This is a genomic window from Nocardia sp. NPDC049190 (assembly GCF_040648115.1).
Classification (GTDB): domain Bacteria; phylum Actinomycetota; class Actinomycetes; order Mycobacteriales; family Mycobacteriaceae; genus Nocardia.
The window spans coordinates 1-41,707 of record NZ_JBEZDE010000044.1; the positions used below are offsets into that span (position 1 = coordinate 1).

A 41,707-nucleotide genomic window follows, 5' to 3' on the forward strand; every position below is an offset into this window, starting at 1 on the left:
AGCGAGAGTAGTCCGCATAACGATCACGCCAACGGTGAATTACGACAAAGTGCGGCTTCATGACATCCTCGACACCTTCGAATGACTACAGCGATATTGGGCCCGGGGTCGGGCGGGCAGGACGAGGTACGGCTCCCGTGTAACTCCGATACCTCGACAGCATGGGAAAGACCGGGAAGGGTTGGTGCGCGTGGGACGAGACAGGCGATGCCGACACCCCATATCGGCCATCCGGATCGCGAAATAGCCTGCCCCCGAGAAACTTCGGGACTACGACACGGATGGAGCGTGCTATTCGCGGTCATAGCCAGCGTGAATGGCGTGTGAATCTAGCTGATGGTTTCGGGTTCCGCTTTTCTGGCGGGCGATGCCGTCCACAGCCGCGCCATCACCCCCTACGCGGCGTGTTCGATGATGCTCTCCTTGCGCGCCCTGGCCGTAGCTGATGTGCCATACACTATGGCGGCATCGCCATCCGAACAATCGTGAGTACGCACGAATTGCCGCGAAAGATTGCGGAATTTCTCGTGCGGGGAGCACGAGAAGCGCTCGGGCGCAACGGAGTTGACCACATTCGGTGCGGCGAGCATCGTGCACGATCACGGCCCGGGATTCCACATCGACTTCCACGCCGTCGGGTCAGCTCGACGTTCAGGTCGTTCGATACCTTGTTGGTGCTGCGTCTCATCTTAGGAGAGAACACTTCGCATCGGAAAAGCTCCTGCTTCATATCAATTCGAATGCATGTTCGCAATGTGCGGGTCGGCAGACCGCAAATTCCTCCATACCCGCGCCGCCATGGGCTTTGCAGATCCATATTTCGTAGATGCTGTTGACCTGTCTGCCAGCGGGTGAGCGAGATGCCTCTGTGAGGGTGCACCGGGAATTCAGGTGACAGAAGAACTATGTTTCCGGCTCCGTGTCGTGCTGTCTATGAGATGCGATCATCGCAAGCCGTTTGCATAGCGGATATGGGGGAAATGCCTACGATATGCCGCACGGGCCGCAGCACCCAGCCAATGCGCAGCGTGCAGTGCGAGTTGCAGGTCAAGGGTGCGATCGCGGGCGCCGAGGGGTGTACCCCGCTAATTCCAGCACCCGCTAGACCCGATAGTGGAGCTTTGTTGCGGTGCCGCACGACGCGCGGGCATCAGCGCCTCGTACATCACCAAGATCGAGCGGATGCGGACGGCATCGCAACCCGACACCCTGGAGAGGCTGATCCGCAGTTACGACCTCGATCCCATGCAGGCGCGCCACACGCGGGAACTGTGTGAGCCGCCCATCGACCTCACACCAGTCGCCGAGTTGCGGGACCGTGTCACCACGCACGAACGGCTCGCGCACCTGGACTACCTCGACCACAACGGAGTCCTCGCCGTCTACGCCGACCCACTGCGGAATGTATTCGCCGCTGACACGTCGTTCCAGTACGTCTTCCCCGGACTCGACACAGCCCACAGCAACTGGGTGGCTCGGTACTTCCAACCCCTAGCCGAACAGGTAGCCGTCCAGTGGGACCACGAGGCCGACTACATCATCGCCACCCTGGCGAGCCGCACTCGGCCGACACCGCGCATCACCCCAAGCCGTGAATCTGTGAGGCCATCTGCGCTGTAACGCCGAACTCAACCGCCTCTGCTCTGGCGCGACAGCATCCACGGCGCCTACGGCCGCGAACCCGACGACCTCGCCCACTGGCGCGACCCGACACCGACGAACCGCACTCGGTCAGCAAGCCGTTGGCGCGAGCTACCCGTCCGACCAGCTTTGGTGATGCTTCAGCAGACGACGGAGTACGCCACGCGGCAAGATCTGATCGCTCGCGTACCCCGCCGAATACATAGAGGTTCCCCGGCAACGCCCGACCAAGGTCACGGCGTCGGACGTGTGGACCGGCGAGCAAGTCCAGACCTTCGCCACCGTTGCCAGCGAAGACCGACTCCACGCCGTGTGCTATTGGCTGCGCCGGTCACAGGTGTGTGGACTGCGGTGGGCTGACAATCGATCTCGCGGCACGCTCAGCGTCGAGCAGAGCCACGTGCAGGTGGAAGGCAAAGACCACGCGGTGGACGAGCCGAAGACGGAATGTTCACGGCGAACCCTGCCGCTCCCAGATGACGTGGTGATGGCACTGAAGGAGTTGAAGGCTCGACAGAAGCGAGAATGTATCGCGCTCGGCCGATCATGAAAAGAGACCACTCGCCTCTCCCACCCCGTTGGCACAGTCTTGGCACGCTGAGGGTCGAAAGAGAAAAGACCCGGCATAGTTACCGGGTCTGAACTGCCCATATGAGTGGAGCTAAGGGGACTCGAACCCCTGACCCCCACACTGCCAGTGTGGTGCGCTACCAGCTGCGCCATAGCCCCTGGTCGTTCACGCTCCGAGCTTCCCCGTGCGCCTGAATGAAGTTACACCACCGGTGTATCGGCCACCAAATCGCCTCGATTCGAGAGTAATGGAGCAGATGCTGCGGATGTCTTCCTTCAGATCGAGGCAGGTCGAACGAGCGACCGAGACACATCGATCCGCGGCTACCAGTTCCGTGCTCCCCTCCCGCCTGAGCCACTCCCAATCGTGCGAGGGGGTCGCGGACTCGACGACTAGTCTGGATTCGCATGCCTCGTCCGCGAGGTGAAGGAGGTCGCGTTCGCATGGGTGAGGTGCCGGCGCCCCGGGCGGCGAAGGTCGGGGGTGCGCTCGAGGCCGAGTGGGAGACGCATCGGGCTGCGGTGTTCGGTGTGGCGTATCGGCTGCTCGGCAGTGTCGCCGATGCCGAGGATGTGACTCAGGACGTGTGGTTGCGGGCGTCGGGAGCGGATCTGGGTGAGGTGAATGATCTGCGGGCCTGGCTTGTCACGGTAGCGGCACGGCGGTCCTATGACATCCTCAAGTCCGCGCGCGTGCTGCGGGAAACCTATGTGGGGCCGTGGCTGCCCGAACCGTTGCTGACCGGCCCGGACGCGTAGGAGGCTGTGCTTGTCGACGAGTCGGTGAGGTCGGCGATGCTGCTGATCATGGAGGAGCTGAGCCCGGCGGAACGGGTGGCGTTCGTCCTGCACGATGTCTTCGGGTGCGACTTCGCCGCGATCGCCGAGGTGCTGGGCGCTTCCGTGCCGGGCGCCCGTCAGCTCGCCTCGCGAGCCCGGCGGCGAGTGGCCGCGGCCAAGCAGTCCGCTCCGGTCGCATCTCGGGGTGAGCAGGAGCGCATGTTGGCGGCCTTCCGCGCCGCCTACGAGGTCGGCGATCTGGCGGGTTTGGTGCGGCTTCTGCATCCGGACGCGGTCTATGTCACCGACGGTGGCGGCAAGATCGCCGCTGCCCGGAAGGCGATCTCCGGCAGTGCGCGCATCGCCGAGGTGATGGTGCGGGTAGGCCGCCAGTGGTGTCCGGACACGATCACCGTCGTCGAGGTCGGCGGCGAGCTTTCCCTGTTGTTTCGCCGCGATGGACATGTCTACTCCGTCGATACGGTGCAGATCACTGACGGTTTGATCACGGCGTACCGGCGAGTTCTGAATCCGGACAAACTTTCGCACCTCTGAAGCTGTCACGTTCGCGGGGTCCTGCTCGTCTACCTGATGAAGAACACAGATTTGGGTCGCCGAGGGGGAATCCCTCCCGTTGCCCGGTAAGTCGTGCGCGTCAGCCGTGCAGTTGTCCGGACTGGGCGTAAACCGCAGGCGCGGCTCCGGAACTTCCCCGATCTGTGTGCGAGTCGATATCTCCGACCACAGGGAGGATTTGGAATGCGCGCCATCACCGTTCGCGATCGCGACGCCGGTGTCGATGGCTTGTCCCTGTCGGACAAGCCGTACCCGCATGCTGCCGAGAACGATGTCATCGTGCAGGTCCACGCGGCGGGGTTCACCCCGGGCGAGCTGGATTGGCCGGCAACGTGGACCGACCGTGCCGGGCGTGATCGCACGCCCAGCGTGCCCGGGCACGAGCTGTCCGGTGTCGTCGTCGAGCTGGGTTACGGAACCACGGGCCTGAGCGTCGGCCAGCGGGTGTTCGGGTTGAGCGACTGGACCCGCGACGGCTCACTGGCCGAGTACACCGCGGTCGAGGCCCGCAACCTCGCGCCACTCCCGACCGATATCGCATACACCACTGCGGCTGCCCTGCCGATCTCGGGGCTGACTGCCTGGCAAGCCTTGTTCGTGCACGCCGCGCTCGCGCCGGGACAGACCGTTTTGATCCACGGCGTCGCCGGGGGTGTCGGATCTACAGCGGTGCAACTCGCGCGGGAGGTGGGTGCTCGGGTGATAGGCACCGGCCGAGCACGCGATCGAGACACCGCGCTCCGCTTGGGTGTGGACACGTTCCTGGACCTGCACACCGATCGGGTCGAGGAGGCCGGTCGGGTCGATGTGGTGCTCGACGTGATCGGCGGTGAGATCTTCGATCGTTCGGTCGCGCTGGTCCGTCCGGGCGGCACGCTCGTCGCACTCACCGCACCGCCATCGGTGCAGCCCACGGATGCGCGGGCCATTTTCTTCGTCGTAGAGGCCGACCGCGCCCAGCTGGTCGAGCTTGCGCAGCGGGTCCGGGACGGACGGCTCACGCCTCTTGTCGGGGAGGTGCGGCCGCTGGCCGACACACCCGCCGCGTTCGCGTCCAGCCGCCGCACCCCGGGCCGGACGATCATCCAGATAGCAGAGGACTGAGGAGAGCATCATGATCGCAACAACGCGGATCGGCTACGGCCTCTTGGCTACCGGAATGGTAGTCGCGGCCGCCGCCTGCGGCGCCGCACAAGACCCGACCGACAAAGCATCGTCGGCTACATCTGCATCGGCTGCGTCGGCGACATCGCAGCCACCGGAGGAGTCGTTTTCGCCACTGTTCGAACAGGCACTGCCCAATGTCGCCGGCAAGACGTTCACCTCCGCGATCGTCGATTTCCCACCCGCTGCCCGCGCCGTGCCGCATCGGCACGGGGACGCTTTCGTCTATGCCTATGTGCTGCAGGGCAGTATGCGCAGCAAGCAAGACGGCGACGAACCACGCACCTACCACCAGGGCGAGAACTGGATCGAACTGCCGGGCGCGCACCACGTACTCACCGAGAACAGCAGCCGAACCGACCCGGCGAAACTGCTGGTTGTGTTCGTCGCCGATACCGGCGACCCGCTCAAGACCGACGACCAACCGAAGTAGAGCGCCGTCTGCACCCTCCACCGGACACAACACGCCAACGCGCTGCGCAAACCGACTCGAGGGTGTATCGCGAGTCCCGGTCACCGACACACAACCGCGGGCCTCGGTGGTGAGGTAGCCGGTCAGTGGGTGAGCGAGACCACCCAGTCCTCGTTGTCGACGTCGACTTTGGTCGTGCCGTCGAAGACCGCGGGCGTGGCGGCGGAACCGCCGAGCGCCGCGCCCAGGGCGTCGGTTTGCGCCTTGGCGAGGACACGTGCGACGTCGGCCTTGGCACCGGTGGAGATGCACCGCAGCACTGATTCCGGCGCCCCGGCGTCCCGGGCGATCCCGGCCAGATCGTCGTTGTTCAGGTCGGCGCCGCCTTCACTAGGACGCTTGGTGGTGAACAGCTTGGTATGGAACGTGGAGTAGATCGGACCGGAACCGGCCTCGGCGACACATCGATTCGCGGCGACCGCGCGGGTCGAGTAGTCCTTGCTGCGGGAACGAGCGTCGAGGAAGTTCACGAGGCGGTAGCGCACGGCGAGGTTGCCCTCATCGATCTTCTGGGCGATCTCCTGGCCATAGATACGCTCGAGGTTGCCGCATCCGGGACAGATCGGGTCTTCGAAGATATCGATGGTCTTCTTCGCGTCCGGGCGAGCGAGCAGAATCGAGCCGTCCTGCTCCAGAACCGTATGCACGCCCGGGTCGCGCACCGGACCGTAACCGTCGTTGCGGACGGTCGTGTCCTCCCGTCCCCATCGGACCGCCGCGATAACGATCACCACGATCACCACCAGAGCGACCCCGCCGAGCGCGTAGGTGGTCATGTTGGACATCGGTCGCGGAGTGTATTTCGAACGCGATTCGCTCACACCGACACTTTGCCCCAACCAGTCGGCCCGCCGGCCTTCGGGCCCTGGATCCGCCGCTCAGCAGCGGTTACCCGCCTACCCGATCGCATCGAGCGGCTGCCACCGCCGCACCGGGTTCTGCCTCGACCGCACCCGACTCACCCCCGGTCACCTCGGACCCGCCCCGGAGGGCAGCCGACTCGCCCGTAGCAAACGACGACTCGGCCACCACCGGCACCGGACTATCGACCGACGGCGCGCCGACCACTTCACTCACCGCGTGATCGGTCCGCGTCACCTGATGTTCGGCGCCATCCGAACCGCCGCGGCGGTCGGCTACCTGGTCCGGCTCAGCGCCGGAGTCTCGTCGACGTAGCGGTTCCGGGACGACCGTCCAGACGGCGGCGGCGAGGGCGAGCAGGCCGCCGGTCACGCCGAGCGCCAAGCCGTAGGACACCTGTTGGGCGAGCGCGCCGACCGCGAGCGGACCGATTACGGTGCCGAGGTCGGCGGCCATCTGAAAGCCGGCCAGAACGGGGCCGCCGCGGGCCTTGGGGCCGATGATGTCGGCGACTGCGGCCTGTTGAGTCGGGGTGAACAGGCCCGAGCCGAGGCCGGCGACGAAGGAGGTCGCCAGCAGCCACGGCACGTTGGTCGCCATGCCGAGTCCCGCGGTGCCCGCCGCGCACACGAGCGAGCCGACGATCACGAAGGGTTTGCGTCCCCACCGGTCGGACAGTCGTCCGGAGGCGAACAGGACCGCGACGTTGCCTGCCGCGAACACCGTGAGAGCTACGCCCGCCATGCCCGGCTCTTGGTGCAGCGCCTCGACGACGAGCAGCGGCACCAGCGCCATACGCACACCGAAGACCGCGGCGCCGTTGGCGAAGTTGGACACCAGCACCGCCCGGTACTCCGGCCGCGCCACCGCCTCCCGCAGCGACATCATGCGAACCCCACCGACAGGCTCGGGCGCAGCCAACTGCGAGTTGCGCAAGCTCACGTGCACAACGACGCTGACGACGAGCAACGCGATCGCGTAGATTCCGAACGGCCAGCGCAGCCCGAGCCCCGACAGTGCGCCGCCCACCAGCGGCCCGCTCACCGACCCGACGAGAAAGCTGGTCGACCACAGACCGGACACCCGTCCTCGTTGTTCCGGTGGTGAGATCCGGATGACCAGCGCCAGCGACGACACCGTGAACATGGTCGACCCGATCCCGCCGAGCGACCGCAATACCATCAGTTGCCAATAGCTCTGGGCCAGCGCGCTGGCGCCCGTGGACAGCGCGACGATCAATAGCCCGCCGAGGTAGACCGACCGCTCCCCCAGCCGCTGCACCAGTCGTCCACTCAACGGCGCGAACAGCAACCGCATCAGCGCGAACGCGGACACGATCGCCGAGGCGGCGGCTACGCCCACGCCGAACCCGCGCGCGAACTGCGGCAGTACCGGCGCGACCAAACCGAAACCGATTGCTATGACGAACGCGCCCCCGACCAGTATCCAGATCTCGATGGGCAGGGGCTTGGATCTACTGCTCACCGGATAGCGCCTGCCCCACCAATTCCTCCGCGGCGGCCTGGACCTCGCTCAGGTGCTCGGCGCCGTGGAACGACTCCGCATAGATCTTGTACTTGTCCTCGGTGCCGGAGGGGCGGGCGGCGAACCACGCGTTCTCGGTGGTCACCTTGAGGCCGCCCAGCGGCGCGCCGTTGCCCCGTGCCCTGGTGAGCACGGCGGTGACCGGTTCGCCCGCGATCTCCTTGGTGGTGATCATGTCCGGAGTCAACTGTGCGAGCAGCTGTTTCTGTTCCGCCGTCGCGGGTGCGTCGATTCGGGCGTAGGCGGGGCTGCCGTAGCGGCGTTCCAGTTCGACATAGCGCGCCGAGGGGCTCTGGCCGGTCACGGCGGCGATCTCCGCGGCGAGCAGCGCGAGCAGAATCCCGTCCTTGTCGGTGGTCCACACGGTGCCGTCCATGCGAAGGAACGACGCCCCCGCGCTCTCCTCGCCACCGAATGCCAGGCTGCCGCTGAACAATCCGGGCACGAAGAACTTGAACCCGACCGGCACTTCGTGCACGTCGCGGCCGAGTACCGAGACGACCCGGTCGATCATGGACGAGGTCACCGCGGTCTTGCCGATCTTGGTGAGCGCGTCCCAGCCCATCCGGTTGGCGACCAGATATTCGATGGAGACCGCGAGAAAGTGATTGGGGTTCATCAGTCCGCCGTCGGGCGTGACGATGCCGTGCCGGTCGGCGTCGGCGTCGTTGCCGGTGGAGATGTCGTAGTCGTCCTTGATCGCGATCAGTCCGGCCATCGCGTAGCGCGAAGACGGGTCCATCCGGATCTTGCCGTCGCTGTCGAGCGTCATGAACCGCCAGGTCGGATCCACTATCGGATTGACCACCTCGAGTTCGAGGTCGTAGCGCTGGCCGATCTCTTCCCAATAGTCGACGCTGGCGCCGCCCATCGGGTCCGCGCCGAGCCTGATGCCGGCGCCGCGAATCGCGTCCAGGTTCAGCACGTTCGGCAGGTCACCGATGTAGTGGTCGAGGTAGTCGTAGCGTTCCACGCCGGTCTGTAGCGCGTGCCGCAGCGTGGTGCGCTTGACCTCGGTGAGTCCGCCGCGCAGCAGTTCGTTGGCGCGGGCGGCGATCGTGTCGGTCGCGGTGTTGTCGGCCGGGCCGCCGTGCGGCGGGTTGTATTTGAAGCCACCGTCGCGCGGCGGGTTGTGCGACGGGGTGACCACGATGCCATCGGCCTGGTGCTTGGCACCGCCTTGATTGTGCCGGAGCACAGCGTGACTCAACGCCGGGGTCGGGGTGTACCGATCGCGCGCATCGATGACCGCGGTCACCCCGTTCGCAGCGAGCACCTCCAGCGCGGTGGTCCAGGCGGGTTCGGACAGGGCGTGGGTGTCTCTGGCCAGATAGACCGGTCCGGTGATGCCGCGAGTGGCGCGATACTCGACGATCGACTGGGTGATCGCGAGAATGTGCGCCTCGTTGAACGCGCTGTCCAGACTGGAGCCGCGATGCCCCGAGGTGCCGAAGGCTACCCGCTGGGCCGGGTCCTCGGGATCCGGGATGCGACTGTAGTACGCCGTCACCAGGCGTGCGATGTCTTCCAGATCGGTAGGACGCGCGGCACGCCCAGCTCGATCATGGGCCATGCTCGGGTCTCCCTTCCGTATCGGCTGCGCCCGGCTCGTCATCAGGATCATGGCCACCGCCCGGTCGCGCCGACCACGATCCACCTTGCCGCCACGTCGATCACGGCGGTGCCTTCGCCACCGGGCCCGACGTCCTCGGCCGCCGGCCGGAGCATGTCATAGCCGAACCTAGCGAACGTGATCGGCACACCCTGGAAGCCGCTTCGTGCGGTGGCGAGCAGCCGATCGCCCGCCCCCGCGCCGATCGGATAGCCGAGCCGCACCGAACCGACAATATTAACGGTCGACGTGCACGACGGCAGCGGAGAATCGAAACATGCTGGCACCGCACGGTCTACCGGATGCCGAGCGGAGGTGTCGAGCATTCCGCGGGGCGCGACGGGCAGCACTGTCATCGGGCGGCTCCCTGCCACAACTCGATCGGCTCGAGCGTGACGTTGATCGAGGTGAACGGTTCGGCGTTCTGCTCGACCGAAGCACCCGGCCGGTCGTGTTCGTCGACCGCGGCGTGCTGCCACTTGTCGTCCTCGTCGAGCAGCACGGTGAGACGTGCCGCGGGCTGCCAGTGTCCTACTGGTGAACCATCCAACGCCTGACCCCCTTCCGTCGCGTGCCATTTCGGTTGACCGCCGAGCCGTGCCGTGTTTCCACCGTGCCATGCCCGCGCTGGGCGCGGTCGTCCCGGCGGCGGCACCGCCCCTCCCTGAGGCGGCCGAGCGCGTGGACCGCCGCGCCTGATCCGAGGAGTCTACGAACCTCGAGGATGGGGGTGGAGAAGGTGGTGCCGTCGCCGAGCACGCCGAGCCCGAAAAGTGAATGCGGCAGCCTGTTGGCTACCCATCTTCCGGTGGCTGGAACCATCGACATTTCGATCGCACAGCATCCCATGATATTTACCGTGGGCCGCAGTCAGGGCACCCTCCTGCCGTCCGGAAACGGCGCCACCGCGACTACTGTTCGCGGGTGGCGGATCCGATCGACCGAGCAGGTTCCGCCGCGCCTACCGACCACCAGCGACGCCGGTCCGTTCGGCGCGTTTGCCTTCGACCGGGCTCGGTTCGCCCGAGGCGCGTCAACGGCCGAGCGGCCGCCGCACGCGACCGTGTCGCGGTTGCGGCGGCCGCTCGGCCGCGTGCCCGTCAGGGCCGGGATGGTGCGCCGCCGTAGCGCCGCACACCGAATATCTCAGTGGGCGAGTACCGGCTCGCCCTCGGCCGGCACCGGCGCGGTGCTCGGCATCAGCGCCGCGGTGATCGCCGCGCCTACCACGAAGATCGCGGTGGCCCACCAGAAGCTGGTGGTGTAGCTCTCGATCGCGGACTGGGCGACGATGAGCGGGTCCGGCTTGCGGGTGGACAGATAGTCGGCGGCAGCCGACGCGGCGACCGTGCTGAGCAGCGCAGTGCCGATCGAGCCACCGACCTGCTGGCTGGTGTTGATCATGGCCGAGGCCACGCCGGCGTCCTCGTGTTGCACCCCTGAGGTCGCGCCTTGGAAGGCAGTCGACATCGCACCGCCGAGGCCGAGGCCGAGCAAGATCAGGGCGGGCAGGATGTGCGTGGCGTAGGCGGTGTCCAGGCCGATTCGGGTCAGCCACGCCATGCCGGCCGCCGCGACCAGGAAGCCGCCACTGACCACGATCTTCGGTCCGATCTTCGGCAGCAGCAGCGAGGGGACGGTGGTCGAGGAGACGACCATCGCGGCAACCATCGGCAGGAACGCGACGCCGGTCATGATCGGCGAATACCCGAGGGTCAGCTGCATGTAGTAGGTGAGGAACAGGAAGATCGCGAACATCCCGATTCCCATGACGAACACCGTCAGGTATGAGGTGCCACGCATGCGGTCGAGCACGATTCGGACCGGAAGCAGCGGGTGCGCGACCCTGGTCTCCAGCCAGGCGAATGCCGCGAGCAGCACCGCGCCGCCGACCAGGAAAGCGAGGGTCACACCGTTGGTCCACCCGTTCGACTCGGCGTGCGAGAACCCGTACACGATGCCGAACAGCGCCGCGGTGACCACGACGGTGCCCGGAATGTCGAGTTTGGGCCGCTCGATGCTGGCATGCTTGGCCAGCAGCAGCACCGCACCGACCAGGGCGACGGCGGCGAAGGCCAGATTCACGAACATCACCCAACGCCAGGACACCCACTCGGTGAGCGCGCCGCCGAGCAGCAGGCCGATCGCGCCGCCGGTGCCTGCGACCGCACCGAAGATGCCGAACGCTTTGGCGCGTTCGGAGGGGTGCGTGAAGGTCACCGTGAGCAGCGACAGCGCGGCAGGTGCGAGCAGCGCACCGAAGACGCCCTGTCCGACGCGCGCCGCGACGAGCATCTCGAAGCTGGTGGCCGCACCGCCGACGGCAGAGGCCCCCGCGAAGCCGATCAGGCCGATGATGAATGTGTTGCGCCTGCCGAACAGATCGCTCAGGCGTCCACCGAGCAGCAGGAGGCTACCGAACGCCAGCGCGTACCCGGTGACCACCCAGGAGCGGTCGCCGTCGTCGAATCCGAGGTCCTGTTGCGCGGCAGGCAGCGCGATGTTCACCACGGTCGCGTCCAGTACCACCATGAGTTGTGCGACGCCGAGCACGGCGAGCACCCACCACCGCTGCGCGTGTGATCCGCGGCGCCCGTCCTCGGTCTTGCCGGGGGCCGGTGCCCCTCGCTCGATCGCGGTAGTCATATGTCCCCTTTGTCTCGAGCTTTGATACGGAGGTATCACCTCCGCTTACCGCAAGAACCTATCACAATAACGGAGTCAACGCCTCCGGTTAATCCCGTACATTGCTAGGATGACGGTGTGAATCACGCCACGGTCGTCCCCCCGCCTCGGCGTCTGCGTGCCGATGCCGCCCGCAATCAGCAGCGGATCATCGCCGCGGCGCGTGAACTGTTCGCCGACCACGGACTCGAGATCACCCTCGACGACGTCGCCGAACGCGCAGGCGTGGGCGTGGGCACGGTCTACCGCCGCTTCGCGAACAAGAAGGAACTGATTGTCGAAGTCTTCGACCAGAACCTGAACGAGTTCGCCGACGCGGCCGAGGCCGCACTCCAGCACCCGGACCCCTGGCTCGGACTCGTCGAATTCTTCGAGTACGCGTGCCGACATCTGGCCACCAACCGCGGTTTCAGCGAGGTGATCCTCGAACTCGAAGACGTCGAGACGAACCGATTCGCTGTCGTCGGCAATCGGATCAAGCCCACCGTCACCGCCATCTGCGAGCGCGCGCGTGATGCGGGAGCACTCGCCGAAGGCATCGAACCCTCGGACTTCTTCGCACTGGTGCATATGGTCGACGGCATCGCCGAGTTCGCGAAGCCGGTCAATCCCGACATCTGGCAGCGGTACATGGCCATCGCCCTCAACGGCGTCCGCGCGGACGGCACGCCCCGCCGACATCTCGAAGTCCCGCCGTTGGCCGACGACGAGGTCGAGAAGGCGAAACATCTCACCTGTGCGAGCCGCCGGCGATAGCAAAAACTCGCGTAGGTGGCGCGTATCTCGATCATTCCCGTAGATTTGGTCACATGACCAATTCGTGGGTGAACTGGGCCGGCGATCAGCGCTGTACGCCGTCGACGCTCGCCACGCCGCACTCCACCGACGAAGTGCGTGAGTTGCTCAGCAGCGCCGAGACCCACGGGCAACGGGTGCGCGTCGCCGGCGCGGGCCATTCCTTCACCGATGCCGTTGTGACCGATGGCATTCTGCTGGACCTGACGAAGCTGAATCGAGTCCTCGATATCGACCGCACCACCGGATTGGTCCGGTTCGAAGCAGGCATCACCTTGCGCGCCGCGAGCGACGCACTGCACGAGCACGGGCTCGCCTTCCCGAATCTCGGCGATATCGACATACAGACCGTCGCGGGCGCCACGGCGACAGCGACCCACGGCACCGGTGCGCAGTGGCAAAACCTCTCCGCCGCACTGGATTCGATCGAGTTGATGCTTGCCGACGGGAGCCGGGTCGAGCTCAACGCCCAGACCGATCCCGACGGCTGGCGGGCGGCGCGAGTCAGCATCGGCGCCTTGGGCGTGATCACCGCCGCGACGCTACGGATGGTGCCCTCGTTCGTCCTGGAAGGCATCGAGCGACCGGTCCCGGTGGACGATGTGCTCGCCGACTTGGATTCCCTCATCGATGACAACGAGCACTTCGAGTTCTATATGTTCGCGCACAGCCCAGTGGCCATGACCAAGCGCAACAACCGGGTGGCACTGCCGGAGCAACCGCGCGGCAAGGCACTGGACTGGTTCGCCGACATTCTGGTGTCCAACTACCTCCTCGATGCGATGTGCAAGCTGACCAGCCGGCAACCGCGCTTGGTGCCGTTGATGCACCGCGCTGCCGCCCACGCCGGCAGCTACCGACGCCAGGTCGACCGTTCCTACCGGGTGTTCGCGTCGCCGCGCTTGGTCCGCTTCACCGAGATGGAGTACGCCATCGCGCGCGAGCACTCGGTCGACGCCATCCGCGAGATCAAAGAACTGGCCACGAAATTCGACACGCCGATGCCTATCGAGGTGCGGTGGGTCGCGGCCGACGACGCCTTCCTCTCCCCCGCGGGCGGGCGCGAGACCTGCTACATCGCGGTACACCAATACCGCGGCATGGATTTCGAGCCGTACTTCCGCGCGTGCGAAGCGGTGTTCAACCACTACAGCGGGCGCCCACACTGGGGCAAGCGCCACTTTCAGACCGCCGATACTCTGCGCGACCGTTATCCCGACTGGGACCGCTTCGCGCAGGTGCGGCGCCGCTTCGACCCGAAAAGCCGTTTCACCAACGCCTACCTCGATCGGGTGCTCGGCCCGGTCGGCTGACGAGCCGCTGCGACAACACGGGGCAAACCCGTCACGCGGCAAGGATTTCCGGGACCAGCCGGGGCACTGCCGTACCGATGGGTTCGCGGATGATCTCGGTCGCCATGACGTCATAGGGCGTGGGTTCGGCGTTGACGATGACCAGGTCGGCGCCACTTCGGACGGCGAGCGCACACATCGATGCGGCCGGCTCGACCTGCAGCGAGGTACCGATGGCCAGGAATATCTCGCTCTGCTCCGCGGCGAGCACGGCAGCGGCCATGGTGCGTCGGTCCATCTGCTGGCCGAACATGACGGTGGCGGCCTTGAGAATGCCGCCGCAGTCGGGACAGGGCGGATCGGATTCGCCTGCGGCCACCCGCTCCAGGGTGGCTGCCATCGTGGCCCGGTAGTCGCATCCGATACAGACCACTTCGAACATATTGCCGTGGATTTCGATCACCTGATCCGGCGAGGACCCCGCGCGCTGGTGCAGGCGATCGATGTTCTGCGTGATGATGGTGACCGCTCGCCCGGCGCGTTCCAGGTCCGCAAGGGCGTTGTGCGCGGCGTTGGGGATCGCCTCCCAGGCCGGATTGTCGCGACGGGCCAGCCAGGAGCGCTCCCGGAGTCCGGCGTCGGACACGTAACTCTGATAGGTCGAGAGCAATTCGGCGATCGGATCTTTCGTCCACACGCCGCGCGGGCCGCGGAAATCCGGAATTCCGGAATCGGTCGAGATGCCCGCGCCGCTGAGCACCGCGATCCGGCCGGTGCGGGTGCGCCACTGACTCGTCATGCTCGCCAAGCCTAGAGGCAGCGTCCACTCGCCCACACAGTTAGACGATGAGAGAATTTTAGGGTTATCATCTCATTGCACTGAGCTCGGCCGATCAAGGGAGATCACGATGACCGCGTCTGGCGCACTCGAATCCGCCGGCGAACGACCCCTTCCGTCTCGTCGCCCGATCGAACCGGGCACCCGGATGTGGGACGAGACCGGGCTGATCACCTTCTCACTCACCGCCGGTTCGGCCTTCCTACTACAAACCATGGAGCCGACCATCTCCGCGGTAGTAGACGAATACTCCACCTTCCGGACCGATCCGATGGGTCGTGCGATGCGCAGCCTCGCCTCGGTGATGATGTGGATCTATGGCGGAGATGAGGCACTCGCCGAGGCCGACCGGCTTCGGCAACTGCACGCGACATTGCGCACCACCGGCACCGACGGCGTCCGACACAGCGCGCTGTCCAGCGGGCCGTGGGCCTGGGTGCTGCACACCGGGACCTTCGCGTTCACCGAGAGCGCCAAGTACTTCGCCCGCCGTCCGCTCACCGCCGAAGACAAAGAGGCGTACTTTCAGGAGACGCTCCAGCTGATGGGCAATTTCTCCGTGGCCCCCAAGGAGATTCCGGCGAACTACCTCGAGTTCGAGAAGTTCTTCGCCGACACCGTGGCCAACCATTTGATCGCCACCGACACCGCCCGCGACTACCTGCGCGTGATCCGCTCCGTCGCCCCGCCGAAGCAGCTGCCGCGCGCGCTGCGACCGGTCTGGAGGGTGGCGGTTGCGCCGATCGGCCGGCTCCAGCACTTTGTGACCGTCGGCACCACGCCTGACATCGCCCGGCAGAAGCTGGGCCTGACCTGGACACCATCCGATGAACGCAAGCTCCGCCTCCTCGGCCGGATGATCGCACGGATCGTCCCGCTGCTACCGGAACGGCTGCGCTACTTCCCGATCGCCTACGAAGCACGCCGCCTCGAGCGCGACCGCCAGCGGCTACGCAAGGTGATCGATATGCGCCCGATCTGAGCGGCGCCCGGCAGGTCCGGGCAGTCGAATACCGTAGTGCGCTCCCTGGTTGCGCCGAGTGTGCTGAAACTTACATCGCGGCAAGGGCTTCCAGCGGAAGCCGAGTCGATGACGCGACCCGAAGGGCTCCTCCCGACGTCCGGAACAACACTGGGCCCGAATGCGGCAATACTGTCCAGTCCGCTCTGTCCGGACCGGCGCCCGAATCGCCGCGGCCGCTGTGCGACACCGGCTTTGCGCCCGTGACCTGGGGATTGCTCTGCGGCGCTCACATCCGCCAGAAGGCGAACGCACGGTCAACGGTAACGATCCGCGGCACGCTGGTATACGTATCTCGTACGCTACGACAGCGTTTCAGCTTTACCACGCCGGGCGGCAGGCCCCGGCGGCCAGCACACTTCATGCTCTGCTCTGCTCATCGAAAGGCGTTCTCATGGCCCACAAGCCCAGTGTGCTGTTCGTCTGCGTGCACAACGCGGGCAGATCGCAGATGGCCGCCGGGCTACTCGCCGCGCTCGCCGGTGACCGGATCGACGTGCGGTCGGCGGGCAGCGCACCCGCTGAGACGCTGAACCCGACCGTGGTCGACGCCATGGCCGAGATCGGCATCGATATCTCCGGTCAGGCCCCCAAACCGCTCACGATGGACGCCATCGGCATTTCCGACGTCGTGGTCACGATGGGCTGCGGGGACGCATGCCCGTACTTCCCCGGCATCAGTTATCGCGACTGGGTGCTACCGGACCCCTCCGACCAAACGCTCGACGTGGTCCGCACCATCCGCGACCGAATCCGCATTCTGGTGGAGAACCTGATCGCCGAGCTGGTCCCGGTGCCCGCGCGCTGAGCGTCTGTCCGATTCGTTCAAGACCGAACCGCCCGATGCTGTCTACGCTGCCGCTTATGACTCCACAACTCGACGTCATCGGCATCGTCGTCACCGATATGGCCGCCGCGGTGTCCTTCTACCGCCGGCTCGGCATCGACTTCCCCGTAGGTTCCGAGCAGGAGGCGCACGCGGAGGCCGCGCTGCCCAACGGCCTGCGGCTCGCGCTCGACACCGAAGCCGTCATCGCGTCGTTCCACCCGGGTTGGACGCCGCCACAACGTGCTGGGCGGGTCGGCATCGCCTTCCGCTGCGCCGATCCAGCCGACGTCGACACCGTTTACGCCGATCTCGTGAACGCCGGCTACCACGGTGAGCTGAAACCATGGGACGCTTTCTGGGGACAGCGCTACGCAGTGGTGAACGACCCGGACGGCAACGGGATCGACCTCTACGCCGCGCTCCAGACCGCCGCGAAATAGCCCAGCTGCCGTCGAGGCGCGACCGGCTGAGGCTCCCGCGATCGAATGCGGCCGACGCGGACACACGGAGCGTGGCTAGGCCCCGGCGAGCAACTCTCCCAACGGCATTCCGGTCAGAGCGCGGACCTCACGGGACAAATGCGGCTGGTCGGCGAACCCGGCCAGCGCCGCCGTCTCGGCGAGCGACAGGCCGCCGCGCGCCGCCGCCAGGGCGCGCTGCAAGCGCAGCACTCTGGCAAGGGTTTTGGGGCCGTAGCCGAACGCGGCCGAGCAACGGCGATGCAGGGTCCGCTCGCCCACACCCGCCGCGTCGGCGATCGACGCCACCGACCAACCATGGTCCAGGGCGACGACCACCCGCCGCAGCAGCGGATCGGCCGGTTCGGCCTCGGCGGCACGCCACGCAACCACCTCGTCCAAGGCCGCGGTTCGATCGACGGCGTCCTCGAGCTGCTCGACAAGCCGCCGGACCACCGACGAGGACCACAGTTGCGCGAGATCGACCCGCTGATTGCGCAGTTCGTCCGCGGGGACGCCGAGGAGCGCGGGAGCCGTACCTGGAAAGAACCGAACGCCGACGTACCGTGCGCCATTCGCCGCCGGAGGGTGCTGGGCGCGGGTATCCGGCCCGGCGACCACCAGGCGCCCATCCATCCAGATCAGATCCATACACCCGTCGGGCAGAACCGGGAGCCCGCGGTCCGGACCGTCGACAGTCCTGGTCCACAGCACAGCGCCGTCGAACCGCGACGGGCGCTCGCGGTACCCGCTCGCGGCATCGACCTCATCCACCTCGCCGACGCTACCCCCGGCGACCGACAAACCTTCCTCTCGTCCAGCCGCGGGGACATCCGCGCCCCTGTGCGGCTGTGTCGCGCCTGCGCATCCGGCTACGCTCCAGCTGGATCCGCCCGATCGTGCGGCAGCGCACTCACGTCCCGCGGCTACCGACCCACGCCGGTGCGGCCCGACTCGGTCCGGTTGTTCGCGGCGGCCGACCGATCACCGGCAAACACCTCAGCCGGCGGGCTGCGGCGCTAGCGCGGCGACGCCGCGCGCGACGACCCGAATGTACGAATCGGGATGCGCCGCAGCGATTCTCGATTCCGGATCGCTGCACCCGACGGTCACCTCGCCGATCGGCGCGGAGGAGAACGTCCACAATGTCATCCACTCCGTACCGCCGACGATCTCGGTCTTCCGCACGTCCGAGGACCGCAGATCTTCGTTCCGCCCGGAACTTTCGATCGCCGTGCAGCGAACATCGTTTGCCGCCTCGCCCCATGCGACCGGCACCCGGATATCCAGCACCACATCGGCAGGCACCGGGACTTGTTTCGTCTCGCCCAGCAAAATCCGGACGACACCGCTCGCCTCGGCACCGTCGTCGTGCGTTTCCGGCGGCGCGCTCACCGAACTCGCGGCGACGACGGCACTTGTCGATGTCGTTTCCCGGCTTGCCGACGGGTCGTCGGAACACCCCGCCACGATGACAGCGACCAGTGCGGGAACCGCCATCCAGATCACTTTCACAGGTCAGACCTCTCGTCACGCCCACGCACCGGGCGATGGGTACGAATCAGCGATCGACCTGAGCATGACAACGTCGAAGTAGAAAATGGTGGCCACACGCCGTAGAAATCGGCAATTAGACCGCAACCGACCGAATCAGCCCGATATGGAGGAATTTCCAGCTCGAATCGCCGTCCCTTCCCGAGGCCACGCTTCGACTTCGGGCAATCGGTGTGCGACCGAACGATTCTCGCCACGTGGCCGTACGGCTCGCCAGTTCGGCGGGTCGGGCTGGCTAGGATCGCACTGTTCGTTCGCCGATCGCCATTCCTGGGAGGCCCGATGACACCGTCCGTCGCGTTCGAACAGATCGATCTGGCCCTCCCCGAGGGGACCGCCGATGCGTACTTCGCCCATCCGGACGACAGCGCCCGGCATCCCGGTGTGCTGTTCTTCATGGACGCCTACGGTTTGCGGCCGTGGTTGCGAGAGATGGTGGAGACCATCGCCGGGCACGGCTACAGCGTGCTTGCACCGAACATCTTCTACCGCTCCGGTCGCGCGCCGGTTCTGCCGATGCCCGAGAGCAATGCCGACGCCCACGCGGCCTTCTTCGCAGCGCTCGGCCCGGTGCGCGCGGCGCTGACTTCGGCGAGGGCGATCCAGGACGCGGACGTTTACCTGGAACAACTCACCGCCTCCGAATTCGTCACCCCTGGCGCGGTCGCCGCAATCGGCTACTGCATGGGCGGCAGGCTCGCGCTGCGTACCGCGGCGGCCTTCGGCGATCGGGTGGCTGCCGCGGCAAGCTTCCACGGCGGCCACCTGGCTGCCGTGGATCAGCCGGACAGTCCCCATCACGCCGCGGCGGGCATCACCGCGGAACTACTCATCGTCCACGCCGATCAGGACGGTTCGGCCCCGCCCGACCAGATCGCGCGGCTCGAAGCGGCACTGGATACGGCGAACGTGCGCTACACCTCGGCGCTCTACCCGGACGCCGAGCATGGCTTCACCATGCGCGACACCGCGGTATTCCGCGAAGACGCCTACCAACGACACCTGCGCGATCTGTTCGCCCTGTTCGACCGTGCCTTCCCCGCGACCGCGGAATAAACGCCGATTCATCCGATGTTTCGCGTGGTGTCGGAGCCGATGCCAGGCGCTCGCCGTGTGGCCGGTTCCAGAGAAGGCGCTCCCCTGGGATCGCCGATTCCGCATAGTGTGTCGGTAGGCGATCATCGGGAGGACCACCATGGCGAGAGTGTTGTGGCTGGGGAACACGACATGGGGACGGGGTGGTCGCGTGTCTGACCAGCGGGGCATCGGCACGCGTACGGTCCGCGCCGCAACGCTGACCGGTTACCGCGAAGCCGCCTTCACCACTACGCCTGCCGCGCGCACCGTGCTGATCATGGTGGCGGTCCTGATCGCCGCGGTACTCACCTACCAGGCGAACGCCACGTCGGACGACGGCGTCGACCACGGCTGGTTCCTCGCACTCGCCCTGGCCGGACTCTTCGTTGCCCGCGGATTGCACTTGCGCCGTCCGATCACCCTCCCGCATTTCGCCGCCGCGATTCTCATCCTGGCGATCGCGCATCTCGGTTACCGCGCACAGCACCCCGGCGTCGGCTTCGTCCTGCTGGCTGCCACCGGCTTCATCCTGGTCCTGCCACAACCGAGTAGACCGCAACCCAGCGAGCTGTACCGGGTTGCCGAACTGGTCGGCCGTACCGAGGGTGACCCGCTTGCGCCGTTCGCCCTGCACTCATCGAAGACCTACTTCTTCGACGCGCAGTCGACCGCGGCGATCGGCTACCGCACCCGCTTCGGAATCGCCGTCGTGGCCGGCGATCCGTTCGGCGATCGTGCCCACTTTCCTGAACTGGTCACGGCGTTCTCCGAGTTCGCGGTCAATCATGGCTGGCGCATCGCCGTGCTCGGAGCCAGCCCGGAACTGGCCGAACTGTGGCAGCTGCGCGCACTGGAGCACCGTGGACTGCACGCCGTGCCGATCGGCCGGGACGTCGTGCTCGATGTGGACAAGTTCAGCCTGGTCGGGCGAAAGTTCCGCAACCTGCGCCAGGCCGTGAGCCGCACCAGGAACTTCGGCATCACCACCGAGGTGATCGACGAGTCGACGCTGACCGCGGCGCGGCGCGGCGAGTTACTGGCCATCGTCGACGAATGGAATCATGGCAGACAGACCCGCGGCTTCTCGATGATCCTCGACCATCTACTGGATGGACGTAACCCGAACATGCTGGTCGTCATCGCGAACGAGGAGAACGGTAACCCGGTGGGCTTTCAGCGTTACGGCATCTCCGGACGCGGTCGCGAACTCAGCCTCGACGTCCCCTGGCGACGCAAGGACGCGCCCAACGGCTTGGACGAACGCATGATCGTCGATCTGGTCGACTACGCGCGAACCCACGGCATCCGGCGGATCGCGCTGGCGTTCGCGCCGTTTCCCGAATTGTTCGCCGACAAGCGCAAGTCACGCTCAGGTCGGCTGATCGCCCTGCTGGTCCATCTGGGCGATCCGCTGATCCGACTGGAATCGCTGTACCGCTTCCTGCGCAAGTTCCACGCGCTGGCCGATCAGCGGTATGTGCTGGTTCGCTGGCGCGAGGTGGTCGTCGCGGCCGCGGCCCTGCTGACCCTGGAGTTCGCTCCGCACCGCCGCGGGCAATGAGCGGCGCCGTGCAACTGACTCACGGCGACGTGAAATCCGCAGTCGAACGGGTGTCCGGTCTCGTTCGGCCGGTTACCGTGGCGCGGGCGGACGGGTTCGCGGGCGGCAGCATCGGTGAACTGTGGTTCGCGCTCGAGTTCCTGCAGCACACCGGGACCTTCAAGGCCCGGGGCGCACAGAACTTCCTGCTCACCCACCAGGAAAACGGCACGCTGCCGCCCGCGGGCGTGACGATCGCCTCGGGCGGCAACGCCGGGCTTGCCTGTGCGTGGGCGGCCCGCAGCCAACAGGTCCCGGCGACGGTGTTCGTGCCGACCACCGCGCCGAAGGTCAAGGTGGACCGGCTCGTCTCCTACGGCGCCGACGTGCGGCTGACGGGCGCGCAATACTCCGACGCGCTCGTGGCCTGCCATGAATTCGCCGACGCTACCGGCGCTCTGCTCTCCCACGCCTATGACAATCCGCTCATCGCGGCGGGCGCGGGCACGCTCCTGGCGGAGATCCACCGGCTGATCCCAGATCTCGGCACCGTCGTGGTCGCGGTCGGCGGTGGCGGATTGTTCTCCGGAATCGCGACCGCCGCTGATCACAGGGGGATCCGGGTGATCGCCGTAGAGCCGGCGCGCTGCCGCGCACTCAACGCCGCCCTCAAGGCGGGGCGGGTTGTCGACGTCGAGGTCGACTCGGTCGCGGCCGACTCGCTCGGTGCGCGCCGAGTGTCGGAGATGGCGCTGGCGGCCGCACAGCAGTACGACGTCGAGTCGGTAGTGGTCGACGACGCCGAGATCGTCGCTGCGCGCCGCGCGCTGTGGGAGGACCACCGCGTGGCCGTCGAACACGGCGCGGCGACCGCGGTAGCCGCGCTGCTCGGCGATAATCCCGTGTTCCGGCCCGCCCAGGGCGAGAAGGTATGTGTGGTGCTGTGCGGCGCGAACACCGATCCGTCGGATCTGGCCCGCTAGACGGGCCGCCACGCCGATCGACGGTTCATCGGCAGATTACCGACAAACCGGGCGGCACGGGTTAGGCTCGCGATGTCGTCTTCGATCCCGACGGAAGGCACACCATGGCGTTCGAATCCCTCATGGTTCCCCTCGGCACCCCGATGCCCGACTTCTCCCTCCCCGACCTCGACCAGCGGATCTACTCCCGCGCCGATTTCGAGGACGGGCCGGGGCTGCTGGTCGTCTTCGCTTGCAACCACTGTCCCTACGTCAAACACATCGAAGCGGCGCTCGGCGAGCTGGTCGACTCGATTCCCTCCCTGCCAACAGTGGCGATCTGCACCAACGACGCGGGCGCTTACCCGGACGACGCGCCCCTGCGGCTGCGCGACCAGGCGATCCGGGCGGGCTGGACCTTTCCTTATCTCATCGACGAGTCCCAGCGGGTCGGGCGGGCCTTCCGCGCGTCGTGCACCCCGGACTTCTTCCTCTTCGATGCCGATCTGGAACTCGCCTACCGCGGCGCCTTCGACGAATCGACACCGGGCAACGGAAAACCGTTGAACGGCGATGACTTGCGCACCGCCATCGAAGCCGTACTCGCAGGCCGACCGGCGCCGGAACCGCAGCGGCCGAGTATGGGCTGCTCAATCAAATGGCGGGACGCCTGATTCGGCGGTGGGCGGGTCGAGTACGCGTCAGATCCGCTCGGCTTCGAGCACCCAGACCGGCAGCAACAGCGCTCCCTCCTCGTCGAATTCCAGCGGCACTCCGCGCCCGGCGAGAAGCTCGCGCATCGGCGGAGGCGGCGCCATCGCCGTCATCAGGTCGGGACGAAGCACCGTCCGCCGCCAGTTCGGCACGTCGAACATGCGGAGTAGCTCGTCTTCCTCGATCGAGTAAGGCGCGTAGGCCTCGCTGTGCGCGGATTGAGCGAAGCAGAACTGAATCAGCCGGCCGCCCGGCCGCATCACCCGGTGCAGCGCCGCGACATGCGCCGCGCGTTGCGCCGGGTCCAGGCAGTGCAGCAGGGCGCTGCTGACCACGGTGTCGAATCGATCGTCGTATCCGCTCAGCTCGGTGGCGTCGGCCACCGCGAACGACACCGTGACCTCATGTTCGGTGGCTCGGACGCGAGCGCGCTCGATGGCGGTGGGAGCCACGTCGAGCCCCGTCACGCGGTAACCCAGACCCGCCAGGTAGATCGACGTGTCACCCGGGCCGCAGCCGATATCGAGTACATCGCCGTCGATACGCCCGGCGCGTTCGAACTCGACGAGCAGCGGCTGCGGCTTGCCGATCTCCCATGGCAAACGGTCCATGACAACGCCGTCGGCGATCGTCCCGCTGCGATATGCCTGCTCGAAGTCGATAACGGCGGAGTCGAGCTGGGGCGTTGCGTCACTCTCGGTCATATCGGGACCTATCCCTCGTTTCGATGGTGGATCGCCAGGGGATTCGACGCCTACATTCTACCGAGAACCGGAGAGTATTACTCCGTTTGATCGGACAACGCATGTCGCTCGTCCGCATGCACCGGACCCGCGAATGCCGCCCGGTAACTGTGCGGACTGGTGCCCACCACCCGTTTGAACCGGTCGCGGAACGCGGTCGGTGAGCCGAATCCGACCTGACCCGCGATCCGATCGACCGGGTGGCCGGTGGACTCGAGCAGGTGCTGGGCCTGCCTGATCCGCGCGCGCAGCAGCCACTGCAAGGGCGTGGTCCCGGTGTGCTCGCGGAAGCGGCGGTTGAGCGTGCGGGTACTCATCCCGGCATACGTGGCGATGTCGTCGAGGGTCAGATCCTTCGCGGAGTTGTCCTGTAGCCACCGCAGGACAGGTTCCAGCGCGCAGCCACGCGGGGTCGGCGGCTGGTCGTGCACGATGAATTGCGCCTGCCCCCCTTCCCTGTCGAGCGGGACAACCGACAATCTGGCGGCGTGGGCGGCGACAGCCGAGCCGTAGTCGCGGCGAATCATGGACAGGCACATGTCGATTCCCGCCGCGGCGCCCGCGGAGGTGAGTAGCTGCCCGTTGTCTACGAACAGCACATTCGGGTCGACTCGGATGGCCGGATAACGGGCGGCCAGTTCCGCCGCCGCGACCCAGTGCGTGGTCGCGCGATGACCATCCAGTAATCCGGTGGCGGCGAGGACGAACGCGCCGGAACAGATGGACGCGATGCGGGTGCCCGCCGCAGCGGCGCGCAACAGCACGGCGATCACCTCATCCGGCACTTGCCGGCCCGGGTCCGCGCAACCGGGCACGATGATGGTGTCCGCGTCGGTCAACGCCTCGAGTCCGTACGGCGGCCGCAGCGTGAACACCCCGGCGTCGACCGTCGCCGCGGCTCCGCAGACCCGGACCCGATACGCCGGGCGGCCATCGGGAAGCGCGGTGCGGCCGAACACCTCGGCCGGCGTGGCCAGATCGAAAGCGATCACCTGATCCAACGCGAGGACGGCCACCGTATGCATGGCAAGAGAGTAGTCAGGCATTCGATTCCAGCCAATCGAATCGAACCTGGTCTGTGCCAGGCGGTCCCTGGTCGGACCGCATGGCGAGAATCTACCGATGTATGGCAATTCTGCCCATTCCTCGCACGTGCCTCGCTGGCTAGCGTCGAGCGCTGTGACTAAGTTCTTGCTCTCGGTCCATGTGCTGGCCGTCATCATCGCCATCGGTCCGGTGACGGTGGCGGCGAGCATGTTTCCCGCCACCACACGGCGCGCACACACCGCGCCCGACCACAGCACAGCCGTCCTCGGCACACTGCACCGGATCTGCCGGGTCTATGGTCTGATCGGCCTGATCGTTCCGGTGTTCGGCCTGCTCACCGCGCTCAGCCTGGGCGTGCTCGGCGACGCCTGGCTCATGGTGTCGATCGGCTTGACCGCGGCCGCGGCGGGTGTGCTCGCGCTGCTGGTCGTGCCCGGCCAACAGAAGATCCTCGCCGACCGACCCGGAACGACGCCGACACTGATCCGGCGTCTCGCTATGGATACCGGAGTGTTCAACCTGCTGTGGGCGGTGGTTACCGTCCTGATGATCGTGCGGCCCGGATCGACGACCGGGGCGTGAGGATCACTCGGCGCGCACAGCATGGACATCGCGGACGATCATGATCGGACAGCCCACCGAGATCAGCAGCGCCTGACTGGTCGAGCCCCACAGCAAACTGGCGAACCCACCGCGACCCCGGCAGCCGACGACGAGCAACTGCGCGTGCGCGGAACGTTCGAGGAGATAATGCTCTGGGCGATCGGTCACGACCTCGCGCTGGATCTCGACATCGGGGAAGCGCTCCTGCCATCCCGCCAAGCTTTCCGCCAGCACGATCTGCTTCGCCGGGGCGACCTCGCCGCCCGGCGCCGCGGGCAGTTCGACGCCGGTCCACGCATGCAGCGCGAGCAGCCGCACGCCGCGCATCGACGCTTCGACCAGCGCCGACTCGATTGCCGGTTCGCTGACTTCGGTGCCGTCCACGCCGACCACGATCGGCAGCCACCTGGCTTCCGCGATCGGCGTGACGTCGCGGACCACGACCACCGGGCAGTCCGCCCGCCGTGCCAGCACCGCGCTGACCGAACCGAGCAGGGCCCGACGCACGGTGCCGCGCTCACGGGTGCCGACCGCCATCATGCGTGCTCCGACGGTGCGATCCAGCAATGCCGGACCGACTGCCTGGTGCGCCACTTCGGCGGTGATGTCGATGTCGCGCAGCGCACGGACCACGATGCGCGCCTGCTCGGTGGCGGTGTCCAGCACCCAGCGGCCGTACTCCTCCAGCCGGGCGTAGTCGGTACCGGTGAGCGGTGCGGTGATCCCCGGCCCGTAGTCGGCCGTGGGGTCGAGGACGTGGACGAGATGCAGGCGCGCGTGATGCAGTGCCGCACTGCGGGCGGCCCACGCGACCGCCGCCGTCGATCCGGCGGACCCGTTCACACCGACCACGATCGGCCCGTTGCTCCGCATGATCAGCACCTCCCAGGGTGAGGGTCGAGCTCAGCACGCCGCCGCCACCGACACTACCGGCGCGTGGGCAGCAAACGCCGTCGGCGACCGGTAACCACGCGGTCCTGTCAGCCGTCGAAGACGGCGCAGGCGTAGCCCAGGTGCACCCCGTTGCCGACCCGTATATCGATACTCGCCACGGACGACCCATCCGGCTCCTGAACCGCGCTGACGGTATGCGCGCCCGGGGCGGCGGGCACCCAGTCGATCAGGGCGACGCCACCGGAGGGTCGCACCATGCCGAAGGGAACGCCATTGTCGTAGAAGACGACCGGCGAGACGGCATCGGTGACAGCGGCGCGAGCGGTGTACGTGCAGCCCGTCCCGTAGTTCGTCGCCGATCCGAAATTGATGCCGGGATACATCCCGACCTGCGTGACCGTGCCGCGCGCCGCCGGCGCGACACCCATGACGACGGCAACGGCTGCCCCGACCACCGCCGCTACCGCACCTACTCGCATCGTCATCCCAATGGTCCTATCCGCCGTGATCAGGTGTCCGTCCTACGGCCGCCGGACAAAACACCGGCGGATACTTATCCTCACGTCACCGCAGCCTCGTCCGGGCCCGAACCGCCGAACCTGGAGTGGCACCGGCCGATCCGAGACGACCGATTGCTGGTCTCGCGTACCGCTACACGGATCGTGATCCCCATGCCGCAGGCTCGAGGACCTGCCTGTGGTGGTGCTCGGCCCGTTCGAGGTGCGGGGGACGATGACCTGCCGATCGAGATCCCCAGAACCCGAGTGCCGGCGTTGCTGGCCCGACCGGCCAGGATGGGTCGCACAGCCAGCGACTCGGCCGCGCGCTGCCGAAACACCGTGGCGTGCAGGGGCATTGAATCACCGTGACGCTGGCGGCGAAGACCGCCGCGTACATGCCGTACGAGCGAGGTGACCGGGATCATCACGACATAACGGCCGTCTACACCCGGCTGCCGGTCCGCGACCTCACTCGGCGCGGTCGGACTCCGACGATGGCTGCGAAAACTTGACACGCAAACGCCGCTGTCCGTGGCTGGCGGCTGGGCGCTTCCGCGCCCACTGGGCGATAACAACCAGCGCCGACAACACCGCCAAGGCGCCTTCGACCCAGGCCGTGGCGGTGAGGGCGGCGGTGGTGTACTGGACCTGCCGTAGTCCCGGCACCGGGTAGGTGCCGTTGCCGGAGGCCCACCTGATGACCATCCCGATCTGGTTGCCCACATCTCGAGTGTTTCCGACCCCGACCATCCGCCTCATCGCGGGCAATTTCGTGTTCATCTGGACCAGGGCGACAACCACGAAAATCGCAGGGGCCACAGCGGAACCCATTGCCACGCGGGTAAGCACATCGCTGCGCGCTTGCAGATTGATCACCACGGCGAAGACGTTGACCGCGACGGCGACGCTGACGAGGACGGCCCAGGTGCCGTTGATATTCGCGGGAGGAGGCGGCGACGCCGACCACAGGTTCGTAAGGCCGCTGCTGACATAGAGTCGGCCGAAGGCGTTGGCTGTGATCTTGCCGGTACGGCCGATAGCGACAGCCCACGGCTGGAACAACAGGAAGAATACGACTATGTTCACGCCCGCGGCGAACAGGTAGGCCTCACTCCCACGGAATGAAGCGGGCAGCGGCGAGATCAAGGCCCGGATCTTCACGACTTCGGCCGCGCGTCGTGAGACGCCTTCGCTGGGACTGGGGGGATCGGTCGGCCGGTCTCGCTTGTCTGCTTGTCCGGGAGTCGGCTCTACCACCAGCTTATTTTAGGAGTCGGCCGACTACGGTTACCGATCCGAGCCCACCTCAGGTGGGAAGGTCGCACCGTGGTTTTCCTGCTGAGACGCACCTCGGGAGGTCGCCGCTCAACCCTTCCGCTTCGCGGCACGCGGCGGCACGGCGGCACGGCGCTCGTCGGAGACCTTGTCGTCCGCGATCAGACTGCCGAGCAGCGCGAGTGACCGCCCGGAGGCCGAGCCCGGCTCGGCATGGTAGGCGATGAGCAGCTGGCCTGGCGCGCCGTTCACCGCGAACGTCTCGTAGGACAGCGTCAGCTCGCCGACCATCGGGTTGCGGAAGCGCTTGATCCCCGCCGTCTTCACCCGGACGTCATGGCGCGCCCACAACTGTCGGAACTGCTCGCTCTTGAGCGACAACTCCCCGACCAGTTCGGTGAGTCGGGGATCGTCCAGATCGGTGCCCGCGGTCGCCCGCAGACTGGCCACGGTGTCGGCCGCGACCGCGGGCCAATCCGGGTAGAGGTCGCGCGCCTCGGGATCGAGGAAGACCATGCGCACCTGGTTGACGCCGGGAACCGAGCACGAGTTGACCGCCTCGGCCAATGGGTTCGCCACGAGCACATCCAGGTATTTGCCGAGTACCAGCGCGGGGGTGTGCGGCCACGCGTCCAGCAACTGCCGTAGTCCCGGCCCGACCCGTTCGGGCCGTCGCGGCGTCCTCGGCCGCCTGACCGCCGGTCGCGCCAGCTCCCGCAGATGTGCCGTGCCCTCGTCGTCGAGCGCGAACACCCGCGCCAGCGCCACGATGACCTGCTCGGACGGGTGTTTGTCGCGGCCCTGCTCCAAGCGCACGTAGTAGTCGGCGCTCACGCCCGCGAGCAAAGCGATCTCTTCGCGGCGCAACCCGGCGACGCGGCGCTGACCTCCGCCGGACATGCCGAAGTTCTCCGGTCGGGCCAGCTCGCGGCGCGCCCGCAAGAAAGCGCCCAGTCGATTGTCGGAGTCCATCGCTCGAGCGTAGGTGAGTAACGCCGCCCCTGGGTGGCCCCGGGACTACCAGGAAGTCCGCAACCTGGCAGGCCTCGACCCCGAGGACGAGCATTGTGGGCATGACAAACAACCTGACCGGCCGCGTCGCGGTCATTACCGGAGCATCGAGTGGAATCGGCGCCGCCACCGCGCGGCAATTCGCCCGCAACGGCGCCAAGGTGGCCCTGCTGGGCAGGCGGAAGGATCGCGTCGAAGACCTCGCCGCGGAGATCGGCGGGGACACGCTCGCCGTGGTCGCCGACGTCGGCAACCAGCGTTCCGTGCGTGACGCCGCCGCCACGGTGCGCGCGGCGTTCGGCCCCGTCGACGTGGTCGTCGCGAACGCGGGCGTGATGCTCGCCGCACCGTTCGAGTCCGCGCTCACCGACGAGTGGGACGAGATGGTCGGTACCAATATCAACGGATTGCTCTACACCGGACGGGCGTTCATCGACGATCTGCTCGCGGCGGCGGCCGAGGGCAGACCGGCCGATCTGGTGCTGATCGGATCGATCGGCGGGCACACGGTCTTTCCCAACTACGCCGTGTATACCGCCACGAAGGCCGCGGTCGCCCACCTGACCCGCAATCTGCGCGCCGAATTCGGACCGCGCGGCGTCCGAGTGAAGAATGTCGAGCCCGGCTTCGTCAGCACCGAACTCGGCGCGGGTATGCAAGACGAGCAGCAGCGCGCCGGGCTCGACCAGTGGCGCACACAGATCGAGATCCTCGAACCCGGCGATATCGCCGACGCGGTCGCCTATGCCGTCGCCGCACCGAAACGGGTCAATATCGCCGAGCTGATCATCGTCCCGACCCAACAGGGCTGATCACGTTTCGGGTGGTGGATCGACCGCTGACGCCCGGTGGATGACGACCCCGCCGCGGTGGCGCGCCCCGCCCGGAGCGACGGCACCGCGGCGATCGTCCGACAGCAGATTACGACACCTGGTCCGACCCGGCGCCCGGCTCCTCGCTCGCATTCAAGGGAAAGGAGGGCGGAAATGTGACCGGCAGCGCCGTCAAGGCTCGGTGGAAGGGACCGGGCCGCCAGGTCGGTGCGCCGGTGGGCAGGTCCAGCCGCATCTCCGGCAGGGCATCGAGCAGCTGGTCGATGGCGTCCTGTGCGACCAGGTAGGAAAGGGATTGCGCAGGGCAGGCATGTGGTCCGAGGCCCCACGCCAGATGCGAGCGATTGCCCGTCTGGTCCTCGGCCCGGATCGCGGGGTCGTTGTTGCAGGCGGCCATGCTGATCACCACCGGCTGATGCGCGGGCAACCAGACGCCGTCGATGAGGATCGGCTGCCGAGGGTAGGTGATCAGGAGGTTCGCCAGCGGCGGGTCGTTGAACAAGACATCGTCCAGGGCGTCGCGGGTGGACAGGTTCCCGCCCATGACGCTGTCGCCGAATCGCTCGTCGGTGAGGATCAGCAGCAGCGTGTTGACGATCAGGTTCAGCTGGAACTCGATCCCGGTGCCGTACACCTGTGACACATGGTGGGACGCCTCCACGTCATCCAGTTCGGAGGGATGCTGCAACAGGACCGACGTGATGTCGCTGCGGGGTTCGGCCCGTTTCAACGTCACCAATTTCATCAGTGCCTCGCCGAGCAGCTGGTTGCCTTTTTCGGCGTCGACACCCTCGAGCAGAGCGGCCGTCCCGGCGGCGACCTGCTGCCCGATCTCGGGCGTGCAGCCGAGCAAGGAATTGACGACTTCGAACACCAGCGGAAACACATACTGGACGATCAGATCGGCACTGCCGTCCTGACAGAAGTTGTTGATCAGCGGAACGGCGATCTGCTCCACGGTGCCGTGCAGCGCATACAGATCGACTTCGTTGATGCTCGCGGTAATGGCCTGCCGGTAGCGCGCGAAGTCCGCTCCGGTGCTTCTGCTCGCCATCGGCCGCCACTCCAGAAGCGGAAGGATAGGGCAGTCGGCGGGGATGTTCTTCTGCCAGGAGCGCGGGTCGGCAGGAAAATGTTCGGGATCGTTGAGGATCCGCACTGCGGTGTTGTAGCCGATGACCAATGTGGCCGGCACGCCCGGTGATAGTTCCACCGGTGCCAAAGAGCCGTACCGCCTGCGCATTTCACGATAGGCGTGGTGTGGATCGGCCGCGAATTCCGGCGAGTGCAGCGGCACCCCCGGGTCATCGGAATCGATCGGTGAGCCGTGGACGACCGGACAGGCCTGGGCCCGTACTCGGGACTGCGGCGTACTCAAGAGTGAAACTCCAGACTGTTTGTGTGCACTGCGGGTGGTTACCACGGATTTCGTGCCGAGGTGCCGCTCCTCCGGGGAGCACGTACCGGTTCCGGTCGGAGCCGGGCGCCGGTACAGCACCGGGTCGATATCGAAAGCCCGCTGCGCGCAACACTATATGGATTTTCCAGGCCGGGCCGAGCCGAGCGGGTAATCGGTGGTCACCGTGGTCGTACCGGCCACGAACCACCTCGAGATCCGCTCGGTCCGGCAGCAGCACCCGGCGGCGCCGGAGTACTGCTACCGACAGCGACCTGATGCGCGGCGTCGTCAGACGCCCAGGGCATCCAGCGAATCGTGATCATCCAGGGCGGTGGTGATGCGCTTCAACAGTGTCAAACAGGTCTCCACCGACTGCATCTTGGGTTGATACACCGCTCGGCCGATCGTGAATGCCCATGCCGCGTAGGCGAACATGGACTGCTGCCGATAGGCCAACCAGGCGTCGTCGAAGGACGGCACCTCGCCGCCGAACTGGCCCAGCTCGTCCAGGTAGGCCGTCAACAGCTCACGGTCCCATGCGCGCCGGTCCTCGGGCTCACATCCGGAGTTGACGGTATACGCGAAATCATGGGCCCAGCCGCCGCGCATCACCACCTGCCAGTCGACGTACCCCATCCGCCCGTCGGCGGTCACATAGGTTTGCCCGATGTGCGGGTCGCCGTGCAGCAGGGTCGGGGGGATGTCGGTGGTCGCCAGGTCGAGGGCCCGTTCGACACCTGCCCACAACCGGTCGCTCTGGCCGTGCAGGTTCTCCGGAACGACCTCTTCGGCCCGCTGCAAGCCGATCGCGCAGCGGGTCTTCATGTCGATCGCGGCGAGGTAGGCCTGGAGCATCTCGTTCGGGGTATTGAGTACCGCGATCGACGGGTGCTCCCAGAACGTGCCGTGCAGCCGGGCGAGATTGCGCACCAGATCTTCGATCTGGTCGCGAGCGATGGGGGCGTTCGGCTCGATGAACACGGCGCCACGGGTCGCGGCGATGTCCTCCATCAGCGCAATGGACCGCCACGACGACGGATCGGCGGCGCCCCAGTAGCCGAGCGGGGCCTCCATGTCGACTTCAGGGCGAAAGTCCCGGAAAAACCGGGTTTCACCGTCGATCATCTTTCCGCCACCGAGCAGGATGCGCTGACTGAAGGCCGTGGTCGTCTTCGCGAACAGCTCCGTCGGCAGTCCCGCCTGCGTACCCACGTCGTTGTACTCGACGCGAATCGCGACCCGGGTGGATGTGCCGCGGCTGCCATTGGACGTGTCGAACGAGACCACCTCGGCATCGGGGACATCGCGGCACAGAACAGCCGTCAGCCACTTGGTGGTGATCGACTCACCGGAAACCGGGACGTCGTCGAGGGACTTCGCTTTCGGCCGGGTGATCTTCTCGCGCAGCACATGACCGCCGACCGTGGCGGACCGTCCGAGCAACCAGAGCTTGTGGTTCATTCGTTTGCCTCGATTCCGGAGTGTTACGAAAATATCCCGAGCAACTGTCCCGTTATGTGCAGGTGCCGAAGCACAGTACCCGATGGGTACGGATCATGTTGTACGACAATGACTTTGCTCGATTCGTCGTCAACCGGTTTGTGACAGAACAGATATCGGGCGGCAGTGCGGCTACGGCGCCGGGCGAGTCGATCGTGAACCACTCGACCGGACTCGGCGGCCGAACCCCTGATCGACGAGAGCGAGATCATCTCCTGTGTCGTCCACAACCCGTGCCACCGCCATCGCAGAGATCGGTTCGGACCGTGCCGACACCAGCATCCGGTTGCGGGCTGCGGGAGGATCGGCCGGGCGAAGGCGCGCCGAGGAGAATCCAGCGACGATACGGATGCGCGGGCTCTGCCGCACTCCTAGACTTGGAGTTGCGGCACGGTCGACCGTCGAAGCGCCATGGCACCTCGGCGATCGGCGCATATCGAAGTCCCGATCCAGCAAGGGCCGGATTATCCGGCCCTTTTCATGGAGGAGGCTGCATGCCCGATTCGCCTCATCGGAAAGTCTGTCTGGTCGGCGAGGGTTGCGTCTGCCCCACCGTCACGTTGTTCATGGCTCCGGAGCCGCTGATCCCCGGCGGCAACATTCTGCACCTCCTCGAACAGGCGCCGGTCGTCGACGACACGGACACACCGACGCCCGATACCGAGCTGATCGAACTGGTGCAGGCCGAGCGAACTCCGGTCGATCCACAGCGGTTATTGCACGCCGAGATTCAGGCCTTCCTGTCCGGCCGCCCCGACCCGCACCAGGTGCACGCCATCCTGCACGACCATCACATCACCGACGCCGCACCAGAAGGCCTGGACATCGGCGATCCCGCTGAGCTGAGGCGGCTGGCACTGCTGCCCGAGCGGCCCATCGGCTTCCGCCGCATCGATGACTTCCAGGAGGACGCGACCTGCCGCGCCATGCTCGCGGTCTATCGCTACTTCGAGGTCGACCAGCGAATTCGGCTCATGTATCACGGCTTCGCCGACCCCGCCATCGGCTGGTTCGCACTGCGCACCGCGATCGCGTGAGCCGGTTCCCGCGACCATCGACGCCGGCGTCCGCCGAGCACCTGGTCGAGGCCCAGTTGGTCAGTGCGCATCCAGCGCCCGCCTTCCGGTGACCGGACCCCATACCGCCACCACCGCGATCAGCGCCAGCATCGCCACGGTGATCACTGTGAAGACCAGAGCGGGACCATTCGGCCCGTTCAGCAACGGCAGCAGAACGAACGGCAGAACAGCCGTGCTGGCCTTGGCCAGTGCGTAGGTCGCGCCGGCCGCGGTCCCGCGCACGCTGGTCGGAAATGATTCGGGCAGATAAGCGTGTATCGCATCGGAGAACACATTGCTCGCCATGGTGTACAGCGCACCCGAAATCATGATCAGCAGTGCGCTGGCGCCGAACCCGAACAGCAGCCCGAACACCGCCATCAACCCCGCGGAAGCCATCAACAAATACTTGCGCTCGCACCGTTCCATCAGCGGAATCGCCAGCAGCGAACCCAGCGGATAACCGAGGTAGCCGACCGCCAGATAGGCGAGTGAGGTCACGACTGTGAAACCCTTGTGCTCGAGCACCAGCACCGCCAGGGTGCCGAAGCCGTAGTAACCGAAAACCTCCAGAATCATGACCGAGCGAATGCGCGGCGATCAGCCACGCCGGATGTCGCAGACGGCGCGCTGGCGATCAAGGCGGGCAACAGCACTGTACTCGCCGATACCGAAATAGCCCGCTGGGGCAGCCGATTGCGTCGCTCCCCTCGCAACCGAAGTTGGACACCACGCCGCAACCGCGCAGTCGATACCGCGCTCGGGTCCTACCGGCTGGTCGCCTTGTGTCTCCGCACGGGGCCACTGTGGCGCAACGAGTTCGCCTGCGAGCACGGTCACCCGCCAGAACGTGCGAAACCCCGCGAACCGTGTCGGTTCGCGGGGTGCCGCACTCGTCGGTGACCGGCCACCGGACCGGTCATCGTGCCTGGATCAGGCGAGGTCGAACCGGTCGAGGTTCATCACTTTGTCCCATGCGGCGATGAAGTCCTCGACGAACTTCTGCTTCGAATCGTCGGTCGCGTAGACCTCCGCCACAGCCCGCAGCTGCGAATTCGACCCGAAGACCAAGTCGACGCGGCTGCCGGTCCACTTCAGGGCACCGGTCGCGCGATCCGTGCCCTCGTAGGTCCCCTCGTCGGACGGCGCCGGCGCCCACTTCGTACCCATGTCGAGCAGGTTCACGAAGAAGTCGTTGGTCAACGACTCGGGCGTCGAGGTGAACACGCCCAGCGGCGACTGCTTGTGGTTCGCGCCCAGTACGCGCAGGCCACCGACGAGGACCGTCATCTCCGGCGCGCTCAGGGTCAGCAGGTTCGCCTTGTCGATCAGCAGGTACTCGGCCGGGAGTTGGTTGCCCTTGCCGAGGTAGTTGCGGAAGCCGTCGGCATTCGGTTCGAGTGCCGCGAAGGACTCCACGTCGGTCTGTTCCTGCGTGGCATCGGTGCGTCCCGGCGCGAACGGCACCTCGACGTCGTACCCGGCGTTCTTCGCCGCCTGCTCGACCGCCGCGCACCCGCCCAACACGACGAGATCGGCGAAGGACACCCTCGTGTTCCCGGTCTGCGCGGCGTTGAAGGATTCCTGGATTCCCTCCAGGGTCCGCACCACCTGCGCGAGCTCGTCGGGAGCGTTGACCTCCCATTCGCGCTGTGGCTCGAGTCGAACACGCCCGCCGTTGGCGCCGCCACGCTTGTCGCTGCCCCGGAACGACGAGGCGGCCGCCCACGCGGTGGAGACGAGTTGCGAGATGGTCAGATCCGACGACAGGATCCGGCTCTTCAGACCGGCGATGTCGGCCGCACCGATGAGGTCGTGCGCCACCGTGGGGACCGGGTCCTGCCACAGCAACGTCTCAGTCGGGACCAGCGGGCCCAGGTAGCGAACGACCGGGCCCATATCGCGGTGGGTCAGCTTGTACCACGCCCTGGCGAACTCGTCCGCGAACTCGTCGGGGTGGTCGAGCCAGCGCCGGGTGATCTGCTCGTAGACCGGGTCGACCCGCAGCGAAAGATCCGTTGTCAGCATCACCGGGGTGTGGGTCTTGGCGGGGTCGTGGGCATCGGGCACCGTACCAGCCCCGGCGCCGTCCTTGGGGACCCACTGCCACGCGCCAGCGGGGCTCTTGGTCTTCTCCCACTCGTAGCCGTACAGGGTCTCGAGGAAGCTGTTGTCCCACGACCGCGGAGTGGGCGTCCACGCGCCCTCGAGCCCGCTGGTGATCGCGTCCTTGCCGACGCCGGTGCCGAAAGAGCTCTTCCAGCCGAGACCCTGTTCCTCCAGCGGGGCCGCCTCGGGCTCCGGGCCGACATGGTCGGCGGGGCCGGCGCCGTGCGTCTTGCCGAAGGTGTGGCCGCCAGCGATGAGCGCCGCGGTCTCGACGTCGTTCATGGCCATGCGACGGAACGTCTCACGGATGTCGGTAGCGGCTGCCAGGGGGTCCGGATTGCCGTTGGGGCCCTCCGGGTTCACGTAGATCAGACCCATCTGGACCGCTGCCAGGGGCGCCTCGAGGTCCCGGTTGCCGGTGTAGCGCTCGTCGCCGAGCCAGGTCTGCTCCGGCCCCCAGTAGACGTCTTCTTCGGGCTCCCACTGGTCCACGCGGCCACCGCCGAAGCCGAAGGTGGTGAAACCCATCGATTCCAGCGCGCAGTTGCCAGCGAAGACGATCAGGTCGGCCCACGACAGTTTCTTGCCGTACTTCTGCTTGACCGGCCAGAGCAGCCGGCGCGCCTTGTCCAGGCTGGCGTTGTCCGGCCAGCTGTTGAGTGGCGCGAACCGCTGCATCCCGGCCCCGGCTCCGCCGCGGCCGTCGTTGATGCGGTAGGTGCCCGCGGCATGCCACGCCATCCGGATGAAGAACGGACCGTAATGGCCGTAATCGGCGGGCCACCACTCCTGCGAGGTCGTCATCACGTCCTCGATGTCCTGGCGCACCGCGGCCAGATCGAGGGTCTTGAATTCCGCGGCGTAGTCGAAGTCCGCGCCCATGGGATTGGCCACGGCGGGGTTCTTCTGGAGGATCTTCAGATTGATCTGATTCGGCCACCAGTCACGGACACCGCCACCCTCGGTCGGATACTTGAGGCGACTCGATGCGACGGGGCAACCACTGTCGGCGGGTTGCGTGTTCGCTTCTCCGATGGGTGGGTGTTCCTCAGGCACGGCAATTCCTTTCGGGAGTGATGAATAGTGAATCGGGCTGCGATCACGGATGCGATCGCGAGGTATGTGATGTCGAACAGTCCGAGCACAGACCCCAGTAGATGACCTCGGCCTCGTCGAGGACGAAACCGTTGTCGTCCGACGCGGTCAGGCAGGGTGCTTCACCGACGGCACAGTCGATGTCGACGATGACTCCGCACGAACGGCACACGAGGTGATGATGGTTGTCCCCGACGCGCGTCTCATAGCGCGCTACCGAGCCCATCGGCTGGATGCGCCGCAGCAGACCCGCGGCAGTCAGTGCGCGCAGCACGTCGTACACGGCCTGATGGGACACCGTACCGAGCGTCTCGCGCACGAAACCGAGGATCGAGTCCGTGTCCGAGTGCGGATGGTCGTGTACCACGTTCAGCACGGCCAACCGTGGCGCCGTCACACGCAGAGCAGCCCCGCGTAGCATCCGCTCGAATTCCGAAATCGTGGACATGTTCATAAGTATGACTTATTCAAGTAACGAGTGTGGGCGATTCGACAAAATCCGTTCCGCGAGCGATCACGGGAACGATTTGCCCAGGTCGAAGGGCAGGGAATAAGAACCCAGTCGCCCGACCGTCCCGGAAGCACCTTGATCGGGTGAACACCACCTGGTGGAGCCGAGTCTCCCAGGCCGAACGGATCCCGCCGAGCGCGAATTCGTTCGCACGGCAGAGCGAGGCGAACTGAACCTATGCGCCACGCACGCTGGAAAACTTCGAGGGAACGCGGGCTCCCCCGAACCGACCTCGCCGAACGCTCTGGCCCCACGCCAGCCGAAATATCGCGCCGAGGGCTCCGACACCTGAGCGCAGTGCTGCCGAGTGCAGTGATATGGCTGCTGTTATGTCCCTTGATGACCACCATGCGACTGCGCTCATAAGGAAAAAGCCCCTCATCCGGCTATCCGGTGAGGGGCCTTCCAGTGGAGCTGCCGGGAATCGAACCCGTTCCGCCCCCCTGATCAGACTACTGAATCGCGGTCTACCTGCGAAAATACATCATGGCGGGTCACGGTGAATCACGGTGAATCACGGTTGACTGTGGGCAAAATGTGGGCACAGACAACGAGCTTCCTGGGATCGCAGGAAGTGGTTGGGTCTCAACATTCGTTAGACCCCCACTTGTCGACGCCAGCAAAATCGCTGGTCCTCGGGGTTGTCGACGCCAGCAACCTGGAATGCCACGCCGAATCGCGGAGCGAGGGACTACGACTGCCCACCAAGGGGCCGAACCAGCTCGGATCCCGAAACGCGAAGAGGGGTACTCGATTGCGAGTACCCCTCTTCCGGCGGTAACCGGTCTGACTGGTTACCCGTCCTCGTCGACCGGGACGGCGCGGCCGTCGACCACCTTGAACGGCGGGCCGGGGATCCCGTACTCGTCGACCATGGACCATGTGCCGTCGGGCCGCTCCAGCCACGCGGCGGGGCGTTCGTGTTCGTCCTCGGGCCGTTCCGTCATGCGCCCCCGGAGACCGTCCGCAACGCGCTCGGCGAGGTAGAGCAGGGCTGCACGCTTGCGGGAACAGGGTGGTTCACAGTCCTCGTGGATCGCGACGATGCCGCTGGCGCGCTGCGGCGTGACCGGATGGATACGAGGGTCGTCGCAATGGTCGAAGTTGGTCACCGGGTCCGCCTCTCGACCTGCTGCGCGGTCGGCACGATGTGCCCGGCATCGACGAGGCACCAGTACGCGGCAGTTTTCAGGTCACAGTCGTGCTCGAGGTGGCTTTGCATGATCTCGTGTGCCGCGGCGACGGTTACGTCTCGCAGCGGTTTCCGACATGTCGGGTTCCTGTCGACCAGTAACGGTAGTAAGACGACGGCTGCCACGAAGAGGACTAGGGCGATGATCGTTGCGTGTCCTGACATTCCGGCTGTGCCCCCTGGCGATGTGGTGTGGGTTGGTAGCACCCGACGCCGAGGAAACCAGGTCGGGTTCTGGTTGCGTCCCGGCGCCGGGTGCTACCAATCAGCCTTGTTGTGACGCCGTGGTGAGATGGACGGGTTAGTGTTCGCTTGTGTTCGCAGATTCGGCCGTGACCGGCCCCTTGCTGCGCGAACTGCGCGCCGTAGCCGGAATCGGCCTGCGCGCCATGGCGACCCGGACATCGTTCGCAGCGAGCTACCTCTCCGAAGTGGAGACCGGGCAGAAGCCGGTCACCGATGCTGTGATCGAGGCATACCGGAAGGTGCTCGGTGATCCGACGCTCGGCCTGGCGGACGTCGACGTAAACCGGCTGGCCTCCACCATGACCGACCCCTCCGGCGCGGGAACATCGAGCCTGGACGACGTGAGCGCGATCCTGGAGCGGACCAGGCACCTCGAGGACCAGGTGGGAGCATCGCTGGTAACGCCTGTCATTCGCGGAATCGATGGTGTAGCAAGGGCTCTAGCTTCAGAACGGGTAGGGCGTTCGGCTGCGGCCGGACTGGCGTCCGAGGTTGCTCGATATCGAGGATGGCTCGAGCACGCTGCAGGCAGAACGCTGACAGCCGATCGGGTCCTTGCCGACGCTGGGGTCTTGGCAGACGCCGCCGGAGACGGTTCTCAGCTGGCGCACTCCTACTCATTCCGGGCATATGTCGCCCGACATGCCGGCAACCTCTCCAAAGCAGTGGATCTCACCGACGCGGCTATCGGGATATCGAACGCTCACCCGATCTTGCCTGTCTACGACCGCTATCAACGCGCGGAACTACTCGCTATCCAGGGTGACCGTCCCGCCGCCGTACGCGCTCTCCATAGAGCGGACAGGGCTGCGGAAGCGACTGATGGAATCGACTTGCCGTCATTTGGGTACTGGTACACCGCTGGGTTCTGGGGCGTGCAGCGCGGCATTGTCCTGGCCCTGCTCGACAGGAGGTCAGAGGCAGTGAGGGAGGCGACCGCGGGGCTTGCCGCTATGCCCGCAAACCATCGCACCGCGGGGTGGTTGGCCTCGATGCTCATCCAGATCGACCCGGACATGAGCGCTGACACCTGAACGCCCAGGTGGCGCCGGACTCCGGGGAACCGTACAGACCGGATTCAGCAGCATCTACCCGTGGCAGCAGACGACCCCAGGGACGGGGTGGTGTCCCTGGGGTCGTGTCGTGTCGCGGTCAGTTCTCGCCGGCCTCGACCGCGGTCGCCAGCTCGGCGACACTGCCGTACCTCTCGATCCGGGCGTACGAGTACCGCCGACGTGCCGCGCGCACGATCGGGCGTGCAACGTCTTCGTGGATCCAGATACGGCCCTCGAGGCGTAGCCATGTCGCGCGGACCGTCGACGGCGGATCGTTGAGGTTGACACCGGGCAGTTTCGGTCCCCGCGCGGTCACCTCAGCGATGACGGGCCGTGCCGTGATGTCGTCGCGGCCGCGCACGACGTCGAACCCGAGTCCTTCCGTTTTGTATCCGGACAGTTCGGTCAGGTCGGCAACCATGTGCCACCCGCACCAGCAATCCCAATCCGGCGCAATGTGCCTGTGCCTCACGCAAAATGCCGCAGGCGTCCAGCGTGCTCGGTCTTCTTTCGGTCGGTCGCCGATGCGTGGCTGCGCTACAGCCTCGGGTCCACCGTAGAAACCGATCGTGCCGTTGGGCCGGATACCGTCGAAGCGGTAGCCGTGTACCACCTCGGGCAGGGATGCCCGCGCGGCGAGTTCGTCCTGATCTACGGCCGCGGTCATCAGCTCTCGTCCGGTTCGCCGATGCGGATCACGGCCGTCTCGTGCGGGAACGCGAACGCTACGCGCATGGTTGCGCGCACACCCACCCGGTCAGACGAGAAATAAGCGTCATCGCTGATCGCCAGTGAGGTGTTGTTCCGAAGGACGGTGTACGAGTAGTCCTGTGGGATACCCCAGATGTCGCCGCCGGTGACGTAGGGGCTGGTCAGCAGAGGAACACCGAGGATGGAGCGAGCACCGGGCACAGACGGATCCGGGCCGAGAAGCGGCTTGTTGCTGCCGGTGGCTTCCTTCAGATTGGCCAGCGTGAGCGCCGTGTTCGGGTGCGTGACGAAGCTGGTCAGCCGGGCGCCGACGTTCTCGGCCTTGGCGATCGCTTCTGCGAACACGTCGGTGTTGGTGATACCGCTGCCGATGTCTACGTTCTGGTGCAGGGTTCCGCCGATGCCGTCGGGGCCGTTGGCAGTGACGGTGGCGAAGAACGCGGCGTCGACCTTGGCGACGATGGAGCGGACCAGTCCGGCGCCGACGATGCTGAGGGCGGACGGGTTGCTGTCCGCAGCCAGTTCGTTTGACACGATAGTGAGGCCGGCGACCTTCTTCGGGGTGACCTCGAGTTCGTCGAAATCCTGGTCGTCCGGGGTGATTTCCTGACCTTCCGGTGTCCAGGCAGCAGCCGGGTCGGCGGTCACGATCGGGAACTTGGAACTGTGCGTGCTGATGCCTACCAGCGTGGTCACTTGGAATGCGACGGAATCGCGCTGTACCGGTTGGACGATCAGCTGGTGGATCTGCTCGGGCAGCAGACCACCGATGCCGGACGCGGAAGTGTAGAGGGCCATGATTGCTCGCCTTCGGATTGCGGGGAAATTGGGATCCGGTGGGCTGCAAGCCGCTTACGGGTGCCCCGCTGGGGCGAGCGTGAACGGTCCTCGGCAACCTGGCCTGACTGGACCGTTCACCTCACATGCTAGTCGCCACGC

Annotated in this window: 40 protein-coding genes, 1 tRNA gene and 1 pseudogene; 18 read left to right on the top strand and 24 right to left on the bottom strand. The window is 66.5% G+C overall.

The window, feature by feature from the left end; genetic code table 11:
• Positions 1 to 1,113 precede the first annotated feature (1,113 nt).
• The gene (locus AB0B25_RS27295; RefSeq protein WP_357185164.1) at positions 1,114 to 1,620 is read left to right on the top strand and encodes a helix-turn-helix transcriptional regulator; all 507 of its coding nucleotides are present in this window, start codon (positions 1,114 to 1,116) and stop codon (positions 1,618 to 1,620) included.
• A gap of 677 nt (positions 1,621 to 2,297) precedes the next feature.
• Here the strand turns inward: AB0B25_RS27295 and AB0B25_RS27300 are convergent.
• Positions 2,298 to 2,370: transfer RNA gene (locus tag AB0B25_RS27300), tRNA-Ala, on the bottom strand.
• Positions 2,371 to 2,655: 285 nt separating this feature from the next.
• On the opposite strand from AB0B25_RS27300, the gene AB0B25_RS27305 reads away from it, so the two are divergent.
• The 4 genes from AB0B25_RS27305 (at position 2,656) to AB0B25_RS27320 (ending at position 5,164) form a co-directional block, all read left to right on the top strand.
• The gene (locus AB0B25_RS27305; RefSeq protein ID WP_357185168.1) at positions 2,656 to 2,970 is read left to right on the top strand and encodes a sigma factor; all 315 of its coding nucleotides are present in this window, start codon (positions 2,656 to 2,658) and stop codon (positions 2,968 to 2,970) included.
• A 6-nt stretch (positions 2,971 to 2,976) separates the two neighbouring features.
• A complete protein-coding gene (locus AB0B25_RS27310) occupies positions 2,977 to 3,546 on the top strand; it encodes a sigma factor-like helix-turn-helix DNA-binding protein (RefSeq protein ID WP_357185171.1) in 570 nt (189 codons plus the stop codon).
• A 204-nt stretch (positions 3,547 to 3,750) separates the two neighbouring features.
• Positions 3,751 to 4,671 carry an NADP-dependent oxidoreductase gene (locus AB0B25_RS27315; protein WP_357185174.1) on the top strand — a complete coding sequence of 307 codons (921 nt, stop codon included), beginning with the start codon at positions 3,751 to 3,753 and terminating at the stop codon, positions 4,669 to 4,671.
• A 10-nt stretch (positions 4,672 to 4,681) separates the two neighbouring features.
• Positions 4,682 to 5,164, top strand: coding sequence for a cupin domain-containing protein (locus tag AB0B25_RS27320; protein ID WP_357185176.1), 483 nt, complete (start codon positions 4,682 to 4,684; stop codon positions 5,162 to 5,164).
• Positions 5,165 to 5,286: 122 nt separating this feature from the next.
• On the opposite strand, the gene AB0B25_RS27325 is transcribed toward AB0B25_RS27320, so the two are convergent.
• The 6 genes and pseudogenes from AB0B25_RS27325 to AB0B25_RS27350 form a co-directional block, all read right to left on the bottom strand.
• Positions 5,287 to 5,988 carry a thioredoxin domain-containing protein gene (locus AB0B25_RS27325; protein ID WP_357185179.1) on the bottom strand — a complete coding sequence of 234 codons (702 nt, stop codon included), beginning with the start codon at positions 5,986 to 5,988 and terminating at the stop codon, positions 5,287 to 5,289.
• Positions 5,989 to 6,217: 229 nt separating this feature from the next.
• A pseudogene (locus tag AB0B25_RS27330) lies at positions 6,218 to 7,549 on the bottom strand (MFS transporter); the annotation flags it as partial.
• On the bottom strand, positions 7,539 to 9,182 hold the full coding sequence (gene pgm, locus AB0B25_RS27335; RefSeq protein ID WP_357185182.1) for a phosphoglucomutase (alpha-D-glucose-1,6-bisphosphate-dependent): 1,644 nt from the start codon (positions 9,180 to 9,182) through the stop codon (positions 7,539 to 7,541). The gene pgm and the pseudogene AB0B25_RS27330, both read right to left, overlap by 11 nt.
• 47 nt (positions 9,183 to 9,229) lie before the next feature.
• Entirely contained in the window at positions 9,230 to 9,577 is a 348-nt protein-coding gene (locus AB0B25_RS27340; RefSeq protein ID WP_357185184.1) for a fluoride efflux transporter CrcB, read from the bottom strand.
• Positions 9,574 to 9,771 carry a hypothetical protein gene (locus AB0B25_RS27345; protein ID WP_357185186.1) on the bottom strand — a complete coding sequence of 66 codons (198 nt, stop codon included), beginning with the start codon at positions 9,769 to 9,771 and terminating at the stop codon, positions 9,574 to 9,576. The genes AB0B25_RS27340 and AB0B25_RS27345 overlap by 4 nt, the downstream gene beginning before the upstream one ends.
• Positions 9,772 to 10,367: 596 nt before the next feature.
• Positions 10,368 to 11,867 carry an MFS transporter gene (locus tag AB0B25_RS27350; RefSeq protein ID WP_357185189.1) on the bottom strand — a complete coding sequence of 500 codons (1,500 nt, stop codon included), beginning with the start codon at positions 11,865 to 11,867 and terminating at the stop codon, positions 10,368 to 10,370.
• 117 nt (positions 11,868 to 11,984) lie between these two features.
• Between AB0B25_RS27350 and AB0B25_RS27355 the strand changes: the two genes are divergently transcribed.
• On the top strand, positions 11,985 to 12,662 hold the full coding sequence (locus AB0B25_RS27355) for a TetR/AcrR family transcriptional regulator (RefSeq protein WP_357185191.1): 678 nt from the start codon (positions 11,985 to 11,987) through the stop codon (positions 12,660 to 12,662).
• A 53-nt stretch (positions 12,663 to 12,715) separates the two neighbouring features.
• Complete coding sequence (locus AB0B25_RS27360) at positions 12,716 to 14,014, top strand: D-arabinono-1,4-lactone oxidase (RefSeq protein WP_357185194.1); 1,299 nt, start codon at positions 12,716 to 12,718, stop codon at positions 14,012 to 14,014.
• Between the two features lie 31 nt (positions 14,015 to 14,045).
• Here AB0B25_RS27360 and AB0B25_RS27365 read toward each other — a convergent pair whose 3' ends face one another.
• A complete protein-coding gene (locus AB0B25_RS27365) occupies positions 14,046 to 14,792 on the bottom strand; it encodes a Sir2 family NAD-dependent protein deacetylase (protein WP_357185197.1) in 747 nt (248 codons plus the stop codon).
• Between the two features lie 109 nt (positions 14,793 to 14,901).
• Here AB0B25_RS27365 and AB0B25_RS27370 point away from each other — a divergent pair, with 109 nt between their 5' ends.
• The 3 genes from AB0B25_RS27370 (at position 14,902) to AB0B25_RS27380 (ending at position 17,121) form a co-directional block, all read left to right on the top strand.
• Positions 14,902 to 15,813: an oxygenase MpaB family protein gene (locus tag AB0B25_RS27370; RefSeq protein ID WP_357185199.1), complete on the top strand. Its 912-nt coding sequence runs from the start codon at positions 14,902 to 14,904 to the stop codon at positions 15,811 to 15,813.
• A 433-nt stretch (positions 15,814 to 16,246) separates the two neighbouring features.
• Complete coding sequence (locus tag AB0B25_RS27375) at positions 16,247 to 16,660, top strand: arsenate reductase ArsC (RefSeq protein ID WP_357185202.1); 414 nt, start codon at positions 16,247 to 16,249, stop codon at positions 16,658 to 16,660.
• Between the two features lie 56 nt (positions 16,661 to 16,716).
• Positions 16,717 to 17,121: a VOC family protein gene (locus tag AB0B25_RS27380; protein WP_357185205.1), complete on the top strand. Its 405-nt coding sequence runs from the start codon at positions 16,717 to 16,719 to the stop codon at positions 17,119 to 17,121.
• Positions 17,122 to 17,196: 75 nt separating this feature from the next.
• On the opposite strand, the gene AB0B25_RS27385 is transcribed toward AB0B25_RS27380, so the two are convergent.
• Positions 17,197 to 17,913 (bottom strand): helix-turn-helix transcriptional regulator, encoded by a 717-nt coding sequence (locus AB0B25_RS27385; protein WP_357185208.1) that lies wholly within the window; start codon positions 17,911 to 17,913, stop codon positions 17,197 to 17,199.
• Positions 17,914 to 18,138: 225 nt separating this feature from the next.
• Positions 18,139 to 18,654, bottom strand: a complete 516-nt coding sequence (locus AB0B25_RS27390) for a hypothetical protein (protein WP_357185211.1) — start codon at positions 18,652 to 18,654, stop codon at positions 18,139 to 18,141.
• Between the two features lie 321 nt (positions 18,655 to 18,975).
• Here AB0B25_RS27390 and AB0B25_RS27395 point away from each other — a divergent pair, with 321 nt between their 5' ends.
• The 4 genes from AB0B25_RS27395 to AB0B25_RS27410 all read left to right on the top strand — a co-directional run bounded on the left by AB0B25_RS27395 (position 18,976) and on the right by AB0B25_RS27410 (position 22,946).
• Positions 18,976 to 19,749: a dienelactone hydrolase family protein gene (locus tag AB0B25_RS27395; RefSeq protein WP_357185214.1), complete on the top strand. Its 774-nt coding sequence runs from the start codon at positions 18,976 to 18,978 to the stop codon at positions 19,747 to 19,749.
• A 190-nt stretch (positions 19,750 to 19,939) separates the two neighbouring features.
• The gene (locus AB0B25_RS27400; protein ID WP_357185217.1) at positions 19,940 to 21,331 is read left to right on the top strand and encodes a phosphatidylglycerol lysyltransferase domain-containing protein; all 1,392 of its coding nucleotides are present in this window, start codon (positions 19,940 to 19,942) and stop codon (positions 21,329 to 21,331) included.
• A gap of 8 nt (positions 21,332 to 21,339) precedes the next feature.
• The gene (locus AB0B25_RS27405; RefSeq protein WP_357185220.1) at positions 21,340 to 22,293 is read left to right on the top strand and encodes a threonine/serine dehydratase; all 954 of its coding nucleotides are present in this window, start codon (positions 21,340 to 21,342) and stop codon (positions 22,291 to 22,293) included.
• A 104-nt stretch (positions 22,294 to 22,397) separates the two neighbouring features.
• A complete protein-coding gene (locus tag AB0B25_RS27410; RefSeq protein ID WP_357185223.1) occupies positions 22,398 to 22,946 on the top strand; it encodes a thioredoxin family protein in 549 nt (182 codons plus the stop codon).
• Between the two features lie 27 nt (positions 22,947 to 22,973).
• Here AB0B25_RS27410 and AB0B25_RS27415 read toward each other — a convergent pair whose 3' ends face one another.
• Entirely contained in the window at positions 22,974 to 23,690 is a 717-nt protein-coding gene (locus tag AB0B25_RS27415; RefSeq protein WP_357185225.1) for a class I SAM-dependent methyltransferase, read from the bottom strand.
• Positions 23,691 to 23,767: 77 nt separating this feature from the next.
• Complete coding sequence (locus AB0B25_RS27420; RefSeq protein ID WP_357185228.1) at positions 23,768 to 24,754, bottom strand: helix-turn-helix domain-containing protein; 987 nt, start codon at positions 24,752 to 24,754, stop codon at positions 23,768 to 23,770.
• A gap of 154 nt (positions 24,755 to 24,908) precedes the next feature.
• Here AB0B25_RS27420 and AB0B25_RS27425 point away from each other — a divergent pair, with 154 nt between their 5' ends.
• Positions 24,909 to 25,358, top strand: coding sequence for a hypothetical protein (locus tag AB0B25_RS27425; RefSeq protein WP_357185231.1), 450 nt, complete (start codon positions 24,909 to 24,911; stop codon positions 25,356 to 25,358).
• Between the two features lie 3 nt (positions 25,359 to 25,361).
• On the opposite strand, the gene AB0B25_RS27430 is transcribed toward AB0B25_RS27425, so the two are convergent.
• The 4 genes from AB0B25_RS27430 to AB0B25_RS27445 form a co-directional block, all read right to left on the bottom strand.
• Positions 25,362 to 26,252 carry a universal stress protein gene (locus AB0B25_RS27430; protein ID WP_357185234.1) on the bottom strand — a complete coding sequence of 297 codons (891 nt, stop codon included), beginning with the start codon at positions 26,250 to 26,252 and terminating at the stop codon, positions 25,362 to 25,364.
• Between the two features lie 107 nt (positions 26,253 to 26,359).
• Positions 26,360 to 26,758 (bottom strand): hypothetical protein, encoded by a 399-nt coding sequence (locus tag AB0B25_RS27435; protein WP_357185237.1) that lies wholly within the window; start codon positions 26,756 to 26,758, stop codon positions 26,360 to 26,362.
• 483 nt (positions 26,759 to 27,241) lie between these two features.
• Positions 27,242 to 28,030, bottom strand: a complete 789-nt coding sequence (locus AB0B25_RS27440) for a hypothetical protein (RefSeq protein ID WP_357185240.1) — start codon at positions 28,028 to 28,030, stop codon at positions 27,242 to 27,244.
• Positions 28,031 to 28,138: 108 nt separating this feature from the next.
• A complete protein-coding gene (locus tag AB0B25_RS27445; RefSeq protein ID WP_357185243.1) occupies positions 28,139 to 29,020 on the bottom strand; it encodes a helix-turn-helix transcriptional regulator in 882 nt (293 codons plus the stop codon).
• A 101-nt stretch (positions 29,021 to 29,121) separates the two neighbouring features.
• On the opposite strand from AB0B25_RS27445, the gene AB0B25_RS27450 reads away from it, so the two are divergent.
• Positions 29,122 to 29,871 (top strand): SDR family oxidoreductase, encoded by a 750-nt coding sequence (locus tag AB0B25_RS27450; RefSeq protein ID WP_357185246.1) that lies wholly within the window; start codon positions 29,122 to 29,124, stop codon positions 29,869 to 29,871.
• 109 nt (positions 29,872 to 29,980) lie between these two features.
• Here AB0B25_RS27450 and AB0B25_RS27455 read toward each other — a convergent pair whose 3' ends face one another.
• Both AB0B25_RS27455 and AB0B25_RS27460 read right to left on the bottom strand, forming a co-directional pair.
• A complete protein-coding gene (locus AB0B25_RS27455) occupies positions 29,981 to 31,270 on the bottom strand; it encodes a cytochrome P450 (protein WP_357185249.1) in 1,290 nt (429 codons plus the stop codon).
• A 309-nt stretch (positions 31,271 to 31,579) separates the two neighbouring features.
• Positions 31,580 to 32,752, bottom strand: coding sequence for an aminoglycoside phosphotransferase family protein (locus AB0B25_RS27460; RefSeq protein ID WP_357185251.1), 1,173 nt, complete (start codon positions 32,750 to 32,752; stop codon positions 31,580 to 31,582).
• Positions 32,753 to 33,285: 533 nt separating this feature from the next.
• On the opposite strand from AB0B25_RS27460, the gene AB0B25_RS27465 reads away from it, so the two are divergent.
• Positions 33,286 to 33,828: a hypothetical protein gene (locus AB0B25_RS27465; protein ID WP_357185254.1), complete on the top strand. Its 543-nt coding sequence runs from the start codon at positions 33,286 to 33,288 to the stop codon at positions 33,826 to 33,828.
• 60 nt (positions 33,829 to 33,888) lie between these two features.
• Here AB0B25_RS27465 and AB0B25_RS27470 read toward each other — a convergent pair whose 3' ends face one another.
• From AB0B25_RS27470 to AB0B25_RS27485, 4 genes are all read right to left on the bottom strand, one after another.
• Complete coding sequence (locus AB0B25_RS27470; RefSeq protein WP_357185257.1) at positions 33,889 to 34,428, bottom strand: MFS transporter; 540 nt, start codon at positions 34,426 to 34,428, stop codon at positions 33,889 to 33,891.
• Between the two features lie 354 nt (positions 34,429 to 34,782).
• Complete coding sequence (gene katG / locus AB0B25_RS27475; protein ID WP_357185259.1) at positions 34,783 to 37,014, bottom strand: catalase/peroxidase HPI; 2,232 nt, start codon at positions 37,012 to 37,014, stop codon at positions 34,783 to 34,785.
• Positions 37,015 to 37,057: 43 nt separating this feature from the next.
• Positions 37,058 to 37,501: a Fur family transcriptional regulator gene (locus AB0B25_RS27480; RefSeq protein WP_357185262.1), complete on the bottom strand. Its 444-nt coding sequence runs from the start codon at positions 37,499 to 37,501 to the stop codon at positions 37,058 to 37,060.
• A gap of 857 nt (positions 37,502 to 38,358) precedes the next feature.
• Entirely contained in the window at positions 38,359 to 38,676 is a 318-nt protein-coding gene (locus tag AB0B25_RS27485; protein WP_357185265.1) for a hypothetical protein, read from the bottom strand.
• Between the two features lie 394 nt (positions 38,677 to 39,070).
• Between AB0B25_RS27485 and AB0B25_RS27490 the strand changes: the two genes are divergently transcribed.
• On the top strand, positions 39,071 to 40,036 hold the full coding sequence (locus AB0B25_RS27490; protein ID WP_357185267.1) for a helix-turn-helix transcriptional regulator: 966 nt from the start codon (positions 39,071 to 39,073) through the stop codon (positions 40,034 to 40,036).
• A gap of 118 nt (positions 40,037 to 40,154) precedes the next feature.
• Here the strand turns inward: AB0B25_RS27490 and AB0B25_RS27495 are convergent, their stop codons facing one another.
• Both AB0B25_RS27495 and AB0B25_RS27500 read right to left on the bottom strand, forming a co-directional pair.
• Positions 40,155 to 40,724 (bottom strand): hypothetical protein, encoded by a 570-nt coding sequence (locus AB0B25_RS27495; RefSeq protein WP_357185270.1) that lies wholly within the window; start codon positions 40,722 to 40,724, stop codon positions 40,155 to 40,157.
• The gene (locus AB0B25_RS27500; protein WP_357185273.1) at positions 40,724 to 41,566 is read right to left on the bottom strand and encodes a phage major capsid protein; all 843 of its coding nucleotides are present in this window, start codon (positions 41,564 to 41,566) and stop codon (positions 40,724 to 40,726) included. The genes AB0B25_RS27495 and AB0B25_RS27500 overlap by 1 nt, the downstream gene beginning before the upstream one ends.
• Positions 41,567 to 41,707 lie beyond the last annotated feature (141 nt).

What these genes read in the sequence shown, in the direction of transcription:
- AB0B25_RS27305 (WP_357185168.1), top strand. Translation starts at nt 2,656, where the DNA reads ATGGGTGAGGTGCCGGCGCCCCGGGCGGCGAAGGTCGGGGGTGCGCTC.
- AB0B25_RS27315 (WP_357185174.1), top strand. Translation starts at nt 3,751, where the DNA reads ATGCGCGCCATCACCGTTCGCGATCGCGACGCCGGTGTCGATGGCTTG.
- AB0B25_RS27320 (WP_357185176.1), top strand. Translation starts at nt 4,682, where the DNA reads ATGATCGCAACAACGCGGATCGGCTACGGCCTCTTGGCTACCGGAATG.
- AB0B25_RS27325 (WP_357185179.1), bottom strand. Translation starts at nt 5,988, where the DNA reads ATGTCCAACATGACCACCTACGCGCTCGGCGGGGTCGCTCTGGTGGTG.
- pgm (WP_357185182.1), bottom strand. Translation starts at nt 9,182, where the DNA reads ATGGCCCATGATCGAGCTGGGCGTGCCGCGCGTCCTACCGATCTGGAA.
- AB0B25_RS27340 (WP_357185184.1), bottom strand. Translation starts at nt 9,577, where the DNA reads ATGACAGTGCTGCCCGTCGCGCCCCGCGGAATGCTCGACACCTCCGCT.
- AB0B25_RS27350 (WP_357185189.1), bottom strand. Translation starts at nt 11,867, where the DNA reads ATGACTACCGCGATCGAGCGAGGGGCACCGGCCCCCGGCAAGACCGAG.
- AB0B25_RS27360 (WP_357185194.1), top strand. Translation starts at nt 12,716, where the DNA reads ATGACCAATTCGTGGGTGAACTGGGCCGGCGATCAGCGCTGTACGCCG.
- AB0B25_RS27365 (WP_357185197.1), bottom strand. Translation starts at nt 14,792, where the DNA reads ATGACGAGTCAGTGGCGCACCCGCACCGGCCGGATCGCGGTGCTCAGC.
- AB0B25_RS27370 (WP_357185199.1), top strand. Translation starts at nt 14,902, where the DNA reads ATGACCGCGTCTGGCGCACTCGAATCCGCCGGCGAACGACCCCTTCCG.
- AB0B25_RS27375 (WP_357185202.1), top strand. Translation starts at nt 16,247, where the DNA reads ATGGCCCACAAGCCCAGTGTGCTGTTCGTCTGCGTGCACAACGCGGGC.
- AB0B25_RS27380 (WP_357185205.1), top strand. Translation starts at nt 16,717, where the DNA reads ATGACTCCACAACTCGACGTCATCGGCATCGTCGTCACCGATATGGCC.
- AB0B25_RS27395 (WP_357185214.1), top strand. Translation starts at nt 18,976, where the DNA reads ATGACACCGTCCGTCGCGTTCGAACAGATCGATCTGGCCCTCCCCGAG.
- AB0B25_RS27410 (WP_357185223.1), top strand. Translation starts at nt 22,398, where the DNA reads ATGGCGTTCGAATCCCTCATGGTTCCCCTCGGCACCCCGATGCCCGAC.
- AB0B25_RS27415 (WP_357185225.1), bottom strand. Translation starts at nt 23,690, where the DNA reads ATGACCGAGAGTGACGCAACGCCCCAGCTCGACTCCGCCGTTATCGAC.
- AB0B25_RS27420 (WP_357185228.1), bottom strand. Translation starts at nt 24,754, where the DNA reads ATGCATACGGTGGCCGTCCTCGCGTTGGATCAGGTGATCGCTTTCGAT.
- AB0B25_RS27430 (WP_357185234.1), bottom strand. Translation starts at nt 26,252, where the DNA reads ATGCGGAGCAACGGGCCGATCGTGGTCGGTGTGAACGGGTCCGCCGGA.
- AB0B25_RS27435 (WP_357185237.1), bottom strand. Translation starts at nt 26,758, where the DNA reads ATGACGATGCGAGTAGGTGCGGTAGCGGCGGTGGTCGGGGCAGCCGTT.
- AB0B25_RS27445 (WP_357185243.1), bottom strand. Translation starts at nt 29,020, where the DNA reads ATGGACTCCGACAATCGACTGGGCGCTTTCTTGCGGGCGCGCCGCGAG.
- AB0B25_RS27450 (WP_357185246.1), top strand. Translation starts at nt 29,122, where the DNA reads ATGACAAACAACCTGACCGGCCGCGTCGCGGTCATTACCGGAGCATCG.
- AB0B25_RS27460 (WP_357185251.1), bottom strand. Translation starts at nt 32,752, where the DNA reads ATGAACCACAAGCTCTGGTTGCTCGGACGGTCCGCCACGGTCGGCGGT.
- AB0B25_RS27465 (WP_357185254.1), top strand. Translation starts at nt 33,286, where the DNA reads ATGCCCGATTCGCCTCATCGGAAAGTCTGTCTGGTCGGCGAGGGTTGC.
- AB0B25_RS27470 (WP_357185257.1), bottom strand. Translation starts at nt 34,428, where the DNA reads ATGATTCTGGAGGTTTTCGGTTACTACGGCTTCGGCACCCTGGCGGTG.
- AB0B25_RS27480 (WP_357185262.1), bottom strand. Translation starts at nt 37,501, where the DNA reads ATGTCCACGATTTCGGAATTCGAGCGGATGCTACGCGGGGCTGCTCTG.
- AB0B25_RS27495 (WP_357185270.1), bottom strand. Translation starts at nt 40,724, where the DNA reads ATGACCGCGGCCGTAGATCAGGACGAACTCGCCGCGCGGGCATCCCTG.
- AB0B25_RS27500 (WP_357185273.1), bottom strand. Translation starts at nt 41,566, where the DNA reads ATGGCCCTCTACACTTCCGCGTCCGGCATCGGTGGTCTGCTGCCCGAG.